Below are 57,671 nucleotides of genomic sequence, written 5' to 3'. Positions count from 1 at the left end.
CGCCCCGGCCAGCACAAGCCACGGGAGCGCCAAGATCAGGCTCTGTTCGGTCCACGGCTGCACCACGGAGGCGGCCGCCACGGCGGTCACGCGCGTGACGCCGGCACCTGTGACGACCAGCGTGCGGGGCATCGTCGCGCTGGACTGTTCCAGCTCCCTTGAGAGATCGGCAAGACGATCCGCCATCGCCTTGGCCGGGAAGCCCGCGTGCATGACGCTGCGCGGGCCGAGGCCCGGGTGGATCATCTCCTCGGCCGGATCCGGCCGGCCGCCGTCCTTGTCGAAATCGACCACATACCGCGCCGCGAACGCGTAGCCGAGCGCCCCCTTCTCGTCCTTCGCCACCGTGTGCTTCTTATGCTTTTTCACCTCTTCGATGGCATCGCGCTCCCGTACCGCCTCAGCCACCAGCGCGCCGAGGTCCACGATTGCGACGTTGTCGAGGGTCGACCACGCGATGGTCCGGCCGGAGTCATCCTTCAGTGTGTGGTCGACGGTCGCCAGAACGTGCCACGCCCGGTCCAGCACCACCTCGGCCCCGATTCGCTCGAGCAGCTCGACCGGCAGTTCGTGCTCGACCAGCCGGGTCTCAAGCGTGTGGACGAGGCGCGCTGCGTCCTTGAAGGTGATCTTGCGTGACCGGCCGTCGACGTTGCCGATGCCGACGGTCACGCCCGCTCCGGAACGAACCGCGTCCGGTTCGGGCTTCGCGCCGGAAACCGTATAGCCGATCGGCCATCCGATCCGACTCTCCGTCTGCGCAAGCGCCCAGTCGATCAACAGGCGCGAGTGCCAGGCGAGGTCGGCTCTGGCCTTGTCGATCGCGTGCCTGGCGACCAGGCGGCCGCCACGCGCCAGCAGCTCGAAGCGCCCGACGCGCGCCTTCCAGACGGACAGCGGCGCATTGGAATGGTGTTCCGGCTCCTCGAACGAGACGGTGAAGGACAGCCGGCCCTTCGCGTCGCCATTGGCCGCGAAGGGGAGCCCCCGCACGGGCTCACCAGCGAGGGCCACATCGGCCGTCGCTCCCATCAGGACCTTGCGCTCGTGGTCGAGCCGCAGGCTGCTCTGGTGGGACGACGCCGGCCAGTCCAGGCGGCTTCCAAGCCACGCGATCTGGCCGCCGAGTTCCACCTCAAGCACCAGGAAGGGCGAGCCGAGCGGCTGAAACGGTGTCCCACGTTTCGGCACGAGGACGCGAAGGCGCGCGAGTAGCCAAACCGTGGCGGTCGCGCCCGCCTGCTCGATCGGCCAATCGAGCTCCATGGCCTCAAGCGACAGCGCGGTATCGGCGGGGCGTTGCGCGTCCTTCGGCGTCTCCCAGCGGATCCGCCACCGCGAGGACGACACCTCGACCACAGAGCCTCCCGGGATGGGTCGGCGCAGGCCGAGGAGCGGCACGGTGAGCGACGCCGGTCCGAGCGTCAAGGTGGGCAGCGTCGAGTCGTCGAAGGACACGTCGAGCGCGACCGGAATGTCGTCATCGCCGACGGCCGCTCGGCATTCTTGGCCCTGCTGCGCCTTCGCGTCGCCCCATCGGACCTCGGCCTCGATTGCAAACCGAAGCGATTGCGCAGTGTCGGTGATCACGAGACGGGCCCTGCCCTGCGGCGTCGTGGCACGCGCTATTCTGGCGACGCGCCTGACTGCCAGAGTCCCGTCCTTGGGGCCGATCACCAGCCGCACGATGTTGCCGGCTTCGTCATCGCCGTCGAAACCGAACGGGCCGTCGACCGTCTGGCGCCGCAGCGTGATCCGTCCAAGGATGGCGAGCTCGGTCAGGCTGGCTTGGTCGCCTTTGCGTGCGAACTTGACGCTCCACAAGCGCAGCGGGCGGAATCGGAACGGCCCAAGCGGGACATCGAAGCCCGAAGGTTCGACCGTGCTGCCCGCGCCAGCAGGCGCAATCCCGCCGTTCTTCGTGGCATGCTCGAAAAAGCGCCAGCGGTGCGCTGCGGATGGCTGGTTGGTCGGCGCAAAGCCATCGCAAGACGGGCCGAGAGCCGCTTCGAACGGGTCGGACGATCCGTCGAAAACCAGCTCCGTGTCGGTCTCGACCAGCGGAAGATCCGAGAACACGAACCCGTACCGCTGCTCATCGGCAAGCCCCGTTGCCTGGAGCGCCTGGATGAGCGTCGCGGCCTTGCAAGCGGTGCCCTGTGCACGCACGTCCCGCAGCCCAAGCCAACCGTCGGTCCCCAGACGGCACCAGGCCGACCAGGGCTCAAGCGCGATGGCTCCGCCGCGGCTGTCGATCGATTCCCCGTCCTTCGCGCGTGCCGGCGACGCATACCCGACCACCTTGATCTCGCCGTCCGATCCGACGCGCCTGATGGTACCGCCGCTCTCGATCTCGAACGTCCCGCTGAGCCCGGCGAGAGCGTGCGGACCGCTGCGGAAAGTCTCCTCCGGCGGCTCCGCACCTTCGTTCTCAAGCGCATAGGCGCCGAACGGCAAGCCGGCCAGGTCCGACCGAGGGACCTTGTCCACGACGGCGAATCGCGCCCGCCACGTGTAGGGTTCGACCAGGCCGGTCACCGCTGCGGGCTGGCCCTTGGCGTCGTCGGCCGGCACGAAGCCCGTCACGTACGCCGACACCGTGCGGGTCAGGGCCAGCCGGTCCGCGGCATCACGCCATGCGCGCGCAAGACGCTCCGGCTCGAGCGCCGTGACAATGTCCTCGCGCCGGGTTTCGGTCGCGTCGGTACCGGTCGGCACATCGCTGGCACTGCGCGTGTGCGGCAGCGTGACCGACGCAAAGTAGCCATCGAGAATCGGGAGATCGAAGCGCAAAGCTGCCGCGAGGCGCTCCGGCGTCGCCGATTCCTTGCCGAGACGCCGCGGCGTGACCACCACGTCGGGCAGTGTCGGGAGGACCAGGTCGACGGTGGCACGCTCCGGCCACGAGGCGGGCTGCGGGTCCGGATCCCCCGCGAAGGTCCAGGGCCACGCCTCCCACAGCGGCCATCGGTCAATGTTCCTGAGCGCTGGGCGGGCGCTGTCATGCCGGATTTCGAGCGCGACCTCGTATCCGTCCCCCGGCACGCCGTCGGCCCGCGGGGGCCAAGCCTGCGGCAGCAGTCCCCGTGAGAGCGACGGCTCTGGCGAGGACGCCGCCGAGCGCGTCATGTCGATCGCCGCCATGAGCGGAAGGCTCGTCGCGGCCAGCCAAGCGAACGCGCGAGGGCTGCCGGGCTCTACATCAAGCGCGGCTGGCCGCGCCATCGTCAACGTCGCCGGGCTGCATGACGCGTCGCTTGACCAATGATCAAGGGTCATGGGCATCAGCGCGTCCGGCTCCGCGCCAAAGCGCAGCGCGAGGCTGCGTGACGCGGCAGGGCCGCCGCGCAGGGTCGGCACCGCTTCCTCGGCCGATGGGCTGCTGTCTGCCGCCCACAGCAGGCCGTCCAGTTTCCCGCTGGCGCCCGGCGCGGTCACCGTCACGGCTGTCAACTGGCGCTTGCGATCCTTCTCGATCCAGACTGCCTCAGCCGTCAAGCCCCTGGCACTGTCGAGTTCCAGCGCGCGGGGAATATGGGCGGTGCTCACGTCCACCAGGAGCGAGCCCACCAGCACGTTGCCGGTGGCCTGGGCCAACGGCGGGCCCTTTGGCAAGGCATGCTCCCAGTCACGTGGCGGCAGCGGAAACTGCAGCAATCCGCGCTCGACCGGCAGAAACAGGAACGGTGCCTGTTCCTGGCGCATCGCCTTGGCGGCCCGGTACAGGGTGCCCAGCCGGTCCTGCAGTGATTTCCGCTCGATCGAGACCGGCATCGCCTTGGTGGCTGTGACGCTCGCGGTCACGGACGGCAATTTGCCGTTCAGGCCATCGCTCCAGGTGAGTGTCACGCTTGGGCTGTCCACGTCGGCCCCCGTGCCGGCCAGGACGGTCAGGCGCGATTGGGCCTCCGCATCGACGCGCTTGAGCGTGATGAGACGCGCCACGAAATCCGCGGAACTCGGCAGCGCCGCCCCGTCGCGGGCGCCGAAGACGAGTTTTGGATGCACCGTTGCGGGCTTGATCTCGACCGTCAGGCCATCCCCGAAGGTGCCATTGGGTAGGGGCCAGACCAAATCCGGCAACGCGTCACGGGCGTCCGGGCGCAACAGCAGCGGGGATGGCGCCTCGTTCTGGTCGCTTCCGCGCCGTTCGAGGCTTTCGACCAGGGTCGCGAAGGCCCGGCGAATGCGCTCCGCCAGCGCTGTGTCTTCGCAGCCGGCGAGTTCCAGCACGCGACCGCGGTCGGTCTCGACCAGCCGCAAACGGACATTCGCCAGAGTCTTGTCGCCGGCGTCCAGGAAGGGAGCGAATCCCCACAGAGGATTCGGCACCGTCTCGGCGGTGAACTCGATCCCATCAGGCATGAGGTCAAGGGTGACGGTCCGGTTGACGAGCCTCACCGGGACCGTCCCGAAGACACGTCCCTTGGTTGCCGACGCCGCCGTGAACCAAGGATCGCCCCCACCTACACGCTCGGCCGTTACGGAAAGGCGAATGCGCCCATCGGTCAGCCGCACCTCCGGCAGCGCGATCTCGCCGCTCGGCGTTCCGTTGCCACGCCGGTACATCGCCGGTCGCGGCCAGTCGGCCGAGTCATCGCTCCCCCCCGTGCCCCGGAAGGTCGGAACGGCGATCACGCTGCCGTAGACAAAACGGGGGTCGGTGCTGGGCTCCGCCGACGCGTCGGCAAGGCGATACGTCGCCAGCCCCTCCAATCCGAACGAGTCGCCGAACTGCCCGTCGCCGCGAACCAGCAGGTGCAGGAGACGCGGCGTGTGAAACGGAATCGAGTCCGTGGGCGGCGGCAGCTCCGATCCCGGATGCCTGCTGGGCTTCAGCGCGGCCGGCTCAGCGTCCTGCAGCAGAACCCGCACACCGCCGGTCTTGGAGACGACAGGACGGTCGCCACGGCCCGCATAGGCGAGCGACAGGTCGGCGCGCCAGAGGGGGCGGTTCGGGAGGCGTGCGGGTCCGACCACGACCAGATCGCGCAGACGGGTGTAATTGCCCGACATTAGATGTCCTCCTGGCCTGGACGCCGGACGATCACGGCGCGTTGCGGACGGGCGAGACCGTGATAGGCGTCCACGATCATGCGGCGGCCCGGACCGAACAGCTGGTCGGTCGCCGCCTGCCGCAGCAGCGCCATGAACGCCGCCGCGTCGCCGGCGAGCACCTCCGCCGCCTTCGCTTCCAAGCCGGCGAGTTCCTCGGTTTGTGGCGGCTGGTCCAGCACAACGGCCACGATGTCGCCGACGGACACCGATCCGAGCGCTCGCAGCGCGGTCAGCGCCGGGCCGTCGCCGCGGACCGGCACGCGGATGTCGAGGACAGAGGCGGGACCGGTGGCGGGCTGGCTGTCCTCGAGCTGCCCGAGGGCTTCGAGCGCGTCCGCACCGCCCCGCAGTTTCTCCAGCGCAAGGAAGGGCTCGTCGATCGCCTCGATGGTCGGGCGCGCGGCCGTCACCCTCCAGGCGCGGACAAGCGACACCACATCGGGAGCGACGTCGGCGAGAGCGGACGCCGCGCCATCAGTGAGCGGTGCCCGTTCCGCGGCGGCGAGGAGGCGGACAAAGCGCGGCACGCCGCCGTAGCTCCGCTCGTCCGCCGTTCGCTTGCGCGCAACCCAGTGTTGGCGCATCGCCCGCACCAGCGGCACCACGACATTCTCTCTCAGTATCTCGGCATCGGTCGTGATGGTTGCGGCGATGGCCTCGAACTGGGAGCGGATCGCGCGCGCGCAGTCGTCCAGCCGAACGGTCGGCAACGTGAAGGAGGAATGCTCAAGCCTGAGGTCGACGATCCTCCTGGTCTCGGCCGCGGGCCGCGGCAGGCCGGCAACCCAGTCCGCGACCTGCGCGCTGCCCTGAATGCGCGGTCCTTCGCCGGTGAGCATCACCAGATCTGCCAGCTGCGGCCGGATGGCCTCGACGGCGGGAATGACCAGCGCGCCGTAGGCCGCCAAAGCGTCGTCCCAGGCCCTCGCCGCCGCGGCCAGTGCCTCGCGATCCCACAGCAGATTGCCGGCGGCGTCCTGCTTCTGCTTTCCAGAACCGTCGAGAGCCTTCGGGGTATCCCAGGCGACGGTGGCGGCGTTCGACATCGGCGCCGTCAGCCGCCACTTGGAAAACCTACCCGGATTGACCACGAAATCGAAGAAGGGAGCCAGGCGCTCGGCGATCCATTGCCCCTTGCCCGCGACCCACTTGGCCCGTTCGACCGGATCCGGCGGCGGCACCGCCTGGAGCACGGCAAGGAGGGCCAGGTCCCTGGCCCCGTCCACCACGGCATCCTCTGCATGGACCTCGAGCGCCACGTCCATGCGCCAAGCCGCGTCGCTCCTGTCCCACGCCAGGACGGACGGCGCGCTGTCCGTTCTGATCTCCTGCATCGCGCCGGGGACGAACCGCGTGCCGATGACCTGGACAAAATAGAACGGGTCCGTATCGGCGCCTTCGGCCGGCGCCGGCATGATCTCCACCTGCGGCTCCACCACCGCTCCGCCGCCGGCTTCGAAACCGAGCCGGTAGCTCACCCCCGGGTCGATCACGCTGAACAGCAGGGGCGCTTCCTTGGTCTTGCCGAACCAGACGGCGCGTGCCTCGCCGTCCACCCCGTCGATGAAGCGGACGAGCGGCAGGTGCACCGTCACGCGCACGACCGGCTTGTCCTTGTCGTTCACAACACGGTTCGCCTCCCAGCACGGCGGGGAAATGCGCGTCCGGCCCCGGAACGGCGACGGTTCACGCGCTTCGTCCGGGACATCGACTGCAGGCAACCAAGGAAGCGCGAGGGTGTAGCGCGCTTCCTCGAGCGTGGTGCCGACCGTATCCGACACCACCGCGCCGGCCGCCGCGTAAGCCAGGGCATGGATGCGGAACCCGTACGGCAACGCCGTAAACCGCAGCACGTGCGCCCCCGACCACACATCGGGCACACGGTTCTGCAGAGACACGAGCTCCTCGTCCGGCGTTGCCAGCAGGGGTCCCAGGTCGGCAGCCGGCGCCGTGTCCGGCGGTCTTTCGCCCCTGGCAGGCGCCGCACCGAAACCGGCGCCGAAGTCAATTTTTATCCCGTCCGGCAGCGGCAAGCGCTTCGCCCAGGCCACCGCAGCGAATTCCCGCCAGAACCCGACGGCGAGCTCGCGCAGAGCGAGGCCGCCTTCGACACGGCGGTTTGCCTCGCTCAGCACCTCTTCGGGATGGCGCGCCAGCACCAGCTCGAAGGTCCGGCCGGGCCGCAGCACCTCCAGCTTCGGATCGCGGGGATCCTTTTCCGGCGCGTCAAGCCGTCGCGCCGACAGGATGACCGGTGCCGCCACCGGTTCCGTGCGGGGCACGACGGCGTCGGCGAACACGTCGAAGGTGTCGGGTTCTTCGCCCGCGCCGCCGATGCGTTTGTCGAAGGCCCCGACCAGCGTGGGCTTCGCCCGGTCCGGAATGACCGCCTGGGCAATGTTGTCGTAGCGGCCGAACGGCCGGACCACATAGCGCCAGAGGTGGCCGAAGCGGTCCTTCACAGGAAGCAGCACCTCGATCTCGCCACGCGCGCCCGGCGCAACGCGCCAGGGATCGGGACGCGGAATCGTCGCAACCGCCAGAAGCGGCAAAGAACCCCTGCTGGTCTTATCGAGGCGTAGCGCGGGTCCGTGGTCGAGAAAACGCCGCGTCCAGCCCGCGAGCCGTCCGGCGGCCTCTTCCTGCTGTTGCCGCGTGTCCAGCGACGGCGGCGCGAACCCGCACGCCGTGGCATTGGCCAGGAACGCGTCGAGCGGCGGCGCCACTGCCCGGTGGGGCTTCAGCTCGAACTGCACGTCCTTGCCCTGATCGTTCTTGCCAGCGATCTTCGCGCCGAACCCGAGGAGGGCGAGCCTCGGCGCCGGAAGAGGCTTGAACAAGCCGAACGGATCCGGTCCTGGCGTCTTATCCAGCACGTGCGGCAGGTCGATGAACTCGTGCTCGAGCTTGCCGTCCCAATCCCTGCGAAGGGCGTCGATTACGGTTTCGGGAGTCGCGTTGTCCTGGCTGTTGAAGGTGACAACCCGCAGGAGCGCGGCGGTCTTGCCCTTCTCAAGCGCGCCAAGATCGAGTGTTGCCGTGGTCACGGCGGCCTCTTCACCGAGGTGCGTGCGCAACGGTGCCCGGCCGAGCGCGAACACCCGCGGCACCACCGTCCCGCCCGTCACGTCGATCACATCAATCATCGCCCCGCAACCGAGTGTCGTGTCCGGCAAGCGCATCGTTACGGTGTTCTTGCCCGCGGCGATGCTGTTCTCGGGCGTCTTGAGAACCTTCAGCCTGACATAGCGGACCGGCCGGTCGGCGGCCCACGAGCAGCCCTGAGCGCTGGTCGGGAGCTTCAGGCGGTCGGCGACCGGCCGGACCGACAGCTGCACCAGGGCCAGAGATTGATTGTTGACGAAATCCTCGGCTGTGGCACACGTCGCAGCCGGCGTTCCGCCATCGAGCGACGTGATTTCGAACAGGCCAGCGGGGCGGGCCAGCACGTCGACGAAGGGAGCCCCGATTTCCGGCAACGCGGACGCATAGGCAGCGAGCACCGTCTGGTAGGTCTCCCTCACGTGCTGCAGGAGCCTCGCGCCGACCGCATAAGCCCCCTCGGCGGTGTCGAACAGCCGCAGCGAGACCGCGAGCCCGAAGCTCCTGAGCACGCCCCAGCCGTACGGATCGCGCTCGGGAGGCACCTCATCCATGTACCCGTTCAGCGTCTTGGCCTTGACCGCTGGTGGTGCCTCGATCATCGGCTCGTAGCGCCGATAAAGGGGCATCTCTGTGTTGTCGAAGCGTAGCCTTTCGACCAGGTCGGCCAGGACCGCATGCCGCAGCCCGACGAGCTCAAGCCCGATGGTGGTAGACGCGATAACGAACTCCTCCTCGCGCTCCGCCAGCTTGCGTATCTTGAGTGCCTCGAGCCGCAGCTTGACACCGCCGAACGCCGTTGCCGTCGTGGCGAGGAGGGCGTCGGCCGGGTCCGGCCTCGGATGAGATGGGGGGTCTCCCTGCTCCGAACGGTCGCGGCACCAGGTCAGGTCGTGCAGCACCCGCCGGATCTGGTCGGGCGACAGCGGACCAGAGGGAGCCGCTACGGTGAGCGGGGCGGCGCACGCCTCGTCGCGCCCGTCCACCAGCCCAGTTGCGCACAGCATGGGCGACTGGGCGGCGGCCGGCCAGCCTTCCAACGTGATGCGCAGCCGGACTGGCATGCCGTTCGCGAACAGCGCGTCGATCAACTCGTCCGGCGGATTGGGCAATAGGAAACGGCGCACGAGGCGGTTCGGCCACAGCAAAATGCTCTCGGCGCCCGACAGGAACGGGTGGCGCCGCGCGCCACCCGGTGGCCGCGTCGCGGCATCCCGGCCTGCGAGCCTCAGCGTCTCGCTTGGATAGAGTGCCTCGACCTTCGCCAAGTCACCGGTCTCCGCCGGCTCTACGCCGCGCAGCCGCCGTGGCAGCAGTTGCACACGCCCGAGGTGAAGTGCCTGACGTGTGCACTCGGCCGCCTTGTCGCGCCGGAACGCTGCCTGCCTTTTCTCAAAGTCGCTATCGGATTCCTCCCGCAGGCGCTTGGGCGCAACCAGGCTGCGCGAAAGGGCGTCCAGATCGATGCTGAAGATGTCATAGCCGCCGATCAGGGCGGACAGAGCGTCGGGATCGACGATCCCGCCGGGCGCTTCGGTCAAAGCGAGCGTGTCCGGCCGCGCATTGAAGACCAGCCGCGTCGCAACGCGGCGCTCGCCGTCGCGCAGCAGAACCGTGCTTGTCGCTGCCTTGTCCCCCAGGAGATCATCGAGCGTGGCGCCCGGCGCAGGATGGCGCACCAGCAGCCGCCCGGCGTGCATTTTCGCGTCCGCGAAGCCGATCGGCGCAAAGCGCACGTCAAGCGGATGCTCGAACACTTCGATGACGGTTTCCACATCGGGCACGCGGGCACCGGCCATCTGGCCGCTGTTGAGCTTGGGTTCGGGTCGGTTGATCCGCAGGAGCAGGTCGGCCGTAGTCCAGTCCGCCGCCGGTGGCTTGTCTCTATCGTCCCATGCGGGCCGGACCTGCGCTGCGGGCCGGACATGAGCACGGATTCCTCGTGCTTGCGGCTCGGCGTCGACCCCGAGCGCAGCGAGCAGCTTCTCCCAGGCCTGCCCGGTCGCGCCACCCACCCGCTTGACCTCGTAGAAGAGCGGGTCAAGCTCCATGTAGCCGTCGCGTTCCCCCTGCTTCGCCACGCGCCAGACAATCCGCACATGGTGCGGATTGCCCTCGTTCACCGGCCCCGTGCGCGCGAGCACGACGTCGGTCTCGTTCGGCCTAGTCCCGGCGCGAGCTCCAGGGGGCGTCGGCCGGCGCAGCGCGTCGGTGAGCGCATCCACGCCGTACAGCCCGGCGGACACGGCTCTCTCGCCCCACAGGCGCAGCTCGATCTCCCGGTAGCGCTCCTCGTCCCTGGCGGCGATCCAGGCCGCACCGGCGTGCCGTTTCTCGGCCGCATCGAGCAGCGCGTCCTCGAGAAACAGCGTGAGCACCGGCGCCTGGTCCGGGGGGGCACGGCGCCGGGTCCAGGCATCGTCGACCTTGGCGAACTGATACGAGGGCAGTCCCTCGTACGCGAAGACGAGCGTGGCGCGCCGGAACGCCGCGACGGCTTCCAGGGGCCGCTCGATGGTTGCCACCACAATTTCGGGGTCGGAGTGCGTGCCAGCGAGGTCGACCGCGACCACGGTGTATTCAACGCGGACGGATAGAACGTTGCGGCCGATGGCGGTGTCCCATGCCGTGCGTCGGCTCGGCGGTGTCCCACTGCCCGCCCCGTCCGGCGCCGGCAGCGTGAGCGCGCGCCGCAGCTCGTCGGAAAGGTCCTGAAGGTCGTCAACGAACTGATAGGCGGGACGCAGGATGGTCCACGTGAGCGTGCCGTTCATATCCCGTGCCGCGATCGGCGCCCCCGTCTTTACGGTCAGTTGGCGCGGCGGCGGGGCGGGGCGCTCGGGAAGGAGGATGCGTCGGCGGATCACGTAGTGCTTAAGGTGATATTCGGGATCCTCGTAGATGCCGGCCGAGGCGCCCCACCCTGGCTCCAGGTCCCAGTTCAGCACGATCGAGGCGCCGGTCTGCACCGCGGTCGCATCGGCGAGCCGCGGTGGCGCGCGGTGGAAATGCCGCTCGACCGGGTTATAAAGGCGCACGGAGCCTGGGTTCGTCGCACCCGACGCTTTGATCCTCATCCGCAGGAGGGGAGGATCGGATGCGGCTCCCGGCCGTATCAGTTTGCCAAGGGCCTTCTCTCCGATCACAAACGTCAGGCCAAAGTCACGCGCATCAAGCCCCTGGCCAACCGAGGTCCAGGCGGCATCCAACGCCCCACCGGCTTCCGCGAGCCGCGACGCCGTCTCGCAGACCGTGGCGATGAAGGCGGAGCGGCGCTCCTCGACCGCGGCACTGGCCGCCTCAACGGCGGCCAGTTGCCCGCGGTCGCGGGATGCATCGCCCAGCACCCGCGCGGCTTCGGCCGCATCCGCCGGAAGTGCCATTCGCTGCCTGTTGAACGGCCGGTGCCGCGGCTGCGTGAGCGCGCCGTTTTTGTTCTTGGCCAGGAACGCGCTTTGGAGCAGATCCTGCAGCCGCAGCACGGCGTCGCCTTCCTTGGCCAGCACCTTTTGCCAGGCAACGGCCGCGCCATTGTCTCCACGCGTCATTCGGACCGGCGGCCGCAGCTCACCTTTCTCCGACGTTCCGAGCCAACAGAAAAGACCGACCTCCTCATCCAGCGTGACAGCATAGCTGCCCGTTGAGGGCTCCCCTTGCGGCCTCGGAGCGACGTAGAACGTGCCGGCTCCCGGGTCGATGTCTTGGAACGGCGGGGCTGCGTCACCGCCCTTCGCCGGCACAGCCGCCGCAATTTTCGCTTCGGGACCCGGCGTATGATCGCGCGGCACGATCTGGAGCAGATAGAAGGTCGTTTCCTCATCCTCCCCGGCACCGGCATCGGCGTCCGGCAGAGCCACCCGCGTCGGATAGATGATCGCCCAGTACTGCGTGTCGCCCACCGGATCACCCACCGGCTCAACCGCGGGTTCGGGCTTAGTTCCGGGTGGCAGCGGCGGGGCAACGGTGTCCCGCCGTTCGGCCTCGCGCTGGATGGACGCGTCACCGGCCTCGAGCGTGCGTTTCCGGTCGGCCGCCGGCTGCGGGGCCGGAACCCCCCTTTCCGGGTCCGGATAGCTCGCGCCGAGTCCCAGTTGCATGAAACGCGCGACACGGGCGCGCGCCTGGTCAAGCAGGCCGTCGTTGAACGTTAGGCCAACGCCGATCCGCAGCGTACGGCCGAACGCGCCCACCCCGATCGAGGCCGTCAGCCGTCCGCCGATGATCGGCGTGCGCGCCGCAAGCACCAACTCGACGCCAACCGAGACCGTAAGCGACAAGGAGAAGCCGGCTTCGAGCCGGATCTCGTGTTTCCAAATCGTAAACGAGACCCACACCCGCACGTCGAACCGGATGGTCACGTCGATCTGCAAGGCACCGTAATAGAAGCTCTCGGAAAACTTCCTGGCCGAGATGTAGGTGATCAGCTTGCCGTCAAGGGCAAACTGCGCCAGCGCGTCGGCGGACGCCCCGAGCGACTCGCCGCCGACCCGCCCGGAGAATTTCGCGAATCCATGCGCTCGGAAGGCGAGGCCCGTGAGGTAGCTGAGATCCTCGATGCGCATCACCATCCCGCCGTCGCACACGATCTCGAAATTGCCGTTGTCGTCGCGCAGCGTGAAGCCGAGTTCATAAGGCCAGCCAAACTCGTGGTGGTAAACCGTCTCGTCGATGTAGAGCGTGGAGCTCCAGCGCAATGCTCCGAAAGCGGCGCGCAGCGGCGCGGGTAGCGGCGGGTGGTTGCCGATATGGCCATCGGGATCGCCGATGAAGCGCCCGAGAAACTGCTTGCGCGGCACCGAGATGTAAAGATAGCCACGCAGGCTCGGCTTGCTTTGCCAGTCCTCCCCACGGCCATCGACCCAGTCCGCATAGTTCACGCAGATCCAGGCGCGCGCTGCCATCAGGAAGGTAAGGTCGGAGCGCAGCGCCGCCACCACGTCGAACAGCACATAGTTTGCCGGCTTCTTCTCGTCCGGGACATCGCGCGGATTTTCCCGCATGTCGTCGTAAGTCCCGGGTGGCGACATGCTCTGCGTCGTGAACAGGGCTCGCATCGCCAGGGTCAGGCGGTCGCCCTCCGCTTCGGGCTCCCAGGCACGCACGTCGTGCAGTTGGCCCTGCCGCTTGGACACCTCGTCGAGCACGCGCACCAGTTCGCGCGGCGTCGAGACCTGATCGGCTTGCGCCAAGCCTGCGAAGGTGTAGCGGAAGCCGAACCCGAATCCCGCCTCGCGCAGGTAGATCGTGCCGATCGGCGTCGGGATTGGCTGCGAGATGCGCGCGAGTTCGCCGTAGACGAAGAAGGCGTGCCGGAGTTCGTCTCGGTGCCGCAGTTCGAGGAACCCGGCCGAGGCGGTCATGTCTGGCCACCCCGAGATCGCGAGCTGCGCGGAAGCGAGGAAGCCGTTCGCGGTGACGTTGGCCGGCAGCACGTCCGGGCGGAAGATCGACGGCAGCTTGTCGTCCACGGCAATTGCGGTGCCGCTGATGCGCGCCATGCTCCCGAGGCTAAGCGCCAAGCCGAGGCCGTCGAGGCGCACGCGCGGCAGGAATCCGCCGGGCCTCGGCGGCGCCAGCCACAGCTGGTGAAAGTCGAACTTCATGCTCGGGACGTCGCCGAACTTGGCGAACCTGATCTGTCCTGAGATGGACAGGGCTGGATCGTCGTCGAACGCCGGAGACGCCGGATGGAACCCGATCCCCCGCAACTCGAACCCGAACAGGTCAAAGATCGACGTGCGCAACGCCGGCTCGATCGGCACTTGGAACTCGATGTGACGCGCGAGCACGCGTGGATCGCCCGCCAGGGGGGTCTGGTGGAGGACGATCTTGGTACGCGACAGGTTCTTCAACAGGCCGGACTCGAACTCGCCCGGGCGCGGGGCGAACTCGGCCGAGCCGGTGAGCGTGAAATAGAAGTGCGTGCCCTCGGCGCGCACGAACTGGAAGCCGACGTTGGTGAGCGTGAAGCGGAACCGCGTCGCCTCGCAGACGATCGGATCCGCCGCGCGGTCCACATCGCCGGTTGCGCTCACGACGGTAAGCGCGCCGCCTTGATCGCGGCCGAAGGCGATTGCCACGTCCGCATAGGCCTCGCCGATGAGCGCCGGCGGAAGCTGACCGGTGCCCTGGATCGAGAACGACTGGAGCTCGGTGCGCTTGACCGAGAGTGCGCCGCCCTTGAAGCGGAACGCCGTGTCAACACCGGCGAGGGTCACCGGCTCGGCCGGATCGATTTCAGCCTTGAGATCGACGCCGTCGCGCGAGACCACCAGATTGTCCGCCCTGAACACCAGCCCTCGCCCGCGCGCCGCCACCTGCCGGTAGGCGAGCTCGACGCGCGCTTGATCCGACAGAACGAGCCGGGCGTCGCCGTCCGAAAAGTCGAGCGTGAATTGCTCAAATTCGCCGTTGCCGCCGTTGCGGCTTTTGATCGTTGCTTCTAGGCCGAGGAAGGGCTGGGTGCGCTCCGCGCCGCGGACCGCCAGCTTCTTGTCGGTTAGCAGCCGCGCATGGAGTGTTGAGAGGTTGAGCTCAAGGCTAAGCGTGGCCTCACTCGTGAGATCAGCCAACCGGATCTCGATGTCGATGTCGAGCCGGGCCTTGTCCTGGGCGAGCACCGGGGGCGTGAGCTTTTTCACCTTCACATATTGCTGCAGACGGTCGAGCAGCGTGCCGTTACCCGCACCGTGCGCTGGCGCCTTGCTCTTCTTGAGGAATGGAAGGAAACCGGACGCCTTGTCGGCCACCTTGTCCACGTTGAGCGCGACCGTGGCGCTAAAGTCCTCATCCGACCAATCCTCCACGAACTGGAAACCACCGAACGCCAAGCTGACGCGCTGATCAACTTTACGCCGGGTTACCACGACATCCCCGGAGCCCTTCGGACCGGCGAGCTTGCGGAAGAACACCGGTCCGCGTTCAGACAGTTGGACGAGGACGAGCGCCGGCGACGCGCTGCCACTCGGCACGGGTAGGACCTTGGCGGTCACCTTGACGAGAGGCGAGTCCGGCTTCGTGCCGTCCGCATCGGTGTCGGGCGCCGCCTCGGTGGGTTGCTCGCCACCCGTTGTAGTATCCAGCCAGAGATCGGTCGAAATGACGGCCGACGGCTCGGCGACCACGGGGATGAGGAGCACGGCGCTCCACTTGTCACGCATGTCGAAGAGCAACGCCGGCAGAAGCCCCGCGGCAAGCTCGACCTGAAAGCCGAGGAATTCCGCGGAAAGGCTCTTGGTTTCACCCTCGCGCGTGATCGGCGCGAGCATGATCTGGCGGACGGCCAACGTCTTCGGCTCCAACCGAATCTCGAAGGTGAAGCCGACGGCGAGGCCGGGTTGGCCAGGGGTGGAAAGGAGACCGCGCAGCTTTCGAACGAGGTCTCCGATGAAGTCAGCCACCGCCTTGGCCATGCCAGCAAGCGCCTGCCCGAGCGCGCCCGCCTGCTTGGCGATCCACGTGACGATGGCCGACAAGAGGCGCTCAAGCCGGTCGACCAGGGGGGCGAGGTCCGAATTGGGGATTCCGTCCGGCAGGTCAGGCAAGCCGGGCTGGTTGAAATGGATTTCGGAGAGATAGCGCCACAGCCTCTCGGCGCCCTGCTCAATGGCCTCGGCGGCGAGGCCGATCAGCTTCACCGGATACGGCTCGATGAGCTGCAGGTCCGTAAGCCTGAAGCCCGGATCAAGGCGACCGCTTCCGTCGCTTCCAAGCGTACCTATCGCCTTGGCCTTGAGGGCGAGGACAACCTCCGGATCCTCCTTGGCGCGGATTTCGATACGGCCGATGTCATGGGTGAGCGTGAAGGTTAGGAGGGGCGTCGTGTCGCCGGCCGTCTTGACGAACTCGAAGTCGAAGGAGAGCATCATGGCGGAAAGGCGCACGGTGACCGGACCGGTCAGGCGCTCGTCGATCGTCCAGCCCGGAAGCGTCTTGGTAAAGTTGTTCGCGTCGCCGAGCGTTCCGGAGACCTCGAAGGCGCTGCCCGATCCGGGGATGGTGATCGCAAAGCCGGTCACCTTCGCCACGGCATGCTCGGGTTCCCCCGGCAGCGCGATGACGAGTTCGCCCACGCCGGCTGTCATCGTTGCCAGCGCCAGCGACGGGTCCCCGCCGGCATCGGTCACGTCTACGGTGAATTTCGGCGGTGTCGTCCATTTGACCGCCACGCCGAAACCGGGCAGCGGCATATGGAATGGCTTGAGCGTCGGTCCGATCAACGCCCAGGTCGACTGTATCGCTTTACCGAGGTCGGAAAAGTTGAGATGAGGCAGTCGCATCCGCGGCAGATCGAAGCGCAGATCCGGCAACTGCGGATCGTGCACGTCGGCAAGGATCTCCGTCAATCCAGCCCCGTCGAGCTCGAGCCGCAGGGTTAGCGCGGCAGCGATTTTACGATCATAGAGTGAGAGCTGCGCATCGGCGGTTGCGGTAGCCCTGAACACCGGCCGGTCGTCCACACGCTCTTCCGGTGGCAACAGGCTGGGTGGGTGAAGCTCGACGGTGTAGCGCCCGAGAACTGACGCGCCGAACCGGCGGATGCCGAAAAAGTCGCTGTCGGTGCCGAAGCCGAACGCGCCGCTGACCGTCACCTCGTAGCGGGACAGAGCGCGCCGCACATCTTCGACCGCCGCCTGGATTTTTCGGCGCATGTCCGCGGCGATGCTGTCGAGCTCGCTCTGGATCTGCTGCCATGGTTTGATCCGCTGGGTGCCGAAGCCCGCGTCCGGATCGTCCTCGTTCACCGGCTCGAACAAGCGCGCGTCGAGCTTGGAGTCGCTCAGCGTCTCCGGCAGCGGCAGTCTGCGTGTAACATCGAGAGCAGCCCCGTCGAGCGGACTGTCGTAGCCGTCGGCCTTTTGCAGCTTGCCTCGGGCCACTATCGAGAGCCCGCGGATGGCGTAGGAGGCGGCGCCGTCTTCCTCGACAGCCGCTGCCGACAGCGATAACGCGAGATCGACAGCGCCGAGCCGACGGTGCCACAGGACGATTTTTTCCGCTTCCACGTCCCCCTCCGCGCAGCCGGCCGGATGCCATCATTCTTGGCAGCGTTGCGAGAACGGCCGAGGCCGGCACTACCCACCGCAACTTGACCCTGCCGAATCAGAACATTGATGCAATAGACGTATTAGGCATCACAGACGCGCTCTGGCAAAGGCGCAGCAATCACGCAGCTATTTCGCTCGCGAAATCACGAATTTAGGGCCGTTTGTAGAAGCCGCCTCCACTTGCCAGAAAAAGCACATGCGTCTTCAACGCCCGTTCGAGTTGAAGCCAACGGCGGACGATGCTTTAGGCGAACCGCTTCGGGCTGTGAAACGCACCAGGCTCTTCATTGATCATTCGACTTCACAAAAATCATCTAATAATATCTGTGCAATCTCTCGCTGCCCCAAGATCCGTTATGACATACTTCTTCGACCACCCAGGCAACCGCCAACAAATGATCCATCACCCATGTCGAACAAGGGGCCGCTGGCGCCTGCGAACGCTATGGCTGTTATTGTATTACTTTGAAATTAGTGCAGAACGGAAGGGCAAGCCATAAAAAAGCCATGGAAGCTTGCCCCGGACATCAAGGCGTCGCCGCTCCGAACATTCTTAGAAGGCCAGAGCGCTTTACCTTATCAAAGAGTGATTTTCCGAACAATCACAAGCATCTTACGCATCAAAAAGAACATCGTCAACTATCAATCAGCACGTATAGATGTTGTCACCAGCGATAATATACTCTTTTATGAGGAGCGTGGGCCTCTTTGATATGAAAATCCATAATTATTATTAGGATGATCGACGGATGTAGTGGTAAGCCCCCGCACCACCCAAAATGACAACAATATACCATCGAAAAATATACTGGATCTACATGAGGCGCTGATAATGATCTTTGTCTAACCCGAAAGAAAAAAGGCTCGTGCGATCGCTGCGGTGGAGCATCAACCCCTGCAGCCCGCGATGGATGGCACTGCGCACCATTCGATCACGCTCGACCTTGCCTCTCGAACTTGTCACACATAGCCCCCGGGATCGGCCAGCCACAGCCACGGCGGCACACCGCCACACAGTCTTGCACTGCGGAAATCTCCGCATCACCAACACAGCCGAATCGAGAGCCGCCGGTGCGAAGCCGTTGAGCACTGGCACGCCGACGGCGACATTGGCCCCGCCCCGTCCAGGAGGGGCACCGACGCCCTGGACGTTCCCGGACGGCGTAGCGGTTACCGCATAGGCGGTGTCCTACGGCGCGCCCTCGGACAAGCGGCCCGAAAGCCGTACCCACGATAAAGTCAGCGCTTCATGCGCGCAATGCATGGCCGCACGCAGAAGGCACGAAACATGCGCAGGCTAAGTTCGTCAGGGCATGCCGTGAGAGGGTGACAACGGTCGCGGCAAAGGTTGTGGGGCGACCGGGGAGAGATTTCCAGGTGCGCGTAGCCCCATCGTACTGGAGACACCTATCGCCGTGCAGATATGATAAAGGGAACGTCGCTGGACGCAGCATTGCCCCGCCGGCCGGCCCTAAGCATCGCTCCCGGGGAGGGAAGCGACGGAGGGATGTCCGCGAACGTCCAGCGCGGTCCGCAGGCAGTTTTTCGTACGGATTCCGTACGAAGGATTTGAGAGAAATTTTAAGACGCTAAGCGCTTGGAAAGCTTGGAGCGGGTGAAGGGAATCGAACCCTCGTCGTAAGCTTGGGAAGCTTCTGCTCTACCATTGAGCTACACCCGCGCGCCGCATGTTTATAGGCGACGCTTTCGCCGCTTTCAAGCGGTTCGAGCATGCCACAGGCGGGATTCGGCAAGTTCCCGCGGGGAGGTGGCGAAAACCGACACCAGCGGCGAGATCAGCCGCGGAAACAAGGCGGTGCCGCCGGACGCCGGCCGCACGTCCTCGTTCGCGGGCACGCCATAGCCCTCGTCCGTCGCCGGGACGGTCACCATGCCGGCGGCGCCGGCCAGGGCACCGGGGACCAGCTCCAGCCCCAGGAAGCGGTCGAGATCGACCGGACCCGGCAGGGCCATGTCGAGCGTCAGCTCCCGCGTGAAGCCGAACCGCGCGTAATAGGGCGCGTCACCGACCAGGATCACCGCCCGGTGGCCGAGCGCCGCCGCCTTGTTCAGGCTCATCCGGATCAGCTTGCTGCCGAGCCCGCCGCCCTGCAACCGGTCCGACACGGCGATCGGGCCGAGCAGGAGCGCCGGCACCGTGCCGCCGATGGTCACCGGCCAATAGCGGATCGTGCCCTCCAGGATCTCGTTGCCCAGTTCGTCATGCTCGATGGCGACGAAGCCGAGCTCCGGGATCGGGGCAACGCCCTCCCGCAGCTTGTAGGCGGTCTTCTTGAAACGATCCGGGCCGAAGGACCGGTCGAGCAGGGCTTCGATCGCCGCGTCGTGCCGCGGCTCTTCCAGGGAGATCATCATGTCAGGGGCTTCCCGGCAAAAGGACTGTGGTCGGAGGCGGACCGCGCCGCCGCGCCGGGGGAGCGCCGGATCAGTGCCGGCGGAGACCCGAAGCGTCCGCACGCGACCCAAGGACGGCCGCAACCGCGCGCAGCGCGGTATGGCGTCGTCGTCGGATGCTGATGCTGTGCGGACGAGACATGGGCAAGGCTCTTCGGCCGTTGCAGGGACCTCGCATATAACACCAGCGGACAGGGGGTTCAAGCGATCGTGAAAGGACCGGAAGCAGCCCCCCGCGCATGGCTTCCCGGTGTGTCCTGCATGCATCGCCGCACCCCCGTCCCGCCGCCTCGGGGCATCCGGAGGGGGTGTCCCCCGCTCCACCACTGGACAGGCGCTTTCCCCCGCCCCTATTCTCTGGGCCGGGAGTGCCGCCATGTACACGAAAGTCACCCGCGCGATCCGCGTCACCGTCCAGCCGGTCTTTCTCGACGAGCAGTCGATGCCCGCCGAAAGCCGCTACGTCTGGGCCTATCACGTCCGGATCGAGAACGAAGGCCAGGAGACCGTCCGGCTGCGCACGCGCTATTGGCACATCACCGACGCGCTGGGGCGCGTGCAGGAGGTTCGCGGGCCCGGCGTGGTGGGCGAACAGCCGGTGCTGGAGCCCGGCGGCAGCTTCGAATACACCAGCGGCACGCCGCTTCCCACGCCCTCCGGCATCATGGTCGGCTCCTACCGGTTCGAGACGGGCGCCGGCGAGGCCTTCGACGTGGCGGTCCCGGCCTTCTCGCTGGACAGCCCGCACCAGCCCCGCCAACTGAACTGACGCCGTCGGCACGGCGGCCGCCGGAAGGCCGGCGCGTGCAGCCAATCGCCGCAGGGCGGGCCAGACGGCCGAATCCGGCGCCTTGATTGTGGGGCGCCCGCGCCCACTTGCGCCATACTCCTCCCCGCTGCCTGCCGAATTTTTTCGAAAATCCCGGTGATCCAGGCAAGCGGCGGGCCGTATCCACACCAGACCGGCCGGCTCCGGCATCGGATGCCCTGGCGCCGACCCCCGTGTGACCAAGACCTGCTGGACCAGGACATCGAAAGGCTTCGCCCCGTGACGGCTTCCAAGACCCCGCACGCCGACACCATCCTCCGCGGCCCCGGCCATCCCGTCGGCGCCACCCACGGCGAGACCGCGCGCCCCACCCGCGCCGAAGCCGAGGAGGCCGTCCGCACGCTGATCCGCTGGGCCGGCGACGACCCGGCGCGCGAGGGGCTGGTCGGCACGCCGGACCGCGTGGTCCGGTCCTACGAGGAGTTCTTCGCCGGCTACGCCATCGAGCCGGAGGAGATCCTCGCGCGCACCTTCGAGGAGACCGACGGCTACGACGAGATGGTCGTCCTGCGCGACATCCGGCTGGAATCCTATTGCGAGCACCACATGGTGCCGATCATCGGCAAGGCGCACGTCGCCTACCTGCCCCGCCAGCGCGTCGTCGGCATCTCCAAGCTGGCGCGCCTCGTCGAGGCCTACGCCAAGCGCCTGCAGATCCAGGAGAAGATGACGGCGCAGATCGCCAACGCCATCGATCAGGTGCTGCAGCCCGAAGGCGTCGCCGTGGTGATCGAGGCGCAGCACCAGTGCATGACCACGCGCGGCGTGCACAAGACCGGCGTCACCATGGTGACCAGCCGGATGCTGGGCGCCTTCCGCAGCGACCCGTCCACCCGGCGCGAGTTCCTGTCGATGATCGGCAACCCCGGCTCCCGCGCGGAGTGAGCCGAGCCCGCGCTAATCCGCGCGGATGCCGTGCTGGCGCAGCAGGCTGTAGAGCGTCGGGCGGCTGACCCCGAGCAGGCGCGCCGTCGCCGACAGGTTGCCGCCGGAGCGGGCCAGCGAGTCGATCAGGGCGCGCCGCTCCGTCTCGTCGCGCAGGACGCGCAGCGTCGGCGGGGCGTCACCGGTGGCCAGCCGGCGCCCTTCCAGTTCCAGGTCGGCGCGCTGGAAGGCGCGCTGCACCACGCCGGCCAGCTCCTGCGCGTCGATCGGCTTGCCGCACACCTCGTGGGCGCCGCGCGCCACCGCGCGCACCGCCAGCACCCGCTGGTCTTGCGGGGCCAGAGCGATGATTTTGATCGACGGCGCCTCGCCCAGGATCAGCGACAGGGCGTCCAGGCCGCCACCGCCGTCTTGCGGCGATTCGTCCAGCCGCGCGAGATCGACCGACAGGGCCACCACCGGGGGCCGGTGCGCCCGCACCGCCTCCAGCGCGTCCGCCACGCCGCCCGCGGCGACGATCCGGCACACCGGCAGGGCATCCTGGACCCGGCCTTCCAGGGTGGGATCGTCATCGACGACAAGCAGCGTGCGTGGAACCATGATTCTCCAACTCTCCGACCGGGAAACGGGCCGGTGGTCAGAATCGCGGCAGGCGGCCCGTCTGTCCAAGGCGCGTTGGCATGAACACCGACGCAATTTGGGCAAAATTGCGTCGTCGAAAGGGGTGCACCGCGGCCGGACGCCCGTCCCCCCGCCACCCTCTCCCCCTCGTCCGAGCGGTCTGCTAAGCTCCCGGCGCGCAAGGGCGAATCCGCGCCCGGGGGAGCAGGGGCATCATGGCGGCGAAGGTCACACCGGCGGTGAACGCGGCGAAGGCGGCGGGGGTTGCCCACCGCCTGATGGAGTATGAGTACGACCCCTCGGCGGACGCCATCGGCCTGCACGCCGCCGCGGCGATGGGGCTGGACCCGGCCGTGGTCTACAAGACGCTGATCGTCCAGCTGGAGCCGAAGGCGCTGGCCTGCGTCGTCATCCCCGTCGCGGCGAAGCTGGACCTCAAGGCGCTGGCCGCCGCCGCGGGCGCCAAGAAGGCCGATCTCGCCGACCCCGCCCTGGCGGAGCGCACCACCGGCTACATGGTCGGCGGCATCAGCCCGCTGGGCCAGCGCAAGGCCCTGCCCACCTTCATCGATTCCAGCGCCGAGTCTCTGACGGAGATGGTCGTCAACGGCGGGCGCCGCGGCCTGCAGATCGCCCTGGCCCCGGCGGATCTCGCCCGCGCCACCAGGGCCGTGGTGCGGCGGATCGTGGTCCAGTAAGCGGACCGCCCGCCCACACCCCCGCCCAACACCCCCGTCATGCCACCGCCGCACTACCGCGGCGGCCGGGTTCCGGATAGGGTGCCGGCACGATGCCCTGCCCTGCGCCCCACCCCGCCCTTGCGAAGCTCCCATCATGCTGACCGCCAACCTTGCCGCCCTGGGGGCCGCGCTCTGCTGGGCGGCCAGCGGGCTGATCGCCATCGGCCCGGTGCGGGCCATCGGTTCGGTCGCCTTCAACCGCCTGCGCATGAGCATCGTCTTCGTCGGCACGGCGCTGGCCGCGACGCTTCTCGGCGGCTGGCAGACGCTCGACCTGCAGGGAGCGGCGATCCTGGCGCTGTCCGGCGCGGTCGGCATCGTGATGGGCGACACCGCGCTGTTCTGGGCGCTGGGGCGCATCGGGCCGCGCCGCAACTCGGTCATCTACGCCACCAACGCGCCGATCACCGCGCTGCTCGCCTGGGCCGTGCTGGGGGAGGCGCTGGGGCCGTGGACGGCGGTCGGCATCGCGCTGGTCACCGCCGGGGTGATGCTGGCGATCTTCTTCCGCGCCAGCCCGGTCCCGAACGGCACCGGCACCGTTCCCCACGACTGGGAGTCGGTGCGCGGGCGCCTGCTGGTCGGCGTCGGCGCCTGCCTGATCGCCGCCGTCTGCCAGGCCGCCGGCTCGGTCATCGCCCGGCCGGTGATGGCGGCGGGCGCCGACCCCATCGCGGCGGCGGCGGTGCGCGTCGGCATGTCGGGACTGCTGCTGTTCGCGGGTGGGCTGCTGCCCGGCCAGCGCTTCGGCTTCGGCCCCGGGCTGACGCCGCGCATCTTCGCCCAGGTGGTGGTGAACGGCTTCATCGGGCTCGGGCTGGGGATGACGCTGCTGCTGATCGGGCTGGCCCACGGCAACGCCGGCGTGGTCGCCACCCTGTCGGCCACCAGCCCGGTGCTGATCCTGCCGATGCTGTGGGCCTTGACCCGCCAGCGTCCGGGGGCCGGCGCCTGGGCGGGCGCCATCGTCGCGGTGCTGGGCGTGGCGCTGATCGTGAACCGCTGATTCTCAACCCCTGATTCTCAACCGCTGAGCCGGTCGGGGACGTATCCGCGGATTGGAAATTTTTACTTGAAACGGTTGCGTCCGCCAATTTCCGGGGCAGGATGGAGAAACCGGCTTCCGGTTCCCGCATTCCGATAAGGCGCGACACCCCATGGCCTCCCCCCGCCGCAAGCGTTCCGGCGCCGACCCCGCCGCGCCGGTGCTGCATCTCACCCGCTTCCTGCCCTACCGCCTGTCGGTGCTGTCCAACACGGTCAGCCACACCGTGGCGAAGCTGTACGAGAAGCGATTCGCCATCACCATCCCGGAATGGCGGGTCATCGCCGTGCTGGGCGGCGGCGAGACGCTGAGCGCGGGGGAGATCGCCCAACGCACCGCCATGGACAAGGTTCAGGTCAGCCGGGCGATCAGCCGGATGCTCGATTCGGCGCTGATCCTGCGCGAATCGGGCGCCACCGACCGCCGCAAGGCGCAGCTCACCCTTACGTCCAAGGCGCTGGCGATCTACACGGAGATCGTCCCCCTCGCGCTCGCCTACGAGCGGGAGCTGACCAGCGCCCTGACGGAGGAGGAGATGGGCCAGCTCGACGGCCTGCTGGCCAAGCTCCAGGCCCGGGCCGACGCTCTGGCCACCCGCCCCGCCGCACAGATCCCGGACGCGGACTGAGCGCCTACGCGAAGTCCTTGAAGCTGTCCGCCGCCGCGCGGTCGTAGCCCTGGCTGGCGCGCAGGAGCTGGCGCGTGTAGTCCTCCCGCGCCGCGCCCCGGCGCAGGGCCTCCACGTCCATCTCCTCGACGATGCGGCCCCGGTTCATCACGGCCAGCCGGTCGCACATGGTGGCGACCACCGCCAGATTGTGGCTGACCAGCACGTAGGTCAGCGCGTGCTCCGCCCGCAGCCGCTTCAGCAGGTTGAGGATTTCCGCCTGCACCGACACGTCGAGCGCCGAGGTCGGCTCGTCCAGCAGCAGCACGCGCGGCTCCAGCACCAGGGCGCGGGCGATGGCGACGCGCTGGCGCTGCCCGCCGGAGAGCTGGTGCGGGTAGCGGAAGCGGAACTGCGGCCCCAGCCCGACGTCGCGCAGCACCCGGTCGATCCGCGCGTCGGCGTCGCGCAAGCCATGGATGGCGATGGGCTCGGCCAGGATGCGGTCGATGGTGTGGCGCGGGTGCAGCGAGCCGTAGGGGTCCTGGAAGACCATCTGGCAGGACTTGAAGAAGCCCTTCTCCCGCCGGCGGCTTTGCGCCGCACCGGCCACGGCGATGGCCCCGGTCCAGTCGTGGTTCAGCCCGACGACGGCGCGCAGCACGGTGGACTTGCCCGAGCCCGATTCGCCGACCAGCCCGAAGCTTTCGCCTTCCCGCACGGCGAAGGACACCCCCTGCACGGCGGCAACCGCGTCGGCGCCATGGCCGAAGGTGACGCGCAGATCCCTGACGTCGATCATCGCCCACCCTCCGCCGGACCATGTCCCCTCTCCCCTCTGGGGAGAGGGTTAGGGTGAGGGGGTCCGGCCATTGCCGAACGCACCGGTCCCCCAACATCCCCCTCACCCCGCCCCTCTCCCTGGACGGGAGAGGGAGAGATATCTTCAAGCCAGGACGGGTCGCGCGCCAGCACCGGCAGCTCCGCCCGCGTGTCGTCCAGCCGGGGCAGGCTGTCGAGCAGGCCGCGGGTGTAGGGGTGGGTGGCCGCGTGCAGCTCCGACGCGCGGCAGGTCTCGACCACACGGCCAGCGTACATGATGAGGATGCGGTCGCAGAAGGACGCCACGAGGTTCAGGTCGTGGCTGACGAAGATCATCCCCATGCCGCGGCTGGAACACAGCTCGTCCATGATCGCCAGCACCTGCATCTGCACCGTCACGTCGAGCGCCGAGGTCGGCTCGTCGGCGATCAGCAGGTCGGGGTTGGGGATCAGCATCATGGCGATCATGATGCGCTGGCCCATGCCGCCCGACACCTCGTGCGGGTAGAGGCCGTAGACCCGCTCCGGGTTGCGGATGCGCACGGCCTCCAGCATCTCCAGCGCGCGCCGCTTCGCCTCCGCCGTGCCGGCGCTGGAATGGACGCGGTAGGCCTCGGCGATCTGGGCACCGATGGTCATCACCGGGTTCAGCGAGAATTTCGGGTCCTGCATGACCATGGAGATGCGGCGCCCGCGGATGCCGCGCAGCCGCTTCTCCGGCAGGGTCAGCAGGTCCTCGCCCTGGAAGCTCAGCCGGTCGGCGGTCACGATTCCGGGCGGCGGGACCAGCCGCAGGATGGCCCGCCCGGTCATCGACTTGCCGGAGCCGGACTCGCCGACGATGCCCAGCTTTTCCCGGCCCACGGTGAAGGAGACGCCGCGCACCGCCTGCGTCACGCCCGTCCGGGTGGGGAAGGAGATGCGGAGGTTCTCGACCTCCAGCAGAGGTTTGTCGCTCATTGGCGGTTGGCTCATTGGCCTTTCGGGTCCAGAACGTCGCGCAGGCCGTCGCCCAGCAGGTTGAAGCCCAGGCTGACCACGAAGATGGCGATGCCGGGCATGGTGGCGACCCACCACTGCTCCAGCACATACTGGCGCCCGGTGGCGATCATCGCGCCCCATTCCGGGGCGGGCGGCTGCGCGCCGAGGCCGAGGAAGCCCAGCCCCGCCGCCGTCAGGATGATCCCCGCCATGTCCAGCGTCACCCGCACGATCAGCGAGGAGGAGCAGAGCGGCACCACATGGCCGAGGATGATCCGCGGCGTCGAGGCGCCCTGGAGCCGGGCGGCGCTGATGAAGTCGCTCTTGCGGATGGTGATCGTCTCGGCCCGCGCGATGCGGGCGTAGGGCGGCCAGCTGGTGATCGCGATGGCGATGATGGCGTTCTCGATGCCCGGCCCCAGCGCCGAGACGAAGGCCAGCGCCAGGATCAGCTTCGGGAAGGCCAGGAAGATGTCGGTGACGCGCATCAGCACCGCGTCCACCCAGCCGCCGAGATAGCCCGCCACCGTCCCGATCAGCAGTCCGGCGACCGGTGCCGTCACCGCGACCAGCGCCACGATCATCAGCGTCAGGCGGGAGCCGTAGAGGATGCGCGACAGGATGTCCCGCCCGAAGGCGTCGGTGCCCAGCCAGTGCGCCGCGCTGGGCGGCAGCAGCCGCTGCGACAGGTCCTGCGTGTAGGGATCGTAGGGGGCGAGCAGCGGGGCCAGCGCCGCCATCAGCACCAGCAGCAGCACGATGCCCAGCCCGATCATCGCCAGCCGGTTGCGCGCGAAGGCCAGCCAGCCCAGATAGACCCGGCCCAGCCGGGCCTGCCCGCGGGACCGCGGCGTCTCCGCCGTCAGCCACGCCCGCATTCCGCCTTCGGTGGTGTCAGTTTGTGCGGTCATCGCGCCCCTCATCGCGCACGGGGATCGAGAAGGCGGTACAGCAGGTCGGACAGCAGGTTCAGGCCGATGAAGACCGCCCCCACCACCAGCGTGCCGCCCAGCACCGCGTTCATGTCCGCCGACAGCAGCGAGTTGGTGATGTAGAGCCCCAGCCCCGGCCAGGCGAACACCGTCTCCGTCAGCACCGACCCCTCCAGCAGCGAGGCGTAGGACAGCGCCACCACCGTGGTCAACGGCACCGCGATGTTGCCCAGCGCGTGGCGCCAGATCACCCGCGCCTCGGACATGCCCTTGACGCGGGCCGTCGTGATGTATTCCTGGCGGAGCTGGTCCAGCATGAAGCTGCGCGTCATGCGCGCGATGTAGGCGACGCTGTAGAGGCCGAGGATGCCCGCCGGCAGCACCAGATGGTGCAGCGCGCTCCAGAACACGTCGCTCTCGCCGGCCAGCAGGGCGTCCACCGTGATGATCCCGGTCACCGGATCGACCAGCCCTTCGTAGAAGACGTCCACCCGCCCCGGCCCCGGCGCCCAATCGAGCCGTGCGTAGAAGACCAGCAGCGCCATCAGCCCCAGCCAGAAGACCGGGATGGAATGGCCGATCAGTCCGATCACCCGGATCAGATGGTCCGGCCAGCGCCCGCGATGGACGGCGGCCATCACCCCCGCCGGAATGCCCAGCAGCACGCCGACGACCAGCGCGGCGGTGGCCAGTTCCAGCGTCGCCGGGAAGACGCGCAGGATGTCCTCCAGCACCGGGCGGGAGGTCAGCACCGAGGTGCCGAAATCGCCCTGGAGCACATCGCCGACATAGCGCAGGAACTGCTGCCACAGCGGCAGGTCCAGCCCCAGCTCCTGCCGGACGCGGGCGTAGGTGTCGGCGGACACGCGGTCGCCGACCACGGCGATCACCGGGTCGATCGGCACCACGCGCCCGATCAGGAAGGTGACGAGCAGGAGGCCGAGGACGGTCAGCGCCACCGAGACGAGCAGCCCCGCCCCGCGAATCGCATGGCGCCGCCCCGGCATCCCCGGTCGTTTCAAGATAGCGGCCAAGTTTCACCCGACTTAAGTTCAAAGTCCCTCTCCCGCCCCGGGAGAGGGAAGGGACCCGTGCAAAGCACGGGAAGGGTGAGGGTACCGCCGAGGATCAGCGCATCGATCCCCGCACGACCCTCACCCGCCCGCTTTGCGGGCACCCTCTCCCGGGTCGGGAGAGGGGCTGAGCAACGCACCTTACTTCTTGCTGACCTTCCAGTAGTAGTTGCTGTCGAAGCTCGGCCCCCAGACCAGCCCCTCGACGTTGCTGCGCTCCGCGATCACCTCGGTCTGCTGGAACATGATGACGAAGGGCGAGGTCTCCAGCACCTCGCGCTGAAGCTCCTGGTACATGGCGGCGCGCTTGGCGGTGTCGCGCTCCTCGACCGCGGCGGCGGTCTTCTTCGTCAGTTCAGGAATGTCCCAGGCGTTGCGCCAGGACAGCGGCTTGGCCTTCGCGTCGTCGGCGTTGTCCGGGTTGGCGGCGAAGGTGTCGGCGTTGGTGTTCGGATCCTGGTAGTCGGCGCCCCACTGGTAGAGCAGCGCCTCGTGGTTGCGGGCGCGGTACTTGGTGACCACCTGCTTGCCGTCCGCCGGCAGCAGGTTGATCTTGATGCCCGCCGCCGCCGCGCTGCCCTGAATGGCCTGGGCCATGTCCATGCTGGGCGAGGTGTTGCGGACGTCCATGGTCACCGTGATGCCGTCCGGATAGCCCGCCTGCTTGAGCAGTTCCTTCGCCTTGGCCGGATCGTACGTGTACGGGTTCTCCTCCAGCGCGCCGAGGAAGCCCTTGGGCAGGAAGGCCTGATGGACGGTGCCGAGACCGTTCATGATGGTCTTCGCCATGCCGTCGTAATCCACGGCGTACTTGAAGGCCTTGCGCACGTCGGGCTTGGCCAGCACCTCGTTCTTCTGGTTCAGGCCGAAATAATAGAGCGTGCCCTTGGGCGCCTGAACGATGCGGATCTTGTCGTTGCCGCGCAGCGGTTCGAACTGCTCCGGCTTCAGGTTGCGGGCCACGTCGACGTCGCCCTTCTCCAGCAGCAGGCGCTGGGTCGCCGGTTCCGCGATGTGGCGGATCAGCACGCGCTTCACCGCCGGCGCACCGCCCCAGTACTTGGCGTTGGCCTCCAGCGACAGAAGCTCGCTGGCCTTCCACTGGCGCAGCACGAAGGGGCCGGACCCGGCGGAGTTGGTCTTCAGGAAGGCGGCGCCGAAGTCGCCGTTGACCTCTTTGCTCTTGACCAGCTTGGCATCTACCACGCCGGAGACGTCGGCGGTCAGGCAATAGAGCACGAAGGTCGGGGCGTAGGTCTTGTCCGTCTCGAAGACCAGGGTGCGCGGGTTGGTGGCGCGGACCTTCTGATCGACGTTCTCCGGCGTCAGGCCGAACTGGGTCAGGATGAAGGCCGGCCCCTTGTTCATCTTCACGGCTCGCTGGAGCGAGTAGGCCACGTCCTCCGCCGTCAGCGGGTTGCCGGAGTGGAACGTGATGCCGTCGCGGATGGTGAAGGTGAAGGTCTTGCCGTCGTCGGAAACGGTCCAGCTTTCCGCCACCTGCCCGTAAATCTTGCTGACGTCGTTGACGTCGAAGCGGATCAGCCGGTCATAGACCTGGGCGCCGTATTCGGCCCCCGACAGCTCGAAGATCTCGCCGGGATCGAGCGTCACGATGTCGTCGAACTGCCAGGCCATGACCAGCGTGTCCTTCGGCGTGTCGGCCAGGACCGGCGTGGCCGCGAGGCCGAAGGAAAGACCGGCGGACAGAAGGGCGGCACCGGCCAGACGGCGCGCGAGCGTGTTCATGGTTCCCATACTCCCTGCGTGATCCCGGAACGACCCCGGATGGGGCGAATTCTCTTTGGAATTCTTAGCGGTTAACGGCCGGATGATCCGGCGGCGCGGGTTCGCCTGTCAAGCGGGCGGCGGTCATAGCGGTCCCCTGCGACCAAACGCGAAGGCCGTACCCCGGTCCGGAACGGGCTTGCCGACCCCGCCCGTCCGTCCACATCACTGGCAAAGCGATGGAGGACCCATGGACCAGGACCACGAGAACGGCCAGTCACGCGTGCCCAAGCCGCCGAGCCGCGACGAGGTGGAAAAAATCAGCGACGCGCAGCGCTACATCACCGACGACTGGACCGGCGACGGCGGAAAACCGGCGGATCAGCCGGCGGATGATGCCAAAGGTTGACATGGCGAACGTTGAGTCCGGAACCGTCCCCGCGTAGCTTCGGCGACCAGAAACCACGCGCGCGGGGACGAGCATGATCGGGAACGACGGAAAACCGGTGTCGAAGGAGGGGCTGCGCCAGCACCTCGCCGCCTACAACACGCAGTCGCGCGGCTCGAAGGAGTTCGCGGCGATCCCGCGCGCTCTGGTCACCGTCTGCGACAATTTGAAGGCCGGCAAGACCACCTACGTGAAGTGCCTGGACGGCCAGTTGCAGCTGTCGCGGCGCAAGGACAACAGCGTCCAGGCGTCGTAGCCCCCCTTATCCCTCCCCCTTCACCGGAAAATCGAACCAGGGCAGGCGCAGGAACTCGTACTCCCGCAGCCGCGGTGCCCGCCCGCGCCGCGTCCAGTCGTGAAGGACGGCGTAGGGCGCCGCCTGGTCGAGCGTCCAGGCCGCCTCGCCCCGGTCGAAGAACCAGCCGATGTAGGCGCCGACGAGCCCGAGGAACGCCCGCCCCGCCGCGGTCGGCGCGACGCCGAGGAAGCTGACGATGAGGTCGTCGAACGGCCCACGGGCGCGGCGGTCGCGCATGATCGTCAGGTCCCAGTCTGCCCCGCTGCGCAGATCGGGTGGAAGCGGCGCCGTGCAACGGGCGTCGATGTCGGTGATGAAGACCGGCGCCTCCGTCCGGTCCAGCAGGTCCAGGGCCACGAAGAAGCGCGCGCAGGCGTAATAGGTGGTCTCCGCCCCCGGCGCGTGGGCGGACAGGTCGATGCGCTCCAGCGACCAGGACAGCCGCCCCGGCCGGGCGGCGCAGCGGCGGTCCAGATCGGCGCGGTCCTCCGCACCGGGGTTGACGATGTGGACATGCACGCGGTCGCCCGCCGGGTCCTTCAGCGCATGGGAGAGGAACCAGCCGCCGAAGCGCCGCCAATAGCCGGAATCGACGCTGACCAGCAGGATCGCGCCACCACCCGCCGCGGGCGGAACCGGCATCGACCGCTCCCCCGCCCCGGCGATGCGCGGCCGATACCCGGCGAGCGCGTCGAGGAAGACCGGGCGCGCGTCGACCTGCCGCCATTTCGCCGCCTGCGGGTCGGCACGAATCGCCTCCTCCGACCAGCCGCGCAGACAGCGCCGGGTGAGCCGCGAGGCGGTCACCAGCCGCCCCCGCCGGTAGAGGCCGTGGGCGATGCAGGCCGCCGCTGCACCGTCTCCCGGCGCGCGCCGCAGCCGGTCCCGCGCCCACTCGGCGATCCGCTCCAGCCGCGCGTCGTCCAGCATGCCACGGTGGATGGTCAGCACGGCGGTGCGGAACAGCGCAGCCTCCGCCACCTCCCCAGCCCCGCGCTCCAGCGCCGCCAGGAACAGGTCGAGCGCGCGGGCGAGCGGTTCGGCCCAACTCGCCTCCGGGTGGTCGGCGCGGGGAAATTCCGGCAGGGCGCCGCTCGCCTGCAAGGTCGCCATGGCGAGGTTGCTCAGCGCCGCCCCGTCGTCCGGACGCAGCCGCGCCGCCCGGTCGTAGCCCGCCACCGCCCCATCGGCCTCCCCCGCCGCCAGCCGTGCACGCCCGATGGCCGCCCAGCCGTCGGCGCTGTCCGGCGCCAGAGACAGGGCGTGGGCCAGCCAACGGCCCGCCGCATGCGGTTCCGCGCCGCCCCCCAGCAGCCGCCCCGCCGCCAGCGCCGCCGGCCCATAGCCGGGATCGATAAGCAGGGCGGCGCGGAAGCATCCCAGCGCCTCCCTCACCCGGCCGAGATCGCCGAGCGCCAGCCCGCGGTTGAAGGCGGCCTTGGCCCGCGCCGGCTCCAGCGCCAGGGCGCGCGCGTGCTGCGCGGCCGCCCGCGCCGCGTCCCCGGCGGTGCGGCGCAGGCTGCCCAGATTGTCGTGATAATCCGCCGCCTCCGGGTCCAGCGCGATGGCCTGGGCGATCAGCGACAGCGCCTCCTCGCTCCGCCCGGTCTGGCCCGCCAGGACACCCAGCAGATGCAGCGCGTCGGCCTGCCGCGGGTCGGCGTCGAGGATCGCCCGGTAGACCCCGGCGGCCTCGCCCATCCGTCCGGCCCGGTGGTGGCCGATGGCGATGGCATAGGCTTCGGACAGGCTGACCATGACGACTCCGGGAACGTTCGGGGGGCTTGCGACATCGCGCCCGCTTGCGGAGGCGTGCCGTCCCTCTACCATCGCGGGCCATGAGAACCGATCCCGACGGCCTCCCCCATCATGACGACCGCCGCGCGCTGGCGGAAGCCCTGCGCGCCGCTCTGACGCAGCGCTTCCCGGACGCCGACGCCGATCTGACCGCGGCCATCGGGGCCATGGCGGCCAGCCGCTTCTTCGGGGTGCGTTTCCGCGCCGAGGGCAACGCCGCCCGTGCCTGGGTCGCCCGCCGCCCCAACCCCGACGTGTTCGAGGTCTGGGACCCCGCCACCGGCGCCTGGGATTTCGCCGAGCGCCTGCCCGACCCGTCATTTTACCAACCGGCTCCCGAGGGCACCGCGCGCATCACTGCCAAGGCGCAGGAGGCCATGGCCGCAGTCGCCGCCGCCGGGCGTCTGGCCCACGCCCTGGCCGCCGGGATCGAGCCCGACGACGAGTAAAGAGGAATCAGGCGGTGGCGAACAACCCGCCATCCTCCGGCCCTTCTGATCCGTCATCGGCGTTCGGGTCGCCCAGCGCCGTCTCCCAGCCCAGCGCCGGCAGGGCGATGCTGCGCGTGTTGCCCAATCCGCTGCGCGTGGCGACGAAGCCGCGCTGCTCCATGTAGGTCAGCAGGCGCCGCGCCCGCCCGCGCGACCGGCTGCCACAGGCGCGCGCCACCTCGGCGTCCGACGGGCAGGGCAGATGGTCCAGCGCCGCGCGGGCCAGCAGCAGGAAGACGACCTGGATGTCCTCCGGCAGGGTGGCCGCCACCTGGGTTGCCTTTTCCCAGGCGGGATTCTCCTCGGTGCCGTCCCCCGCCCCGGCGCGGGCCGCCGCCAGCTTGCGCCGGAAGGCCGGCAGTTCCAGGAGCTCGCCCCGCACCCCCTGGGTCCGGCAGCGCACCAGGAAGTCCTGATAGAGCACGGCGATGGAGCGGTAGGGCGCCTCCGGATCGGCCAACACCGCGCGCAGGATCGCCTCGTAGGCGGCTTTGCGCTCCGCCGCCTGCTCCGGTGTTTCCGGCTCCTCCATGGGCAGCGCGGGGGCCGCGTCCTCGCCCTCCGGCTCCACCGGCAAGGGGCGCGGGCGTGCAAGCTGGGCCAGCAGGTCGGCGCTGGCGCTGGTCGAGGGGCGGCGCACCGGCAGACGCGGCGGCTCCGGCTCGCCCGGCTTGAAGATCAGCTCCCGCGCGTCCTCCAGCGGGGTGTCGGGCAGCGGCATCAGCTTCGGGCTGCCCGCCCGCCCCTGCGTCTCCACCGCGCCGATGCGCAGCGGCAGCGGGCGGCGCGAGATGGCCGGGCCGAGCGCGATGAAATGCCCGCGCTCCAGGTCGCGGAACATCTCCGCCGTGCGGCGCTCCATGCCCAGCAGGTCGGCGGCGCGGGCCATGTCGATGTCGAGGAAGGTGCGGCCCATCAGGAAGTTGGAGGCCTCCGCCGCCACGTTCTTGGCGAGCTTGGCGAGGCGCTGCGTCGCGATCACCCCGGCCAGCCCGCGCTTGCGGCCGCGGCACATCAGGTTGGTCATGGCGCCCAGCGAGACCTTGCGCGCCTCGTCCGACACCTCGCCGGCGGCCGACGGGGCGAAGAGCTGCGCCTCGTCCACCACCACCAGCATGGGGTACCAGTGATCGCGGTCGGCGTCGAACAGCCCGCCCAGAAAGGCCGCGGCGTGGCGCATCTGCATGTCCGCGTCCAGCCCCTCCAGGTTCAGCACGACGGAGACGCGGTGCTGGCGCACGCGGGCGGCAACGCTCTGCAGGGCGGCCTCGCTGTGCTCGTCGGCGTTCACCACGATGTGGCCGAAGCGCTCGGCCAGGGTCACGAAGTCGCCCTCGGGGTCGATCACCGCCTGCTGCACCCAGCGCGCGCTCTGCTCGATCAGGCGGCGCAGCAGGTGCGACTTGCCGGAGCCGGAGTTGCCCTGCACCAGCAGGCGGGTCGCCAGCAGCTCCTCGAGATCCAGCATCGCCGACGCCCCCGTCGCGCCAGCCGTCATGGCCACCCCCATGTCGATGCCGACCTTCATGCCCCGCCGCCCCCCGATCCATCATCGTCTGCGTTGAAGCGCACCCCTATAGCGCAAAGCGGGGCCGCGGTGCGAAGGGCATTTTGGATCGCCCGCCGCCGGCACGCCCGGCCTTTGTCACGAAATCGAAAAGATGATCCGCTACAAGATGGGGTAGCCCGTGACGAACATGGACAGCCGGCGGTGGACGAAGCCATGGCCTCGGTGTCAGCAGAAGAGTGGGACGATCGCCGCGGCGCCCCGATGGGGAGCGCCCGCAAGGCCCCCTTGCCGGCGCAGTGGACCGAATTGCTGGCCGGCCTGTCGGTCGCCTTCCAGCCCATCGTGCAGATGCGCACCGGGCGCTGCCACGGGATGGAGGCGCTGCTGCGCGGCCTGGAGCGCAGCCCTTTCGCCACCCCCAACGACCTGCTGGACGCCGCCTGCATGCAGGGCCTGCTGGCCGAGGTCGAATGCGCTCTGCACACCAAGGCGGCCGCCGCCTTCCGCAAGCTGGACAACTGGCCGGGCGCCAAGCTGTTCCTGAACATCGACGCGCGGGTGGTCGGGGTCGCCGGCTCGCCCTGGCTGCCCCCCTTTGCGTTGGACGGCGGCGCGGCCGACCCGCGCCTGACCGTCAGCCTGGAGATTTCGGAACGCCGCGAGCTGCGCCCCGACCACAGCATCGAACAGGCCATCGACCGCTACCGGCAGTCGGGCATCGGGGTGGCGCTGGACGATTTCGGCGTCGGCTTCGCCGGGCTGCGGCTGCTCTACGAATCCAAGCCCGACTATCTGAAGATCGACCGCTACTTCATCGACGGCATCGACCAGGACACGCGCAAACGGGCCATCGCCCACGCGCTGGTCGGTTACGCCCACGCGCTCGGCATCCTCATCATCGCCGAGGGGGTGGAGACGGAGAAGGAATTCTACACCTGCCGCGATCTCGGCTGCGACTTCGCCCAGGGCTATCTGATCGCCCGGCCGAGCCTGGAGCTGACCGCCGTGCCCGAGCTCTACGGCATCGTCGAGGAGCTGAACCGCCAGGACCGCCGCAAGCCGAACGAGGCCCGCCTGCGCCTGTCCGAGGTGATCGAGCGGCAGCCGCCGCTGGCCGTCACCTCCCCCAAGACCGAGCTTCTGGAGTATTTCCGCGGCGACAACAGCCCGTCCATCGCCCCCATCGTCGACCGCCAGCAGCGCCCGCTGGGGCTGATCCGCGAACGCGACCTGAAGCGTTTCGTCTATTCCCGCTTCGGCAGCGAGCTGCTGCGCAACAAGGGGCTGGGCGACACGCTGCTGGATCTGGTGGTGAAAAGCCCGGTCTGCGACATCTCCACGCCGCTCGACCAGGTGATCGAGGCCTTCTCGGCGGAGGAGGCCAGCGATGGCATCATCATCATCGAAGGCGGCGAGTATGCCGGCTTCCTGTCCAGCGGCGCGCTGATCCGGCTGGTGCACGAGCGCAACCTCGCCATGGCCGCCGACCAGAACCCGCTGACCCGCCTGCCCGGAAACGCCGCCATCGTGCGCCACATTGAGCGCGCCCTGCAGGAGCAGGACCGCGGCCATGTCCTGACCTATCTCGACTTCGACAACTTCAAGCCCTTCAACGACCGTTTCGGTTTCCGCCAGGGCGACCGCGCCATCCTGATGTTCAGCGAACGGCTGAAGGCCTGGGCGTCGGGCAACGGCGGCTTCGCCGGCCACATCGGCGGCGACGACTTCTTCGTCGCCCTCAGCGGCGCCGCGGACGGGGAGGCGCTGGCCCGCGTGGCGGACCTCGTCGCGCAGTTCCGCTCCGACGCGGAGAGCCTCTACGACGCGGAGGCGCGGGAGGCCGGCTGCTTCGAGGGCAAGGACCGCTACGGGGCGGTGCGGCGCTTCCCGCTGCTGTCGGCCAGCGGCGTCGCCGTGGTGCTGGCGCCCGGCCCGCACCGCCTGACCCCCGACGCGATCAACACCGCCATCGCGGGCCACAAGGCCATCGCCAAGGAAAGCCCGGACAAGCTCTGCACCGTCCGCCTCCCCGCCTGAATTCGGCGAGGGGGGAAGGAAGGCCGGCCCTACTCCACCGCCTGGCGCAGCGCGGCGGCGCCGGCCCAGGGGGCCAGCGGCAGGGCGCCGGCCAGAAGGCCGCCCAGAAGCAGCAGGTGCGGGCGCGGGGTCAGGCCGTTCAGCGCGGCGTCGATGGCCCCGGCGCCGAAGATCAGCACGGGGATGTAGAGCGGCAGGATCAGCAGCGACAGCAGAACGCCGCCGCGCCGGGCGCCCAGCGTCAGGGCCGCCCCGATGCTGCCGATCAGGCTGAGGATCGGCGTGCCGACCAGCAGGGTCAGCACCAGAACCCCGAATCCCTCCGCGTCCATGTTCAGCAGCAGGGCCAGCAGCGGGGCAGCGGCGATCAGCGGCAGGCCGGTCACCAGCCAGTGGGCCAGCGTCTTGGCCAGCACCACCGCCTCCATCGGCAGGGTGGACAGCGACAGCAGCTCCAGCGAGCCGTCCTCGTAGTCGTTCTGGAACAGCCGCTCCAGCGACAGCAGCGAGGCGAGCAGGGCCGCCACCCAGATCACCCCGGCGGCGATGCGGGCGAGGATGTTCGGCTCCGGCCCGACGCCGAAGGGGAACAGCACGACGCACAGCACGAAGAACATCACGGCGATGCTGGCGTCCGACCCCTGGCGCAGCGCCAGCCGCAGGTCGCGCCCGATCAGGCGCAGGAAGCGGGTCATACCGCGTCCTCCTCTTCCAAAACGTCGTCGCCCTCGCCCCCGTCGTCCTCGTCGTGGGGGACGGGGGTGAACTCGTCGAGGTGCAATTCGCCGGCGCCGGGCATGGCGATGTCCACATGGGTGGAGACGGCGACCATGCCGCCGCCGGCCCGGTGCTCCGCGATGATCCCTTCGAACAGGGCGATGGCCGCGCGGTCGAGCGCCACGGTCGGCTCGTCGAGCAGCCACAGGGCGGCGGGGGCGGCCATGATGCGGGCGAGGTTCAGGCGCCGCTTCTGCCCCGCCGACAGGTAGCGCCCCGGCACGTTGGCGATGTGCGGCACGCCCAGCCGCTCCAGCGCCTTCAGCGCGTTGCCCCGCGGGTCGGCGGCGCCGCCCAGCGTGGCCCAGAAGGACAGGTTTTCCACCGCGCTCAGCACCGGCTTCACCGCGTCGAGATGGCCGACGTAATGAATGCGGCCGCGGTGGGCGTCGGGGTCGTCGGTCACCGGCACGCCGTCCCAGGACAGCTGGCCGCGGATCGGCTTGAGCAGCCCGGCCATCACGCGCAGCAGGCTGGACTTGCCGCTGCCGTTGGGGCCGAGCAGGAACAGCGCCTCGCCCGGCGCGATCCGGAAGTCCAGCCCGGTGAAGACCAGCCGGTCGCCACGGAGGCAGGTCAGCGCGGAACCGGCGAAAACGGGCATGGCGGCGGGCGGGCTCTTGCGGTGGACGAAGCGGGGGGAGCTATAGCACAGCCCGTCCGGGTGCCAAAAAGAAACGGCCTCACAAAAGGTCGGGCCAAACGGAAACGGCCCAAAAAGAAACGGCCATCGCAAGGGGGTTCTTGCGATGGCCGCCGATCCAGCCGGGGCCTGGCTGGGAGCGCCGGAAAAACCGGAGCCCTGATCGTCGCTTAGGGGCCGGGCCGCAGGGGTTCACGGGTCCGGCCAGCCACTTCATGCCGTAAGGCTTCCTCCGGTTTAGGGCCAGAAAGTGGCGAAATTTTGATCCGTGGAATGTCCCTTTCCATTCCAGGGCATTGCCCGGACGGAACGGAGCGGGCATTCATAGGCGCCTTCGCCCCCTCAATGCTCAACCGGACCGGGTGCCCGCCATGACCCTGCTGATCGATCTGTTCAACGGCCTTCCCGACATCGCCCGCATCATGCTGATGCTCAGCGTGGTGGCGGCGTCGGGGCTGGCGCTGGGACAGATCAAGCTGCGCGGCGTGGGGCTGGGCATCGGCGGGGTGCTGTTCGCCGGCATCGCCGCCGGGCATGTCGCCAAGGCGCTGGGCCTGACCTTCGACCATCACGTCCTGCATTTCATGCGGGAGTTCGGGCTGATCCTGTTCGTCTACACCATCGGCGTGCAGGTCGGCCCCGGCTTCTTCGCCGCCCTGAAGAAATCGGGCCTGACGCTGAACCTGCTGGCCGCCGCGCTGGTCGGGCTGGGGGTGCTGGTGGCGGTGGCGATCCACGAGATCGGCGGGGTGCCGCTGCCGGCGGTGCTGGGCATCTTCTCCGGCGCCGTCACCAACACGCCGTCGCTGGGTGCGGCGCAGGAGATGCTGCGCGAGGTCGGGGCCTCGGCGGCGGAGATCAACACGCCGAGCCTCGGCTACGCCGTCGCCTACCCCTTCGGCATCGTCGGCATCCTCATCACCATGGGGCTGATCCGCGTCGTCTTCCGCATCGACCCGGCGGCGGAGGCCGAGGCCTTCGAACGCAAGCGCCGCGCCCAGGTGGAAACGCTGGAGACGCTGGACGTCGCCGTGCGCAACCGGTCGGCCATGGGGCTGCCGCTGCGCGACATGGCGCTGTTCGGCGACCAGGGGGTGATGATCTCCCGCCTGCTGCGCGAGGGGCGGCTCCAGGTGCCGCACCCCGACACCTGCCTGCGCGCCGGCGACGTCGTGCATCTGGTCGGGCCGCGGATCAAGCTGGAGGCGACGAAGCGGCTGCTCGGCGAGGCGGCGGAGGTCACCCTGACCACCAAGGGCACCGCCATGCGCTGGGACCGGCTGGTCGTCACCAACGAGCATGTGCTGGGCAAGGCCATCGGCCAGCTCGACCTCGCCGACGCCTACGACGTGGTGGTCAGCCGGGTCAACCGCGCCGGCGTGGAGCTGGTGCCGAGCCCGGCGCTGCACCTCCAGTTCGGCGACATCCTGACCGCCATCGGCAAGCCGTCGGACCTCCAGCGGGTGGCGGCGCTGATGGGCAACTCGGCGCGGCGGCTCCAGCAGGTGGAGTTCGTGCCGGTCTTCCTCGGCATCCTGCTCGGCGTGCTGCTCGGCTCCATCCCCTTCTACATTCCGGGCATGCCGGCGCCGCTGAAGCTGGGGCTGGCCGGCGGGCCGCTGGTGGCGGCGATCCTGCTGGCGCGCATCGGCCACATCGGGCCGCTGGTCTGGTTCATGCCGCCCGCCGCCAACATGGCGCTGCGCGAGATCGGCATCGTCCTGTTCCTGGCGGTGGTCGGGCTGATGTCCGGCGACCGCTTCGTCGAGACGCTGGTGCACGGCGACGGGCTGCTGTGGATCGGCTGCGGCGTGCTGGTGACGCTGATCCCGCTGCTGACCGTCGGCTTCGTCGCGCGGGTCTTCGCCCGGCAGAATTACCTGACGATCTGCGGCTTACTGTCCGGCAGCATGACGGACCCGCCCGCGCTCGCCTTTGCAAACGCAATGAGCGCATCGGAGGCTCCCGCCCTCGCCTATGCCACTGTTTACCCTATGGTTATGTTTCTGCGTATCCTTGCACCGCAGTTGATCGTCCTATTCCTCTGGTAGCAGGGCGGTCTGTCCTCGCGTGGGGAGACGCGGCCATGCACGCGCTCATCGACCTCTTCCTGGCCATGCCGCCGATCGCGCGCGTGGTGTTCATGCTGGGCATCACCTCGGCCCTCGGGCTGGCGCTCGGCCACATACGGCTGCGCGACGTGGGGCTGGGCATCGGCGGCGTGCTGTTCGCGGGCATCGCGGTCGGCCATTTCGCCAAGCAGGCCGGGGTGACGCTGAACGCCGAGATGATGGAGTTCATCCGCGATTTCGGCCTGATCCTGTTCGTCTACACCATCGGCATCCAGGTCGGCCCCGGCTTCTTCGCCGCGCTGAAGAAGTCCGGGCTGGCGCTGAACGGGCTGGCGCTGCTGATGGTCGGGTCGAGCATCCTGCTGACCGCGATCCTGGTGCTGTTCGACCTCGTGCCGCTGGGCTCCGGCCTCGGCGTCTTCGCGGGCGGGGTGACCAACGCCCCGGCGCTGGCCGCCTCGCAGCAGGTGCTGAAGGAGGTCGGGGCCGACGCCGCGGTGATGGCCCTGCCGGGGCTGGCCTTCGCCGTCACCTACCCCTTCGGCATCGCCGGCAACCTGCTGGCCATGGCGGTGGTGCGGATCGTCTTCCGCATCGACCCGCAGGAGGAGGCCAGGGCCTTCGAGGCCGCCCGGCGCGCCGAGGTGGCGGCGCTCGACACCATGGACATCGCCGTCACCAACCCGGCCCTGCGCGGGGTGCGGCTGGGCGACCTGACCATGCTGGCGAGCCTGGGGGTCTGCGCGTCGCGGCTGCTGCGCGGCGGCCAGCTCCGCGTGCCCGGCGAGGACACGCGGCTGGAGGAGGGCGACGTGCTGCACGTGGTCGGCCCGCGCCCGCGGCTGGAGCAGGTCCGCCTGCTGATGGGGCGGGAGGCCGACGTCCGGCTGACCACCAAGGGCAGCGACCTGCGGTGGGAGCGCATCGTCGTCACCGCCAACCCGGTGCTGGGCAAGTCCATCGCCGCGCTGAACCTGAAGGGGGCCTGCGACGTGGTGGTCAGCCGCGTCAACCGCGCCGGCGTGGAGCTGGTGCCCAACGCCGCGCTGAAGCTGCAGTTCGGCGACATCCTGACGGTGATCGGCAAGCCCGACGACCTCAAGGCGGCCGCCTGCATCATCGGCAACTCCGAACGGCGGCTGCAGACGGTGGAGATGATCCCGGTCTTCGTCGGCATCACGCTGGGGGCGCTGCTCGGCGCCATCCCGCTGTTCCTGCCGGGCATGCCGGCGCCCTTGCGGCTGGGCATGGCCGGCGGGCCGCTGATCGTCGCCATCGTGCTGGCGCGCATCGGCCACATCGGGCCGCTGGTCTGGTTCATGCCGCCCGCCGCCAACCTCGCCTTGCGCGAGATCGGCATCGTCCTGTTCCTCGCCGTGCTCGGCATCGCCTCGGGCGACCGCTTCGTCGAGACGATGGCGAGCGGCGCCGGGCTGCCCTGGATGGCCTGGGGCGTCCTGGTCACGCTGGTCCCGCTGCTGCTGACCGGGCTGCTGGCGCGCGGCGTGATGAAGCTGAACTTCCTCAGCATCTGCGGCGTGCTGGCCGGGGCGCAGACCAACCCGCCGGGCCTCGCCTACGCCAACGCGGTGGTCGCGTCGGAGGCGCCGGCGCTGGCCTACGCCACCGTCTACCCGCTGGCCATGTGCCTGCGCATCCTGGCGCCGCAGCTTCTGGTGCTGCTGCTGTGGTGAAAAACCCGCCGGCTTGCCCCGCCGCGCGGTTGCCCCGGAGCCCGCAAAATCCGCGTTGCGGGAGTTTGTCCGGCGGTCTAGCCTAGCGGCACCGTCCAGGGTTGGGCGGACCAGTCCGCTCCCCGCCCCGCTCTCCGCCGACAAGCCCCGCATGCACCGACACCCGCCCACGAATCCCCACGCCCCCGAAGCCGTCCTCGTCGAGAATGTCCACAAGCGCTTCGGTCCGCTGGAGGTGCTGAAGGGCGTCTCCCTGACCGCGCGCGAGGGCGACGTCATCACGCTGATCGGCTCCTCCGGCTCCGGCAAGAGCACGCTCCTGCGCTGCATCAACATGCTGGAGGTGCCGGACGAGGGGCGGATCGTCATCGGCGGCGAGGCCATCGGCCTGAAGAAGGCGCGCGGCGGCCAGACCGTCCCCGCCGATTCCCGGCAGGTGGACCGCATCCGCACCCGGCTGGGCATGGTGTTCCAGAGCTTCAACCTCTGGACCCACATGACCATCCTGGAGAACGTCATCGAGGCGCCGGTCCATGTGCTGGGCGTCCCGAAGGCGGAGGCGGTGGACCGCGCCCGCAAGCTTCTCGACAAGGTGGGCATCCTGGCCAAGGCCGAGTCCTACCCGGTGCAGCTGTCCGGCGGGCAGCAGCAGCGCGCCGCCATCGCCCGCGCGCTGGCCATGCAGCCCAAGGTGATGCTGTTCGACGAGCCGACCTCCGCGCTCGACCCCGAGCTGGTCGGCGAGGTGCTGCTGGTCATCCGCCAGCTCGCCGAGGAGGGCAACACCATGATTCTGGTGACGCACGAGATGGGCTTCGCCCGCGAGGTCGCGTCGGAGGTGGTGTTCCTCCACCAGGGACGGATCGAGGAGCGGGGGCCGCCCGACCGGGTTCTGGTCAATCCGGAATCGGACCGCGTGCGACAGTTCCTGTCGCGCCACCTGTCCGGCGGCGGCTGAATCGGTCGCGCGAGAACGGCCCGCTCAATTCCCTTGACTGGCGCTGTAAAACCGTAAACCTCAGAGCCTGCCCGAGCATAAGAGCCATCCATAAGGGCATCAGAACAGAGGAGGTTTTCCCGTGAAGAAGATCGTTGCGGCCCTGGCGCTCGGCGCCATTGTGGCGGTCGCCGGCACCGCCGCCGAAGCCAAGGACTGGAAGAAGATCCGCATCGCCACCGAGGGCGCCTACGCCCCGTGGAACGCGACCGACCCGTCGGGCAAGCTGGTCGGCTTCGAGCCGGACCTCGCCATGGAACTCTGCAAGAAGATGAAGGCCGAGTGCGAGATCGTCGCCCAGGATTGGGACGGCATGATCCCGGCCATCCAGCAGGGCAAGTACGACGCCATCATGGCGGCGATGTCGATCACCGACGAGCGTGAGAAGGTCATCGCCTTCGCCGGCCCCTACGGCACCGAGCCGTCGATGTTCGGCACCATGAAGACGTCGCCGCTCGCCAAGGCGACCTTCCCCGGCGAGCGCTACGACCTGTCCAAGGATGACCCGAAGGCCGCCATCGCCGCCCTGGCCGACGCGCTGAAGGGCAAGACGGTCGGCGTGCAGACCTCGACCATCCAGGCGAACTTCATGGAGAAGCTTCTGCCGCAGGTGGCGGTCCGCACCTACGACAAGCTGGACAACGCCGGCATCGACATGGCCGCCGGCCGCGTCGACGCCATCTTCGGCGACCGGTCCGCGGTGGACGCCATCCTCAAGGCGGACGCCGGCAACGGCATGACCCTGTTCGGCCCGGCCTTCGCGCGCGGCGTGCTGGGCAAGGGCGTGGGCGTCGGCCTGCGCAAGGCCGACAGCGACCTGAAGGAGCTGTTCAACAAGGCCATCGCCGAGGCCAACCAGGACGGCACCATCACGAAGCTGAGCACCCAGCACTTCGGCTACGACATCTCGATCAAGTAAGGCCGCCTTCCCTCCGCGGGGCGGCGGTTTTCCGCGAGGCGCCCCCGCGGAGGCTCACGCCGGGAATCCATGTTCGAACTTCTCTCCTTCGGCCCGAACGGGTGGGGCGGCCAGCTTCTCGGCGGGGCCGCGATGACGGTCGCCGTGTCGGTGTCGGCCTTCGTCCTCGGCCTCGTCTTCGGCTCGCTCGGCGCGTCGGCGAAGCTCAGCCGCAACCTCGCCCTCACCGGCGTGGCGGAGGTCTACACCACCGTCGTCCGCGGCGTCCCCGAACTGCTGGTCATCTACCTGCTGTTCTTCGGCGGCAGCGGCGCGGTCATGGCCGTCGGCCGGGTCTTCGGCTACGAGGGCTACATCGAGCTGAACGCCTTCTCCATCGGCGTTCTGGCGGTCGGGTTGATCTCCGGCGCCTATTCGACGGAGGTGATCCGCGGCGCCGTCCAGGCGGTGCCCCACGGCCAGATCGAGGCGGCGCGCGCCTGCGGCATGTCGCGCTGGCTGATCCTGCGCCGCATCCTGGTGCCGCAGACCCTGCGCTACGCCCTGCCGGGGCTGGGCAACGTCTGGCAGCTCACCCTGAAGGACACGGCGCTGATCTCCGTGACGGCGCTGGCCGAGATCATGCGCGTGTCGCATGTGGCGGCGGGGTCGACCCGCCAGCCGTTCCTGTTCTACACCACCGCAGCGGTGCTCTACCTCCTGCTCACCACCGTCTCCACGGTGGCGTTCGAGCGGGCGGAGCGCTACGCCAATCGCGGCGTGCGGAGGGCCTGACCCATGAACTGGGAACTGATGTGGGACAGCGTGCCCACCCTCCTGCGCGGCGTTCCGGTGACCCTGCAGCTGGTCGGGCTGGCGCTGCTGTTCGGCGCGGGCGTGGCCTTCGCGGTGGCTCTGCTGCGGCTGTACGGCAACCGCGTCACCGAGCGGCTGATGGCCGGCTATGTCTTCGTCTTCCGCGGCACGCCGCTGCTCGTGCAGATCTTCCTGATCTATTACGGCATGGGCCAGTTCGAGCTGGTGCGCAGCAGCTTCCTCTGGATCTACCTGCGCGAGCCCTTCTGGTGCGCGATCCTGGCGCTGACGCTGAACACCGGCGCCTACACCAGCGAGATCCTGCGCGGCGCCATCCTGTCGGTGCCGCAGGGCCAGATCGAGGCGGCGCGGGCCTGCGGCATGTCGCGCACGCTGCTGTTCCGGCGAATCGTGATGCCGGTGGCGATCCGCCAGATGCTGCCGGCCTACGGCAACGAGGTGATTTTGATGGTGAAGGCCAGCTCGCTCGCCAGCACCATCACGCTGCTGGAGATCACCGGCATCGCCCGCAAGATCATCGCGCAGAGCTTCGCGGTGTTCGAGGTGTTCATCGTGGCGGGCAGCATCTATCTTCTGCTGAACTTCATCGCCTCGCGCCTGATCCGCTACGCGGAGTGGCGCATGACCCCCTATTTGCGGGCGCGGGGGTAGCCTTCATCCCCTCCCCTGCGAAAGCAGGGGCGGGTTAGGGTGGGGGCAAGGGTTCCCCCACTCAACAGGCGTGCGAGGCGCTCATGCCCCGAACCGGCGCGACGACCGCCATCCTGGCCGCGGTCCTTTTCGGCCTCAGCACGCCGCTGGCGAAGCTGCTGGTCCATGACCTGTCTCCTTGGATGCTGGCGGGCCTGCTGTATCTCGGCTCCGGCATCGGGCTGGGGCTGGTCCGTCTGCTGACAGGGTCACGCCAGCGCGGCGAACGCGGCCTCCGCGGCGCTGAATGGCTGTGGCTGATGGCCGCCGTCGCTGCCGGGGGAGTCGCCGGGCCGGTTCTGCTGATGTTCGGCCTGACGGCGACGCCGGCATCGACGGCCTCGCTTCTGCTCAATCTGGAAGGGGTGTTCACCGCCCTGCTGGCCTGGTTCGTCTTCCGCGAGGGCGTCGACCGGCGGCTCGTCGCCGGGATGGCCGCCATCGTGGCGGGAGCGGTCGTGCTGTCCTGGGGCGGACCGGTGAGTCTCGCCGGCGGCTGGGGAAACGGCGGCTGGGGAAACGGCGGCTGGGGACCGGCCGCGGTCGCCGCCGCCTGCCTGATGTGGGCGGTGGACAACAACCTGACCCGCAAGGTGTCCCTGGCTGACCCGGCGGACATCGCCACGATCAAGGGGCTGGTGGCCGGCACCGCCAATGTCGGGATCGCCCTGGCGCTCGGCGACGCCCTGCCCGCCGCGCCGACCGCCGCGGCGGCGATGCTGGTCGGTCTGCTCGGCTACGGCGTCAGCCTCGTGCTGTTCGTGGTCGCCCTGCGCCACATCGGCGCCGCCCGCACCGGGGCCTATTTCTCGACGGCCCCCTTCGTCGGCGGCATCGCCTCCCTGGCGATCTTCGGGGAGCCCGTGACGCTCGGGCTGGCGGCGGCGGCGGTCCTGATGGGGGTCGGCGTCTGGCTGCACCTGACGGAGGACCATGACCACGAGCACGACCATGACGAGATGGAGCACGACCACCCGCATGTCCATGACGCGCATCACCGGCACCATCACGACGGCCCGCAAGATGGCCCGGTGACCGAACCGCACAGCCACCGGCATCGCCACGGGCGCCTGCGGCACCGGCACGCCCACTTTCCGGACGCCCACCACGCGCACCGGCACTGAGCGCGGTTTCGCCCTCTTATCCGGACCGGCCGGACTTTTTCACCCGCCCTGCACCAACGTAGCATGGAAAGGCCGCGTCAACCCGTCGTACCGTCAGTGCGACAGGCCGCCGCACCGTCCTGAAAACACCACGGTGTGCGGCCATGTTTCCTGACCAAGATCAAGGCGAAACCCCTCGCGCTGGGGCATCACTGAGCTTATATCGTCCGCAGCACGACCAGAGGCCCATAGGTCCTATGCATCGATTTGCAAATCCTGCCCGCTTCCAGCGCCTGTCGGCGGCGATCCTGCCCTGGACGGCGGGGGCGACCGTGATCCTGCTGATCGTCGGGCTCTACATCGCGCTGATCGGCTCGCCCCGCGACTATCAGCAGGGCGACACCGTGCGGATCATGTACATCCACGTGCCCGCCGCCTGGATGAGCCTGTTCGTCTACGTCAACATGGCCATCGCCGCCGCCTGCGGGCTGGTGTGGAAGCACCCGCTGGCCGACCTGTTCGCCAAGGCCGCCGCCCCGGTCGGCGCCGGCTTCACCTTCATCTGCCTCGTCACCGGTTCGCTGTGGGGCGCGCCGATGTGGGGGACGTGGTGGGTGTGGGACGCGCGGCTGACCAGCGTGCTGATCCTGTTCTTCCTCTATCTCGGCTACATGGCGCTGGTGAACGCCTTCGACGACCCGCAGCGCGGGACGCGGGCGGGCAACGTGCTGCTTCTCGTCGGCATCGTGAACGTGCCGATCATCAAATTCTCGGTGGACTGGTGGAACACCCTGCACCAGCCGGCCAGCGTCATCCGCATGGGCGGACCGACCATCGACGGGTCCATGCTGGTCCCGCTGCTGGTCATGGCGCTGGGCTTCACCGCCTACTTCATCACGGTGGTCCTGCTGCGCCTGCGGGCGGAGATCGTGCAACGCAAGATCCAGACGATGCGCCTGACCGAGGCGCAGGGCTGAGGCACGGGAACAGGCGGGGCCGGAGGCAAGGATGGCAGAGTTTTTCGCGATGGGCGGCTACGCCGCGTATGTCTGGTCGTCCTACGCGCTGGCGGCGCTGGTGATGGTCGGCCTGCTGGTCGCCACGCTGAAGGCGCTGCGCGGCGCCGAGACGACCCTGAAGGCGCTGGAAGGCAGCCGCCCGCCGCGGCGGCGCCGGGCGCGCAACGGAGCCGCGGCGTCGCCCGCGGCGGAGGTTGGTGAAGGATGACCCGCAAGAAACGGCGCCTCTACATGCTGGGCCTCGCCCTGCTGGGCCTTGGCGCGGCCACCGCCCTGACGCTGACCGCGTTCGAGGACAACATCGTCTTCTTCTTCAGCCCCACGCAGTTGCAGACCCAGGACATCGGCGACCGCAACTTCCGCCTGGGCGGTCTGGTCGAGGAAGGCAGCGTCAGCAAGATGCCCGACGGGGTGACGACGCGGTTCCGCGTCACCGACACGGTGCACACCGTCGCGGTCAGCTACCGCGGCCAGCTTCCCGACCTGTTCCGCGAGGGCCAGGGCGTCATCACGGAAGGCCGCATGATCAACGGCGTCTTCCAGGCGCGCGAGGTGCTGGCCAAGCACGACGAGAACTACATGCCGCCGGAGGTCGCCGCCGCCCTGAAGGAGGCGGAGCACTTCAAGGCGAACTCGAAGGAGCAGAAGCCCAGCTCGTGACGCTGGCGGCTTCCCCACTCCTCCTCATTCCGTTCTTCAAGGGAGCATCGGGCCCGTGATTCCCGAACTCGGCCATTACGCGCTGGTGCTGGCGCTGTTCGTGGCGCTGGTGCAGTCCGGCGTCCCCCTGGTCGGCGCCGCCACCGGCAACGCCGCCTGGATGGGCATCGCCCGCCCCGCCGCCATCGCCCAGATGCTGCTGGTCCTGGTCGCCTACGGCGCCCTGACCTGGGCGCATGTGGTGTCGGACTTCAGCGTGTCGAACGTGGTCGCCAACAGCCACTCGATGAAGCCGATGCTCTACAAGGTGTCGGGCGTGTGGGGGAACCACGAAGGCTCGATGATGCTGTGGATCGTCATGCTGACGGTGTTCGGCGCGGCGGTCGGCATCTTCGGGCGCAACCTGCCGCCCTCGCTGAAGGCCCGCGTCATCTCCGTCCAGGGCATGATCGGCGTCGGCTTCCTGCTGTTCATCCTGATCACGTCGAACCCCTTCCTGCGCGTGGTTCCGGCGCCGCTCGACGGCAACGACCTGAACCCGTTGCTCCAGGACCCCGGACTCGCCTTCCACCCGCCCTTCCTCTACGCGGGCTATGTCGGCTTCTCCGTCGCCTTCTCCTTCGCGGTCGCCGCCCTGATCGAAGGGCGCGTCGACCCGGCCTGGGCGCGCTGGGTGCGTCCCTGGACGCTGGCCGCCTGGTCGACCCTGACCGCCGGCATCGCGCTCGGCTCCTGGTGGGCCTATTACGAGCTGGGCTGGGGCGGCTGGTGGTACTGGGACCCGGTCGAGAACGCCTCCTTCATGCCCTGGCTGGCCGGCACCGCGCTGCTGCACTCCGCCATCGTGGTGGAGAAGCGCGACGCGCTGAAGACCTGGACCATCCTGCTGGCGATCATCACCTTCTCGCTGTCGCTGATGGGCACCTTCCTGGTGCGGTCGGGCATCCTGACCTCGGTCCACGCCTTCGCGGTGGACCCGGCGCGCGGCGTCTTCATCCTGGTCCTGCTGGCCATCGCCACCGGCGGCTCGCTGCTGCTCTACTCCGTGCGGGCGCCCAGCCTGAAGACCGGCGGCCTGTTCGCCCCGGTCAGCCGCGAGGGCTCGCTGGTGCTGAACAACCTGCTGCTGTCCACCGCGACGGCGACGGTCTTCATCGGCACGCTCTACCCGCTGTTCCTCGACGTGCTCGACCTCGGCAAGGTGTCGGTCGGCCCGCCCTTCTTCAACGCCACCTTCATCCCCGTCGCCATCCCGATGGTGATCGCCATGGTGGTCGGCCCCTTCCTGGCCTGGAAGCGCGCCGATCTGCTGGGCGCCCTGACCCGGCTGTGGACGGCGGGCGTGGCGACCGTGGCCTGCGTCGCCATCGCCGCCTACGTCACCAACGGCGGCGGCCCGCTGCTGGCGCTGGTCGGCATCGCGCTCGCCGCCTGGGCCTTCTTCGGCTCGATCGCCGAGTTCGCGGAGCGCATCCGCCTGTTCCGCATCCCGGTGAAGGACAGCTGGAACCGCGCGGTCAACCTGCCGCGCAGCGCCTGGGGCATGACCATCGCCCACGCCTGCATGGGCATCGCCATCGCCGGCATGACCGGCACCTCGGCGTGGCAGAGCGAGACGATCAAGGCGATGAAGCCGGGCGACACTGCCACGGTCGGCGCCTATTCCGTGCATTTCGACCGCGTCGGCACGGTGCAGGGCCCGAACTACAGCGCCGAACAGGGCGTCTTCACCGTCACCCGCGGCGGCAACCACATCGCCACCCTGACGCCGCAGCGCCGCAGCTACCCGGTCACCCGCATGACGACGACCGAGGCGGCGATCCACACCACCTGGCTGTCCGACGTCTATGTGGCGCTGGGCGACCCGACGCAGAACGGCACGGCCTGGACCGTGCGGCTGTACCATCACCCGCTGGTGCCGTGGATCTGGATCGGCTCGCTGGGGATGATGCTGGGCGGGCTGGTCAGCCTGTCCGACCGCCGCTTCCGCGTCGGCGCCCCGGAGCGCCGCCGCGCCGCCAAGGGCACCCTTCAGCCCGCCGAATAAGACCGACCGATAAGACCGCCCGCCGAGTAAGGACACGCTTCCGATGCGCCGCCTGATCTATCTGTTGCCGCTGCTGCTGTTCGTCGGTGTCGGCGTGGCCTTCCTGCGCGGGTTCGACCGCGACCCGCGCGACATCCCCTCCGCCCTGATCGACAAGCCGGCGCCGGAATTCTCGCTGCCGCCGCTGCCGGGCTACAAGGAAGGGCTGTCCAACGCGACGCTGAAGGGCGACGTCACGCTGGTGAACGTCTTCGCCTCCTGGTGCATCCCCTGCAAGGCCGAGCACCCGATCATCACCCGGCTGGCCCGCGAGCAGGGCGTGACGGTGCGCGGCATCAACCACAAGGACAAGGCGGAGGACGCCATCGCCTGGCTGAACCGCAACGGCGATCCCTACGCCAGCATCGGCGTCGATCTGGACGGCCGCGTGTCCATCGACTGGGGCGTCTACGGCGTGCCGGAGACCTTCCTGCTCGACCGCCAGGGCCGCATCCGCTTCAAGCATGTCGGCCCCCTGACCCCGCAGGTGGTCGAGGAGCAGATCCTGCCCATGGTCAAGCATCTGCGGAGCGCGTCGTGAGAGCCCTCCTTCTCGCCCTCCTGCTGGCGCTGACCCCGGTCGCCGCCTCCGCCGTCCAGCCCGACGAGGTGCTGAAGGACCCGGCGCTGGAAGGCCGCGCCCGCGAGATCAGCAAGGATCTGCGCTGCCTCGTCTGCCAGAACCAGTCGATCGACGATTCCAACGCGCCGCTCGCCCGCGACCTGCGCGTGCTGGTCCGCGAACGGCTGACCGCCGGCGACAGCAACCAGCAGGTGCTGAGCTTCGTCACTGACCGCTACGGCGACTATGTGCTGCTGCGCCCGCCCTTCAAGGCGACGACGCTGTTCCTGTGGATCGGCCCCTTCGTGATCCTGGCCATCGGCGGCGTCGTGACGGCCCTGTACCTGCGCGGGCGGAAAGGGATTGCCGTTGCTGCGGGCGGCGACACCGCCCCGCTGACCGAGGACGAGCGGCGGCGCCTGGACGCCCTGCTCCGCAAGGACAAAGCCTGATGCTGTTCTGGATCGTCGCCGCCGCACTGACGGCGGCCGTGGTGCTGCTGATCGTGCCGCCGCTGCTGAGGAAGCCCGAGGGAGCCGCCGAGGAGCGCGCCGCCTACGACCTGGAGGTCTACCGCGACCAGCTGGGCGAGCTGGAACGCGACCAGGGCCGCGGCCTGATCAGCGAGGCGCAGGCCGCCGCCGCCCGCGCCGAGATCGGCCGCCGCATGCTGGCCATCGCCGACCGCGGCAAGGGCCCCGTGAAGAATGGGGCGAAGGACGCGAAGAAGGGCAAGGTGCCCGCCGCCCGCGCGCCGCGCAGCGCGATGGCGCTGGCCGCCCTGCTGGCCGTCCTGCTGCCGCTCGGCACGCTGGCCGTCTACGGCAAGCTGGGCCGTCCGGAGCTGCCGGCCCAGCCGCTGGCCTCGCGCAACCTCGACCATGAGCGCGGCGGGCCGCCCAAGAACGTGCTGGCGGCGATGGACAAGCTGAAGGCCCAGCTCGCCGAGACCCCCGACGACCCGCAGGGCTGGGCCATCCTCGGCCAGGCCTACGCCAAGATGGGCCGCCTGCCCGAGGCCGCCGAGGCGCTGGGCAAGGCGGTGGCCCTGGCCGGCGACGACCTGGAGCTTCTCGGCAGCTACGGCGAGGTCCTGATCTCGGCCAACGGCGGCACCGTGCCGGACGAGGCCCGCAAGACCTTCGACCGCGTGCTGGCGAAGGACCCGACGGAGCCGCGCGCCCGCTTCTACGCCGCGCTGGCTCGTTTCCAGGCCGGCGACAGCAAGGACGCCCTGGAGCGCTGGAGCGCCCTGCTCGCCGAGTCCCACGCCGACGCGCCCTGGGTGCCGATCGTCCGGACGCAGATCGCGGAGGCCGCCAAGGCGCTGAACCTCGACCCGGCCAAGGTGACGCCGCAGCCCCTGCCCGCGCAGCAACAGCCGCCGGTCGCCCAGAGCCAGGGGCAGGGCCAGAATCCGGGCCAGGGCCAGGCGCAGGGCCAGGCCGAGGGCGAGGACCAGCAGCAGATGATCCGCGGCATGGTCGACGGGCTGGCCGCCCGGCTGGAGGCCAACCCGGACGACGTGGACGGCTGGTTGCGGCTGTCGCGCTCCTACGGCGTGATGGGCGAATCGGCCAAGGCCATCGACGCCGCCCGCAAGGCGCGGGAGCGGGCGCCCACACGGCCCGACGTGCTGGTCGCCTACGCCTCCGCCCTGCTGTCGGCGGAGCCGCGGAGCAGCAAGCCCGGCCCGATGCCGGAGGAGGCCGTCGCCGCGCTCCGTCAGGCGCTGGCGGCTGAGCCCGACAACCGCGACGCGCTCTGGCTGCTCGGCCTGAACGCCGCCGGCGTCGGCCAGACCGCGGAGGCCACCGATCTGTGGACCCGGCTTCTGGCCCAGTTCAAGCCGGAGGAGCCGGAATACACGCTGATTCGCGCCCGCCTCGATTCGCTGAAGGCCGGCGGCTGATTCTCTCCCGAATGTCCCTTGCAACCCGGCGTGCCTGAAGAGCAGGATGGCGTTGCACGCTGGGGTGGCGCGCCCGAACGGAACGCGCCACCCGCAAGCCGATCCGCCAGGGACGCGACCGATTGCCCACCCACGCGCTCACCGCCAAAGGTCCCGCCTCCGGCCCCGGCATGGCGGGAAAGCCGCTGGAGGCCGCCCTCTGGATGCTGGGGGCGGCGCTGTTCATCGCCATTGGCAACGCGATGATCCGCCATGTCAGCGGTGAACTGCACCCCTTCGAGATCGTCTTCTTCCGCAACCTGTTCAGCCTGATGTTCATGCTGCCCTGGATCGCGGCGGTCGGGCTGGGGCGGCTGCGCACCGGGCGGGCGGGGCTCTACGCCTCGCGCTCGGCGACCAGTCTGGTGGCGATGCTGTGCTGGTTCTACAGCGTCACCCACATGCCGCTGCCGGACGCCACGGCGCTCAGCTTCACCATCCCCCTCTTCGTCACCGCCGGGGCGGCGCTGTTCCTGAACGAGACGGTGCGGGCGCGGCGCTGGGCCGCCGTCCTGGTCGGGCTGGCCGGGGTGATGATCGTCATCCGCCCGGACGACGCCACCCTGGACCCGACGATCCTGGTCATGCTCCTGCATTGCGTCGCCGCCGCCATCACCACGCTCCAGGTGCGGGCGCTGGCGACCTCCGACGGGGTGATGGTGGTGGTCGCCTACATGGGCCTGTTCCTGACCCCGATGGCGCTGGTGCCGGCGCTGTTCGTGTGGGAGTGGCCGAGCTGGACGGCGCTCGGCTGGCTCGTCCTGCTGGGCGGCGTGCTGACGCTGGGACAGTTGGCGATGACCCGCGCCTTCAAGCTGGCGCCGGCCTCGGCGATGATGCCCTACGATTACGCCCGCCTGCCCTTCACCGCCCTGCTCGCCTGGCCGCTGTTCGGCGAGGCCATGGACCTCTGGGGCTGGGTCGGCGCCGGTGTGATCGCCGCCTCCGCCCTCTACACCGCGCACCGCGACGCCGCGCAGTCGCGGGCCGAGCGGGCGGCCGCGGCCAAGGCGTGAGCCGTCAGCCGTTTCCGGCGGGCTTCATCCCGGAAGCGTCACCCGCGGCAGGCTTCATCTGCTGCTCTTTGCGCAGGGCGGCGCGGGCACGCTCCTCATGCTCGGGCTTCAGATTGCTGCGCACCGCATGGACGGCCGTGGCCAGCACCGCCGCATCGTCCACGAAACCGACCGCGATCAGCCAGTCCGGGATCGAGTCCGCGGGCAGCACGAAATAGGCCAGCGCCGCCATCAGGATCGCCTTCGCCTTGAAGGGCGTCCGCGGGTCGGTTGCGCAGAAGAAGGCGGCCAGCGCCTGCTCCAGGAAGGGAACGCGGTGCAGGTTGGCGCGCAGCGTGTTCCAGAAGCGGCGGCGGACGTAGCGCTCGTTCCGCTCCACGCGGACCGGGTCGATGACGGTGGGCAAAGCGGCGGCGGCTTCACTGGGTCCGTCGGTGGCGATCGGCATGGCTTTCCCTGGGCTCCCCCTGCACCGGCCGCCCTTCCCGGTGGACCGGGCGGGGCGGCCTGTTGCACAGTTGCGTGGAGTGACAACAGCGCAGACGCGCCAACGGTCCCGCCAAGGGTTCGACTACGGCCAAAGGGTCAAAAGGAGGAAACCGCCATGCCGATGAAGAAGGGCTACAAGGAACTGCTGGCCGAGGCGAACGCCCGCATCCAGGCGATCACGCCGCAGGAGGCGCTGTCCCTGCACGGCGACCCCGACGTGGTCTTCGTGGACATCCGCGACCCGCGCGAGCTGACGCGAGACGGCATGATCCCCGGCGCCTTCCCGGCCACCCGCGGCATGCTGGAATTCTGGGTGGACCCGGACAGCCCCTATCACAAGCCGGTCTTCGCGTCGGGCAAGCGCTTCGTCTTCTACTGCGCCAGTGGCTGGCGCTCGGCGCTCGCCACCGACACCGTGCAGTCGATGGGGTTGGAGAATGTCTGCCACCTGGAGGGTGGCTTCAAAGGCTGGAAAGAGGCCGGGTTGCCCGTCGCCATGCCGCCCGCCGCGGAACGGAAGGACCGTTGAATGGAACAGAGAGTCAGCCTGATCACGCTGGGCGTCGCCGATCTCGCGCGCAGCCGCCGCTTCTACGAGGAGGGGCTGGGCTGGACCCCCTCCCCGGTCAGCCAGGACGCCATCACCTTCTACCAGCTGGGCGGCGTGGCGCTCGCCCTGTTCGGGCGGGAGGCGCTGGCCGAGGACGCGCATCTGGCCGAGTCCGGCCCGACCTCGGGCTTCGGCGGCATCACGCTGGCCCACAACCTGCGCAGCAAGGCGGAGGTGGACGCGGTGATGGCCCAGGCCGAGCGGGCCGGCGGGCGCATCCTGAAACCGGCGCAGGACGTCTTCTGGGGCGGCTACAGCGGCTATTTTGCCGATCCGGACGGCCACCCCTGGGAGGTCGCCTGGAACCCCTTCGCCGGGCTGGGCGAGGACGGGAGCTTCCGGCTGGAGGGGTGACGGGCACCGCCCCAACCAACAACCTTTAATGGTAGGCCCTGAAACACATCGAAGCCGTCCAGGGCAAGACGCCGCCGTGACATCCACGGCGGTGCCTTGCCCACACACCGACCATAACCTTTTGGCGAAATATTTTTTCGCTAAAATGCAGCATAATGTTAATATATATCCTTCACAATGCATCGACTGGAAATGTCAACGCATCGTGGAATAAGCCGATGTCTACGGTCAAAGCACGCCTTTTGGTTGCCCTCTCTGTTCTGTGCTTCTTTCTTTTCGCGATTGCGGCCACCGGCTGGCTGGCCCTGGGGCAGTCGCACCGGGGCATGGAGACCGTGTTCAAGGACCGCGTCGTCCCGCTGCGTGACCTGAAGGTCGTCTCCGACATGTTCGCCGTCAACATCGTCGACACCACGCACAAGGTGCGCGGCGGCGCCGAGACGTGGGAGAACGGCCTCAAGTCCATCGATGCGGCGCTCGGCGAGATCGCGACGCGCTGGTCGGCCTTCACGGCCACCTCGATGAACGCCCGCGAAAAGGAGCTGGCGAACGAGGCCGAACGTCACATGGGCAAGGCGCGTGACGCCGCGACGACCGCGCGCAGGCTGATGCAGGCCAAGGATCAGGCCGCGCTGGACGCCTTCGCGGTGTCCACGCTCTACCCCAGCATCGACCCGGTGGCGGCGGCCGTCGGCAAGCTGGTCGATCTGCAGTTGAAGGAGGCCGAGGCGGTGTATGAGCGGACCAACGCCGCTTACGACACCTCCCGCTGGATCCTGGGGATCGCGGTGCTGCTCGGCGTGCTGGCCGCGGCCTTCGCCGTGACGACGACTCTGTTCCGCGTGGTCGCCCCGCTGCGCGCCATGGCCGAACTGATGCAGCGCCTCGCCAAGGGCGACCTCGGCATCACCGTCGACGGCACCGACCGGATGGACGAGGTCGGCACGCTCGCCCGCTCGCTGGCGGTGTTCAAGGACTCCGCCGTCGCGAACCGCCGGATGGAGGAGGAGCAGCGCCAGGAGCAGGCCCGCAAGGAAGCCCGGCAGGCGCTCGTCGAACAATACATCGTCGGCTTCGACGGCACGGTGCACGCGACGCTGAAAATGCTGGCGTCGGCCGCCACCGAGATGCGCGCCACCGCGGAGTCCATGTCGTCGACCGCCGAGGAGACCAGCCGGCAGGCCTCGACGGTCGCCGCCGCGTCGGAGCAGGCGACCACCAACGTCCAGGCGGTCGCCGGGGCCACCGAGGAGCTGTCCGCCTCCATCACCGAAATCGGCCGCCACGTCGCGACCTCCACCACCATCGCCGGCAATGCCGTGGAGGAGGCGGCCCGCACCGACCAGACGGTCCAGGGGCTGGCGGAGGCCGGTCAGAAGATCGGCGAGGTGGTCGGGCTCATCAAGGCGATCGCCGACCAGACCAACCTGCTGGCGCTCAACGCCACCATCGAGGCGGCGCGCGCCGGGGAGGCCGGCAAGGGCTTCGCCGTCGTGGCTTCGGAGGTGAAGAGCCTCGCCAACCAGACGGCCAAGGCGACCGAGGAGATCGCCACCCAGATCCAGACGATCCAGGGGGTGACCACCGACACCGTCCGCGCCATCAAGACCATCGGTGCGACCATCGGCGAGATCAACGGCATCGCCACCACCATCGCCGCCGCGGTGGAGGAGCAGGGTGCTGCCACCGGCGAGATCGCCCGCAACGTCCAGCAGGCCGCCCATGGCACGACGGAGGTGTCGGGCAGCATCGTCCAGGTCCATCAGGCCGCGGTGGAGACCGGGTCGGCGGCCTCCCAGGTGCTGTCGTCGGCCGAGGAACTCAGCCGGCAGGCGGAAACGCTGCGCCTGGAGGTCGAGCGCTTCCTCGTCAACATCCGGGCGGCGTGAGCGCACCACGCAGCCATTGCAGAAACGAAACGAGGGGGCCGAAGCCCCCTCGTTCCACATCCGGAATGGTCTCGCGCTTACTTGACGTTCGCGCGGGCCATGGCGCCCAGGCGCAGGCGGAGCGCGTTCAGCTTGATGAAGCCTTCCGCGTCCTTCTGGTTGTAGACGCTGTCTTCCTCGAACGTCACATAGTCCATGCGGTAGAGGCTGTTCGGCGACTTGCGGCCGACGACCGTGACGTTGCCCTTGAACAGCTTCAGGCGGACCACGCCGTTCACCGGCTCCTGGGTCTGGTCGATCAGCGCCTGGAGCGCCAGACGCTCCGGGCTGAACCAGTAGCCGCAGTAGATCAGCTCGGCGTAGCGCGGCATCAGCTCATCCTTCAGATGGCCGGCGCCGCGGTCGAGCGTGATGCTCTCCATCGCGCGGTGGGCGGCCAGCAGGATGGTGCCGCCCGGCGTCTCGTACACGCCGCGCGACTTCATGCCGACGTAGCGGTTCTCGACGAGGTCGAGGCGGCCGATGCCGTTCTCGCCGCCCAGGCGGTTCAGCTCGGTCAGCAGGGCCGCCGGGGACAGGGCCTTGCCGTCGATCGCCACGGCGTCGCCGCGCTTGAACTCGACCTCGACATAGGTCGGGGTGTCCGGGGCCTTCTCCGGGGCGACGGAGCGGGTGTACATGTCCTCGAACGGCTCGACCCACGGATCCTCCAGCGCCTTCCCCTCGTAGGAGATGTGCAGGAGGTTGGCGTCGGTGGAGTACGGGGCCTCGCCGCGCTTGTCCTTGGCGATCGGGATCTGGTTCTTCTCGGCGTAGTCGATCAGCCGGGTGCGGCTGCTCAGGTCCCACTCGCGCCAC

General features: G+C 69.1%; 42 protein-coding genes and 1 tRNA gene (2 of these 43 cut by a window edge). 27 read left to right on the top strand and 16 right to left on the bottom strand.

All coding sequences use genetic code 11. The features are described 5' to 3' along the window. The 4 genes from FBZ83_RS13220 to FBZ83_RS13205 all read right to left on the bottom strand — a co-directional run. On the bottom strand, positions 1 to 5,016 hold the 5' portion of the coding sequence (locus tag FBZ83_RS13220) for a hypothetical protein (RefSeq protein WP_145683482.1). It extends 2,865 nt beyond the left edge of the window; 5,016 of the gene's 7,881 nt are visible here — the first part of the coding sequence; it begins with the start codon at positions 5,014 to 5,016; its stop codon lies beyond the left edge, outside the window. Next, positions 5,016 to 17,165: a hypothetical protein gene (locus FBZ83_RS13215; protein ID WP_145683479.1), complete on the bottom strand. Its 12,150-nt coding sequence runs from the start codon at positions 17,163 to 17,165 to the stop codon at positions 5,016 to 5,018. Before FBZ83_RS13215 ends, FBZ83_RS13220 begins: the two co-directional genes overlap by 1 nt. 1,649 nt (positions 17,166 to 18,814) lie before the next feature. After that, a tRNA-Gly gene (locus FBZ83_RS13210) sits at positions 18,815 to 18,888 on the bottom strand. 35 nt (positions 18,889 to 18,923) lie between these two features. Further along, entirely contained in the window at positions 18,924 to 19,583 is a 660-nt protein-coding gene (locus FBZ83_RS13205; protein ID WP_145683477.1) for a GNAT family N-acetyltransferase, read from the bottom strand. Positions 19,584 to 19,998: 415 nt separating this feature from the next. Between FBZ83_RS13205 and apaG the strand changes: the two genes are divergently transcribed. Both apaG and folE read left to right on the top strand, forming a co-directional pair. Then, complete coding sequence (gene apaG / locus FBZ83_RS13200) at positions 19,999 to 20,391, top strand: Co2+/Mg2+ efflux protein ApaG (RefSeq protein ID WP_114859762.1); 393 nt, start codon at positions 19,999 to 20,001, stop codon at positions 20,389 to 20,391. A gap of 279 nt (positions 20,392 to 20,670) precedes the next feature. Beyond that, on the top strand, positions 20,671 to 21,336 hold the full coding sequence (folE, locus tag FBZ83_RS13195; protein ID WP_432612492.1) for a GTP cyclohydrolase I FolE: 666 nt from the start codon (positions 20,671 to 20,673) through the stop codon (positions 21,334 to 21,336). 12 nt (positions 21,337 to 21,348) lie between these two features. Here the strand turns inward: folE and FBZ83_RS31935 are convergent, their stop codons facing one another. After that, positions 21,349 to 21,936 (bottom strand): helix-turn-helix domain-containing protein, encoded by a 588-nt coding sequence (locus FBZ83_RS31935; RefSeq protein WP_145675710.1) that lies wholly within the window; start codon positions 21,934 to 21,936, stop codon positions 21,349 to 21,351. A gap of 236 nt (positions 21,937 to 22,172) precedes the next feature. Between FBZ83_RS31935 and ybaK the strand changes: the two genes are divergently transcribed. From ybaK to FBZ83_RS13175, 3 genes are all read left to right on the top strand, one after another. After that, positions 22,173 to 22,655: a Cys-tRNA(Pro) deacylase gene (ybaK, locus tag FBZ83_RS13185; RefSeq protein ID WP_145683475.1), complete on the top strand. Its 483-nt coding sequence runs from the start codon at positions 22,173 to 22,175 to the stop codon at positions 22,653 to 22,655. Positions 22,656 to 22,791: 136 nt separating this feature from the next. Further along, positions 22,792 to 23,703, top strand: coding sequence for a DMT family transporter (locus FBZ83_RS13180; protein WP_145683473.1), 912 nt, complete (start codon positions 22,792 to 22,794; stop codon positions 23,701 to 23,703). Positions 23,704 to 23,854: 151 nt separating this feature from the next. Then, positions 23,855 to 24,370 carry a MarR family winged helix-turn-helix transcriptional regulator gene (locus FBZ83_RS13175; protein WP_145683471.1) on the top strand — a complete coding sequence of 172 codons (516 nt, stop codon included), beginning with the start codon at positions 23,855 to 23,857 and terminating at the stop codon, positions 24,368 to 24,370. A 4-nt stretch (positions 24,371 to 24,374) separates the two neighbouring features. On the opposite strand, the gene FBZ83_RS13170 is transcribed toward FBZ83_RS13175, so the two are convergent. The 5 genes from FBZ83_RS13170 to FBZ83_RS13150 form a co-directional block, all read right to left on the bottom strand. After that, positions 24,375 to 25,151 (bottom strand): ABC transporter ATP-binding protein, encoded by a 777-nt coding sequence (locus tag FBZ83_RS13170; RefSeq protein ID WP_145683469.1) that lies wholly within the window; start codon positions 25,149 to 25,151, stop codon positions 24,375 to 24,377. Further along, entirely contained in the window at positions 25,148 to 26,131 is a 984-nt protein-coding gene (locus tag FBZ83_RS13165; RefSeq protein ID WP_145683467.1) for an ABC transporter ATP-binding protein, read from the bottom strand. The genes FBZ83_RS13170 and FBZ83_RS13165 overlap by 4 nt, the downstream gene beginning before the upstream one ends. 11 nt (positions 26,132 to 26,142) lie before the next feature. Further along, complete coding sequence (nikC, locus tag FBZ83_RS13160; RefSeq protein ID WP_186466061.1) at positions 26,143 to 27,063, bottom strand: nickel transporter permease; 921 nt, start codon at positions 27,061 to 27,063, stop codon at positions 26,143 to 26,145. A gap of 8 nt (positions 27,064 to 27,071) precedes the next feature. Further along, positions 27,072 to 28,091 carry an ABC transporter permease gene (locus tag FBZ83_RS13155; protein ID WP_145683463.1) on the bottom strand — a complete coding sequence of 340 codons (1,020 nt, stop codon included), beginning with the start codon at positions 28,089 to 28,091 and terminating at the stop codon, positions 27,072 to 27,074. 207 nt (positions 28,092 to 28,298) lie between these two features. Continuing rightward, positions 28,299 to 29,906 (bottom strand): ABC transporter substrate-binding protein, encoded by a 1,608-nt coding sequence (locus tag FBZ83_RS13150; RefSeq protein ID WP_145683461.1) that lies wholly within the window; start codon positions 29,904 to 29,906, stop codon positions 28,299 to 28,301. A gap of 229 nt (positions 29,907 to 30,135) precedes the next feature. Here FBZ83_RS13150 and FBZ83_RS31435 point away from each other — a divergent pair, with 229 nt between their 5' ends. Beyond that, positions 30,136 to 30,294: a hypothetical protein gene (locus FBZ83_RS31435; RefSeq protein ID WP_162801236.1), complete on the top strand. Its 159-nt coding sequence runs from the start codon at positions 30,136 to 30,138 to the stop codon at positions 30,292 to 30,294. A gap of 73 nt (positions 30,295 to 30,367) precedes the next feature. After that, positions 30,368 to 30,589 (top strand): hypothetical protein, encoded by a 222-nt coding sequence (locus tag FBZ83_RS13145; RefSeq protein WP_145683459.1) that lies wholly within the window; start codon positions 30,368 to 30,370, stop codon positions 30,587 to 30,589. Positions 30,590 to 30,595: 6 nt separating this feature from the next. Here the strand turns inward: FBZ83_RS13145 and FBZ83_RS13140 are convergent, their stop codons facing one another. Further along, the gene (locus tag FBZ83_RS13140) at positions 30,596 to 32,389 is read right to left on the bottom strand and encodes a tetratricopeptide repeat protein (RefSeq protein WP_186466060.1); all 1,794 of its coding nucleotides are present in this window, start codon (positions 32,387 to 32,389) and stop codon (positions 30,596 to 30,598) included. Positions 32,390 to 32,469: 80 nt separating this feature from the next. On the opposite strand from FBZ83_RS13140, the gene FBZ83_RS31430 reads away from it, so the two are divergent. Further along, on the top strand, positions 32,470 to 32,877 hold the full coding sequence (locus FBZ83_RS31430; RefSeq protein WP_186466059.1) for a hypothetical protein: 408 nt from the start codon (positions 32,470 to 32,472) through the stop codon (positions 32,875 to 32,877). Positions 32,878 to 32,884: 7 nt separating this feature from the next. Here the strand turns inward: FBZ83_RS31430 and FBZ83_RS13135 are convergent, their stop codons facing one another. Next, a complete protein-coding gene (locus tag FBZ83_RS13135) occupies positions 32,885 to 34,447 on the bottom strand; it encodes an ATP-binding protein (RefSeq protein ID WP_145683454.1) in 1,563 nt (520 codons plus the stop codon). 183 nt (positions 34,448 to 34,630) lie between these two features. On the opposite strand from FBZ83_RS13135, the gene FBZ83_RS13130 reads away from it, so the two are divergent. After that, positions 34,631 to 36,466 (top strand): GGDEF domain-containing protein, encoded by a 1,836-nt coding sequence (locus FBZ83_RS13130; RefSeq protein WP_247888282.1) that lies wholly within the window; start codon positions 34,631 to 34,633, stop codon positions 36,464 to 36,466. A 29-nt stretch (positions 36,467 to 36,495) separates the two neighbouring features. Here FBZ83_RS13130 and ccmB read toward each other — a convergent pair whose 3' ends face one another. After that, the gene (gene ccmB, locus FBZ83_RS13125) at positions 36,496 to 37,161 is read right to left on the bottom strand and encodes a heme exporter protein CcmB (RefSeq protein ID WP_145683445.1); all 666 of its coding nucleotides are present in this window, start codon (positions 37,159 to 37,161) and stop codon (positions 36,496 to 36,498) included. Continuing rightward, a complete protein-coding gene (gene ccmA, locus FBZ83_RS13120; protein ID WP_145683438.1) occupies positions 37,158 to 37,847 on the bottom strand; it encodes a heme ABC exporter ATP-binding protein CcmA in 690 nt (229 codons plus the stop codon). The genes ccmB and ccmA overlap by 4 nt, the downstream gene beginning before the upstream one ends. Positions 37,848 to 38,257: 410 nt before the next feature. Here ccmA and FBZ83_RS13115 point away from each other — a divergent pair, with 410 nt between their 5' ends. From FBZ83_RS13115 to FBZ83_RS13045, 15 genes are all read left to right on the top strand, one after another. Next, on the top strand, positions 38,258 to 39,937 hold the full coding sequence (locus FBZ83_RS13115; RefSeq protein WP_145683430.1) for a putative transporter: 1,680 nt from the start codon (positions 38,258 to 38,260) through the stop codon (positions 39,935 to 39,937). Between the two features lie 35 nt (positions 39,938 to 39,972). Continuing rightward, on the top strand, positions 39,973 to 41,652 hold the full coding sequence (locus FBZ83_RS13110) for a putative transporter (protein WP_145683422.1): 1,680 nt from the start codon (positions 39,973 to 39,975) through the stop codon (positions 41,650 to 41,652). Between the two features lie 151 nt (positions 41,653 to 41,803). Beyond that, positions 41,804 to 42,610, top strand: coding sequence for an ABC transporter ATP-binding protein (locus tag FBZ83_RS13105; RefSeq protein WP_145622999.1), 807 nt, complete (start codon positions 41,804 to 41,806; stop codon positions 42,608 to 42,610). A gap of 121 nt (positions 42,611 to 42,731) precedes the next feature. Next, entirely contained in the window at positions 42,732 to 43,568 is an 837-nt protein-coding gene (locus tag FBZ83_RS13100; protein WP_145683415.1) for a transporter substrate-binding domain-containing protein, read from the top strand. Between the two features lie 69 nt (positions 43,569 to 43,637). Beyond that, positions 43,638 to 44,342 carry an ABC transporter permease gene (locus tag FBZ83_RS13095; RefSeq protein ID WP_014238679.1) on the top strand — a complete coding sequence of 235 codons (705 nt, stop codon included), beginning with the start codon at positions 43,638 to 43,640 and terminating at the stop codon, positions 44,340 to 44,342. Positions 44,343 to 44,345: 3 nt separating this feature from the next. Beyond that, complete coding sequence (locus FBZ83_RS13090) at positions 44,346 to 45,035, top strand: ABC transporter permease (RefSeq protein ID WP_145683407.1); 690 nt, start codon at positions 44,346 to 44,348, stop codon at positions 45,033 to 45,035. Between the two features lie 83 nt (positions 45,036 to 45,118). Continuing rightward, on the top strand, positions 45,119 to 46,198 hold the full coding sequence (locus FBZ83_RS13085; protein ID WP_145683401.1) for a DMT family transporter: 1,080 nt from the start codon (positions 45,119 to 45,121) through the stop codon (positions 46,196 to 46,198). Between the two features lie 236 nt (positions 46,199 to 46,434). Then, positions 46,435 to 47,154 carry a heme ABC transporter permease gene (locus FBZ83_RS13080; protein WP_137103663.1) on the top strand — a complete coding sequence of 240 codons (720 nt, stop codon included), beginning with the start codon at positions 46,435 to 46,437 and terminating at the stop codon, positions 47,152 to 47,154. Between the two features lie 31 nt (positions 47,155 to 47,185). Next, on the top strand, positions 47,186 to 47,404 hold the full coding sequence (gene ccmD / locus FBZ83_RS13075; RefSeq protein ID WP_035669739.1) for a heme exporter protein CcmD: 219 nt from the start codon (positions 47,186 to 47,188) through the stop codon (positions 47,402 to 47,404). Continuing rightward, positions 47,401 to 47,856 (top strand): cytochrome c maturation protein CcmE, encoded by a 456-nt coding sequence (gene ccmE, locus FBZ83_RS13070; protein WP_035669742.1) that lies wholly within the window; start codon positions 47,401 to 47,403, stop codon positions 47,854 to 47,856. The genes ccmD and ccmE overlap by 4 nt, the downstream gene beginning before the upstream one ends. Positions 47,857 to 47,911: 55 nt before the next feature. Then, complete coding sequence (locus tag FBZ83_RS13065; protein WP_145683394.1) at positions 47,912 to 49,903, top strand: heme lyase CcmF/NrfE family subunit; 1,992 nt, start codon at positions 47,912 to 47,914, stop codon at positions 49,901 to 49,903. A gap of 43 nt (positions 49,904 to 49,946) precedes the next feature. After that, complete coding sequence (locus FBZ83_RS13060; RefSeq protein ID WP_038525709.1) at positions 49,947 to 50,483, top strand: DsbE family thiol:disulfide interchange protein; 537 nt, start codon at positions 49,947 to 49,949, stop codon at positions 50,481 to 50,483. Next, the gene (locus FBZ83_RS13055) at positions 50,480 to 50,956 is read left to right on the top strand and encodes a cytochrome c-type biogenesis protein (protein WP_145683385.1); all 477 of its coding nucleotides are present in this window, start codon (positions 50,480 to 50,482) and stop codon (positions 50,954 to 50,956) included. The genes FBZ83_RS13060 and FBZ83_RS13055 overlap by 4 nt, the downstream gene beginning before the upstream one ends. Then, the gene (gene ccmI, locus FBZ83_RS13050) at positions 50,956 to 52,416 is read left to right on the top strand and encodes a c-type cytochrome biogenesis protein CcmI (protein ID WP_145683377.1); all 1,461 of its coding nucleotides are present in this window, start codon (positions 50,956 to 50,958) and stop codon (positions 52,414 to 52,416) included. The genes FBZ83_RS13055 and ccmI overlap by 1 nt, the downstream gene beginning before the upstream one ends. A gap of 122 nt (positions 52,417 to 52,538) precedes the next feature. Then, positions 52,539 to 53,471: a DMT family transporter gene (locus FBZ83_RS13045; RefSeq protein WP_145683370.1), complete on the top strand. Its 933-nt coding sequence runs from the start codon at positions 52,539 to 52,541 to the stop codon at positions 53,469 to 53,471. Between the two features lie 4 nt (positions 53,472 to 53,475). Here FBZ83_RS13045 and FBZ83_RS13040 read toward each other — a convergent pair whose 3' ends face one another. Beyond that, on the bottom strand, positions 53,476 to 53,919 hold the full coding sequence (locus tag FBZ83_RS13040; protein WP_145683364.1) for a YkvA family protein: 444 nt from the start codon (positions 53,917 to 53,919) through the stop codon (positions 53,476 to 53,478). 156 nt (positions 53,920 to 54,075) lie between these two features. On the opposite strand from FBZ83_RS13040, the gene FBZ83_RS13035 reads away from it, so the two are divergent. From FBZ83_RS13035 to FBZ83_RS13025, 3 genes are all read left to right on the top strand, one after another. Then, entirely contained in the window at positions 54,076 to 54,489 is a 414-nt protein-coding gene (locus tag FBZ83_RS13035) for a rhodanese-like domain-containing protein (protein WP_211101652.1), read from the top strand. Continuing rightward, positions 54,490 to 54,924: a VOC family protein gene (locus tag FBZ83_RS13030; protein ID WP_145675756.1), complete on the top strand. Its 435-nt coding sequence runs from the start codon at positions 54,490 to 54,492 to the stop codon at positions 54,922 to 54,924. It abuts the gene before it with no gap. 155 nt (positions 54,925 to 55,079) lie between these two features. Next, positions 55,080 to 56,813, top strand: coding sequence for a methyl-accepting chemotaxis protein (locus tag FBZ83_RS13025; protein WP_145683356.1), 1,734 nt, complete (start codon positions 55,080 to 55,082; stop codon positions 56,811 to 56,813). A gap of 77 nt (positions 56,814 to 56,890) precedes the next feature. On the opposite strand, the gene FBZ83_RS13020 is transcribed toward FBZ83_RS13025, so the two are convergent. Next, positions 56,891 to 57,671, bottom strand: partial view of an argininosuccinate synthase gene (locus FBZ83_RS13020; RefSeq protein WP_014238702.1) — the 3' portion only. Its footprint extends 455 nt past the window's final position; only the last 781 of its 1,236 coding nucleotides appear in the window; its start codon lies off the right edge, out of view — the gene reads right to left on this strand; its stop codon occupies positions 56,891 to 56,893.

The organism is Azospirillum brasilense (genome assembly GCF_007827815.1).
Lineage (GTDB): Bacteria > Pseudomonadota > Alphaproteobacteria > Azospirillales > Azospirillaceae > Azospirillum > Azospirillum brasilense_C.
The sequence above is the reverse complement of the archived record's forward strand: the minus strand, read 5'-3'. Positions and strand labels throughout refer to the sequence as shown.

Bases quoted from the DNA above. Each gene is read 5' to 3' on its own strand.
- ccmD (WP_035669739.1), top strand. From the start codon at position 47,186: ATGGCAGAGTTTTTCGCGATGGGCGGCTACGCCGCGTATGTCTGGTCG.
- FBZ83_RS13030 (WP_145675756.1), top strand. From the start codon at position 54,490: ATGGAACAGAGAGTCAGCCTGATCACGCTGGGCGTCGCCGATCTCGCG.
- FBZ83_RS13090 (WP_145683407.1), top strand. From the start codon at position 44,346: ATGAACTGGGAACTGATGTGGGACAGCGTGCCCACCCTCCTGCGCGGC.
- FBZ83_RS13080 (WP_137103663.1), top strand. From the start codon at position 46,435: ATGCATCGATTTGCAAATCCTGCCCGCTTCCAGCGCCTGTCGGCGGCG.
- nikC (WP_186466061.1), bottom strand. From the start codon at position 27,063: ATGACCGCACAAACTGACACCACCGAAGGCGGAATGCGGGCGTGGCTG.
- FBZ83_RS13115 (WP_145683430.1), top strand. From the start codon at position 38,258: ATGACCCTGCTGATCGATCTGTTCAACGGCCTTCCCGACATCGCCCGC.
- FBZ83_RS13205 (WP_145683477.1), bottom strand. From the start codon at position 19,583: ATGATGATCTCCCTGGAAGAGCCGCGGCACGACGCGGCGATCGAAGCC.
- ccmA (WP_145683438.1), bottom strand. From the start codon at position 37,847: ATGCCCGTTTTCGCCGGTTCCGCGCTGACCTGCCTCCGTGGCGACCGG.
- ybaK (WP_145683475.1), top strand. From the start codon at position 22,173: ATGGCGGCGAAGGTCACACCGGCGGTGAACGCGGCGAAGGCGGCGGGG.
- FBZ83_RS13060 (WP_038525709.1), top strand. From the start codon at position 49,947: ATGCGCCGCCTGATCTATCTGTTGCCGCTGCTGCTGTTCGTCGGTGTC.
- FBZ83_RS13035 (WP_211101652.1), top strand. From the start codon at position 54,076: ATGCCGATGAAGAAGGGCTACAAGGAACTGCTGGCCGAGGCGAACGCC.
- FBZ83_RS31935 (WP_145675710.1), bottom strand. From the start codon at position 21,936: ATGGTTCCACGCACGCTGCTTGTCGTCGATGACGATCCCACCCTGGAA.
- FBZ83_RS13135 (WP_145683454.1), bottom strand. From the start codon at position 34,447: ATGAAGGTCGGCATCGACATGGGGGTGGCCATGACGGCTGGCGCGACG.
- FBZ83_RS13025 (WP_145683356.1), top strand. From the start codon at position 55,080: ATGTTAATATATATCCTTCACAATGCATCGACTGGAAATGTCAACGCA.
- ccmB (WP_145683445.1), bottom strand. From the start codon at position 37,161: ATGACCCGCTTCCTGCGCCTGATCGGGCGCGACCTGCGGCTGGCGCTG.
- FBZ83_RS31435 (WP_162801236.1), top strand. From the start codon at position 30,136: ATGGACCAGGACCACGAGAACGGCCAGTCACGCGTGCCCAAGCCGCCG.
- FBZ83_RS13140 (WP_186466060.1), bottom strand. From the start codon at position 32,389: ATGGTCAGCCTGTCCGAAGCCTATGCCATCGCCATCGGCCACCACCGG.
- FBZ83_RS31430 (WP_186466059.1), top strand. From the start codon at position 32,470: ATGAGAACCGATCCCGACGGCCTCCCCCATCATGACGACCGCCGCGCG.
- FBZ83_RS13165 (WP_145683467.1), bottom strand. From the start codon at position 26,131: ATGAGCGACAAACCTCTGCTGGAGGTCGAGAACCTCCGCATCTCCTTC.
- FBZ83_RS13180 (WP_145683473.1), top strand. From the start codon at position 22,792: ATGCTGACCGCCAACCTTGCCGCCCTGGGGGCCGCGCTCTGCTGGGCG.
- FBZ83_RS13095 (WP_014238679.1), top strand. From the start codon at position 43,638: ATGTTCGAACTTCTCTCCTTCGGCCCGAACGGGTGGGGCGGCCAGCTT.
- FBZ83_RS13170 (WP_145683469.1), bottom strand. From the start codon at position 25,151: ATGATCGACGTCAGGGATCTGCGCGTCACCTTCGGCCATGGCGCCGAC.
- FBZ83_RS13175 (WP_145683471.1), top strand. From the start codon at position 23,855: ATGGCCTCCCCCCGCCGCAAGCGTTCCGGCGCCGACCCCGCCGCGCCG.
- FBZ83_RS13150 (WP_145683461.1), bottom strand. From the start codon at position 29,906: ATGAACACGCTCGCGCGCCGTCTGGCCGGTGCCGCCCTTCTGTCCGCC.
- FBZ83_RS13085 (WP_145683401.1), top strand. From the start codon at position 45,119: ATGCCCCGAACCGGCGCGACGACCGCCATCCTGGCCGCGGTCCTTTTC.
- ccmI (WP_145683377.1), top strand. From the start codon at position 50,956: ATGCTGTTCTGGATCGTCGCCGCCGCACTGACGGCGGCCGTGGTGCTG.
- FBZ83_RS13155 (WP_145683463.1), bottom strand. From the start codon at position 28,091: ATGCCGGGGCGGCGCCATGCGATTCGCGGGGCGGGGCTGCTCGTCTCG.
- FBZ83_RS13145 (WP_145683459.1), top strand. From the start codon at position 30,368: ATGATCGGGAACGACGGAAAACCGGTGTCGAAGGAGGGGCTGCGCCAG.
- apaG (WP_114859762.1), top strand. From the start codon at position 19,999: ATGTACACGAAAGTCACCCGCGCGATCCGCGTCACCGTCCAGCCGGTC.
- FBZ83_RS13110 (WP_145683422.1), top strand. From the start codon at position 39,973: ATGCACGCGCTCATCGACCTCTTCCTGGCCATGCCGCCGATCGCGCGC.
- FBZ83_RS13105 (WP_145622999.1), top strand. From the start codon at position 41,804: ATGCACCGACACCCGCCCACGAATCCCCACGCCCCCGAAGCCGTCCTC.
- FBZ83_RS13040 (WP_145683364.1), bottom strand. From the start codon at position 53,919: ATGCCGATCGCCACCGACGGACCCAGTGAAGCCGCCGCCGCTTTGCCC.
- ccmE (WP_035669742.1), top strand. From the start codon at position 47,401: ATGACCCGCAAGAAACGGCGCCTCTACATGCTGGGCCTCGCCCTGCTG.